The following is a 43,514-nucleotide window of genomic DNA, read 5'->3' on the forward strand; positions in this document are numbered from 1 at the left end:
AGGATGCGCCGCTGGATCTGTCCGGCCTCACCCCCGCCGGCCTCCAGGCCGTCACCACGCGACTCCTCGACAAGACCTTCGACGCCTTCGCCGAGACCGCCGCTGCGGTGAAGAACTGCGCCCGTCCCATCCGGCTGACCGGTCGATCTCGGACCTTCGACCGCTCCGAGGTCTCCGAGCTGCGCGCTGCGCTCTACAAGACCTACGGACCCGGCGAGGTCGCACTGGCAGAACCAGTCGGGACGTTCTCCTCCGATGAGGCACCCCTGGGCGTGCTCTACCGGCCCTGCGGCAACCGACGCGCCGACATCTGCCCCTCCTGCTCGCGGACCTATGCCCGCGACACGTTCGCGATGATCGACGCTGGCCTGTCCGGTGGCAAGACAGTCTCCGCCACGGTGGCCAACAACCCGTTGCTGTTCGCCACCCTGACCGCGCCATCGTTCGGCAGTCACGTCCACCGACACGACAAGAACGGTGGCCGGTGTCGCCCCCGGAGTCGTGACAAGGGCGCTCGCTGCCCCCACGGTCGGCCGCTGTCATGCATGGCGCGCCACGATGACACCGATGCCTTGGTTGGCGCGCCGTTCTGTCCCGACTGCCACGACTGGACCACCGCCATCGTGTGGCAGTGGTGGGCACCCGAGCTATGGCGACGCACGACCATCGAGCTGAAACGAGCCCTGGCCAAGCGCCTCGACGTCCCCGAATCGCTCCTCAAGAACGTCGCCTCGGTGCAATTCGTCAAGGTCGCCGAATACCAGACCCGGGGCCTGGTCCACTTCCATGCTCTGCTCCGCCTCGACGGCAACGACGGGCCCGGATCGCCGGCACCCCTGGACGGGATCGACCTCGCCCAACTCCTGGCCGAGACCATCGCCAAAGTCACCTTCGAGGCTCCTCCGGTCGACCACACCGGCGTCACTCGCCTGCTCTCCTGGGGCAAGCAAGTCGACATCCGCGTTGTCCGTGACGGCGACCGCACCGACGACCCAGAGGCTGCCCTGACACCGGGACAGGTCGCCGGGTACCTGGCCAAGTACGCCAGCAAGGACGTGGCCAGCATCCGCCTCGAGGACATCACCCGCCCCCACCTGGCGCGGCTGACCTCGACCTGTCACGACATCTTCGAGACCTCCGATGCGCTCTACGGCGGCCAGGACAACCCGTACGAGCTGGTGAAGAAGTGGGCTCACATGCTCGGGTTCCGCGGTCACTTCTCCACGAAGTCGCGGCGCTACTCGATCACCTTGGGTCAGCTGCGTCGGGCTCGTGTCCGCTATCAGCAACTGGTGGCCGACGCCCGCCGTAACGGCGAGTCGCTGGAGGAGATCTCCACCGCCGACATGGAAGCCCGGCTCCTGGCCGACGACGAAGACGAAACCACCCTCGTCATCGGTGAATGGGCCTACCAAGGCACCGGATGGACCAACCCCGGAGACGAAGCACTCGCCCTCGCAGCTGCAGCTCGTGCCCGTGAGTACGACCAGTGGAAAGCCCAGACCAAGGACCGAACCCCCACACGATGACCGAAGGAGTGGAAGGCATGAAGGACGACCAGACCGAGACCCGCGTCGTGTTTACCCGGAAGTGGTTCACCGTGCGTGAAGTCGCTGAACAACTCGGCTACGGCGAGACGAAGGTACGCATGCTGATCGCTCAGGGCCGGATCCGGTCTCTGAAGGACGGCCGCTCCCGTCGTGTGCTGCCTCAGTGGGTAGATGAGTACGTCGAGCTGTGCGCTGAGCAGTCAGAAATGGGTGTGGCATGAGTAAGCGAACCAACGGTGAGGGCTCGATCTATCGCAACGGAAACCGCGGCTACGCGGCCTATGTCTGGATCGATCTGCCCAACGGGGAAAGGGACCGTAAGTACGTCTACGGCCAGACGACCGAGATCGTCCAAGACAAGTGGAACAAGCTCAAGCAGCAAGCCGCGCGTGGACCGATGGTTGCTCGCGTTCCGACCGTTGAGGCGTACGCGGCTGGGTGGCTCAAGGACGTGATCGAGCCTGACCTTGTGCACAAGACGTTCAAGAACTACGAGACGTTCACCCGGCTCTACATCGTTCCCTACATCGGCAAGAAGCGGCTGGACAAGCTGACTCTTCGGGACGTGCAGAAGTGGTTCAACGAGCACAAGACCCGTTGTCAGTGCTGTGCTCAGGGCAAGGACGCCAAGCGCGCCGAGAAGGGCAAGGCTCGATGCTGTGCGAAGGGGGAGTGTTGCCGGCAGATCGCTTCAGAGTGGACGCGTCATCAGGCGTGGACTGTGCTGCTGAGCATGCTCTCCTCAGCTGTGCGCGATGACCTCGTATCGCGAAACGTGGCCTCGCTCCTCAAGGTGCCGGTGCCACGCAAGTCGAAGGAAGCTGTCTGGGAAGTCGAGGAGTCTCGGCAGTTCCTGGAGAGCGCAGAGCGTGACCGTGACCAGTGGTACACGGCGTACGTCCTGCTTCTGCTGCTCGGGCTCCGAAAGGGTGAGCTGCTGGGCCTCGGGTGGGATGAGGTCGACCTGGAGGAGGACACCGACTCGGGCACTGCATCTTTGGAGTGGCAGCTCCAGAGGGAGAACGGTCGTCTCGTTCGCCGACATCTCAAGACTGCCGCGTCCGAGACTCCGCTCCCGCTGCCTGCGTTGGCGGTCCGAGCACTGCGCGGTCAGAAGCGGCTCCAAGCTCAGTGGAAGCTGAAGGCGGGGGAGGCGTGGGAGGACTCCGGCCTCGTCATCACGACGCGCCTCGGTGGCCCCGTCGACGCGCGCAACTTCCACCGTGCCTTCAAGTCCCGGGTCAAGCGGGCTGGGGTTCGGGAGACGACGGTTCACGCGACCAGGAAGGCGTGTGCCTCGCTCTTGGTCGCGCTCGAAGTGCACCCGCGCATCACGATGGCGATCCTTCGTCACAGCAAGATCTCGACCACGATGGAGATCTACGCGAAGGCGACGAACAAGAAGACGCTCGACGCTCTGCAGCGCCTGGGCGAGCAGTTCGAGCAGCGTCCGGAGGCGTCATGATCGAGCGGACTTCGGCGGACTCGTTGCTGTACTTTGCTGCTGTACTTGGCCGATTCGGCCTGGTCGAGAGTCAGAAACCTGCCTCTGACCTGGTGGAGCGTAGGGGACTCGAACCCCTAACCCCCTGCTTGCAAAGCAGGTGCGCTACCAATTGCGCCAACGCCCCGGACGGGTGTCCGTCGGTCAGTTCACCTTGTCGGTCGCCGCGGCCCAGTGACCCTTCTCGGGGTTGGACTGGTCGAGCTTCTTCTTGGCGAGAACGATGCCAGCCGCGGCCAGCAGTACGAGGACGATCTTCTTCATGTCATCTCCTGCAGGCCGTGGGGGCATCGCTGTCCGTTAGACCAGGAAAGCGTACCGGCCCGCCATGAGGCGTACGAAATCAACCGGCCTCCGGGTCGGGCGCCAGGCCCAGGGAGGCGATGGGGGTGAGGGTCATGTGGGTGCTCGCCCACATCCGGCCGGTCAGGATCCCGAACCCGTACGCCGAGGGCCGGCTGTAGGGGGAGGCGCCGGACTCGTAGGTGGTGATGAGCTCGCCGGAGACCTCGACGATGGCTTCGGCCATGTTGGGGAACCTGAACTTGCGCCGCACCGCGCCGACGCTGCCGTCGGCCTTCCGCTCGCAGATGACGATCGTGCTCGGCCGGTGGCGGCCGAACGAGGAGGAGAAGACGTACTCGTCGCGGCGTACGACGACGCCCTGGACCTTGGGCGGCGTGGTGGTCGAGACGACGGGCTCGGAGAAGTTCCACTCGCCGTCCTCGCCCTTCTCGTAAGCGAACAGCGTCTGGTTGCCGAAGCCTCCGACGTAGATCTGGTTGCCGCGAATCCGGCAGTAGGAGCCGGCCGCCACCTTCACCGGCGCCTCGATCGGCTCGACCTCGGCGGCCTTCGCCGACTCACGGATCGCCGAGAGCGAGTAGCGGTAGAGCCGTCCGGTGCCGCCGCCGGCGCCCTTCGAGACCCAGACGTCATCGCCGTCGATGGCGACACCTCCCGCGTGACCGGGGCCGGCCTTGCCGTTGTGGCCCACCAGCAGCACCTCGGCGACGGTCTTGCCGCTCTTCAGGTCGACCAGCACCAGCGCCGAGCCCTTGTCATGGGAGTAGTAGCTCTGGGCCAGCAGGTTGGTCTCCGGGCCGTAGCCCAGTCCCTGCGGCGTCCAGTCGTCGGTGCCGCCGGTCGCCAGGGTGTTGGGGATGAGGGGGCCGACGCGGCCACCCAGCCGCTGCCCCCAGCGCTCGGTGCGCTTCATCCCGCCCTTGACCCATCGGCGCGTACGTCCCGGGATGGAGTCGAGGTCGAACGGAAGGTCGATCTTCGTCATGACGCCGATGTTCGCATGCGGTTCCTACCGTGGTCGGATGGCGTACCGTCCCAGGGCCGGTACGTTCCCTGTGTGACGAGCGATCCCACTGCATCTCCTGCCACCCCGACGGCCCGCGAGATGATCGGTGCCCTGGGTGGCTTCGGCCGCGGCCTGCTGCGTCCCCGGCGCCCGGACGAACGGCTTCTCGCCTCGATCGGCGACGCCGGCCTGCCCCGGGGCGACCGGACGGTGACGGTACGCACGATGCCCCAGGTCCCACGGACGCTGCCCGCCGGCGGCCTCATCGAGGGCGCCGGCCTCCACCGGCGCGTACGCAACGCGATGACCTGCTTCGTGATCAGTCATCCCGAAGCGACCTTCGTCGTCGACCCTTCCTACTGCCGCAATGCTCCGGATCGAGCGCTGGGCGAGCTGCCGGGCATGCTGCGACGCCTGGTGACACCGCCCGCGGACACCGTTGCCACCATCGACTCGCTCGGAGCGGCGCAGATCCAGCCCGACTTCGCCCTCCCGACCCACGGCCACTGGGACCACGTCTGCGGCCTCCTGGACCTGCCCGGCCTCCCGGTCCACATGCGCACCATCGAGCGCGACTGGATCCTCGGCCCCGGCCGGCCGCCCGTCGGGGGAGTGCGCCCGGCGCTGACCGACGGACGGCCCGTGGAGACGTACGACCTCGACGGCCCGCCCGTCGCGACGTTCACCGCCTCCCACGACCTCTTCGGTGACAGCTCCGTGCTGCTGGTCGAGCTCGCCGGCCACACGCCGGGCAGCATCGGCGTCCTCGCCCGGACCGCCTCCGGCTGGGTCTTGATCGCCGGCGACGCCGCCTGGCACTACGACCAGGTCGACCTGATCAGGCAGAAGCCGGCCTTCCCCGGCAAGCTCGTCGACGAGGACCGGGACGCCGCCTTCGCGACCCTCCACCGCCTGCACCTGGCCCGCCATCTGATGCGAGTCGTCCCGACCCACGACCACGACGCGTCCAGTCGCCTCTAAAACCTGGAAGAGGCTCCCGATGGGAGCCTCTGACCTGGTGAAACTGCTGTGCGCTTAGGAGGACTTGAACCTCCGACCCCCACATTATCAGTGTGGTGCTCTAACCGTCTGAGCTATAAGCGCAGGCGCCAACTGGGGGTGGAAGCCCCACCAGCAGGCGAGAGGAAACATTACCCGTCCGCCGCCCGCGGAACCAAAACGGTGACACCCCGGTCACCCTGGGGAGGTCAGTCCGAACCTGGTTCGGATGGGCCTCCCCAGGGTTAGGGTGCCAGCATGTCCGACTCGGAGGACCTGGAAGCGATCTTCGCGCGTGAGGATGCAGCGCGGATGTTGGATGCTCAGCGGCGGATGCAGGACGGCGTCGCGACCCATGCCCAGCTCACCGCGGGCGGCCTGGGCCGGATCGACATCGAGCGGGCCGTACGCCGCAACGAGCTCCGCCGCGTGCACCCTCGCGTCTACATCGACCACACCGGCCCACTCACCTGGGAGCAGCGCGCCTGGGCCGCGGTGCTCTACGCAGACCCGGCCGTGCTCTGCCGGGAGAGCATCGAGGCACCCAGGGGCCGCGACGACGGCCGGCCGATCCACGTCGCCATCGACCACTCCCGCAAGGTGATGCCCCAGCCCGGCATCGTGATCCACCGGATGCGGGACCTGAAGCTGAAGGCCTACGGCGGCGCGCCACCGCGCCTCAGGGTCGAGGACAACGCTCTGGCGATGGCGAACGAAGCCAGATCCGAGATCGATGCGATCGCGCGGGTCGCCGAGGTTGCGAACCGGTCCTACGTCACTGCCGCGAGCCTCCAGGCGGCCTTGGATCGCGCGCACTCCCTCCGCCGCCGCAAGCTCGTCCAGGGGCTGGTGGACGACCTCGCGACCGGCACGCACTCGGTGCTCGAGCACGGCTACCTCACCAAGGTCGAGCGTGCCCACGGTCTACCAAGAGGACGGCGCCAGTCGCCGCGGATCGGTCCTTCGGGCAACCAGTTCCGCGACGTCGAGTACGAGGCGTACGCCCTGGTGGTCGAGCTCGACGGTGCGCTCGGCCACGACACGTGGCGCGACCAGGCCCGTGATGCCGACCGTTCGTTGGACGATCTCGCGGAGCTCGGGGCGGTGACCGCGCGACTGCGGTTCCACCAGGTGTTCGACACCCCGTGTCAGACAGCCGCCCGCGTGGGACGGATCCTCACCAGGAACGGCTGGAGCGGGACGCTGCAGAACTGCGGCCAAAGCTGCCTCGTGAACAAATGAACCTGGGGAGGGCCATCCGAACCATGTTCGGACAGCCCTCCCCAGGTTGCGGGAGCGGGTGCGGCTCAGTTCTCGGTGAGCTCGACCTCGACGCCGCCGAGCAGCGCGGCAGCCATGTTGTAGAGGAACGCGGCGAGGGTGGCGACGGCGGTCATGAGGACGATGTTGACCACCGAGACGACCATGGTGAAGCCCATGACACGGGCGAGACCGATGTAGTCCTGCACGTTCCAGCCGGCGCTGGAGTCACCGACGACATCCTGGACCGCCTGGTTGATCGAGTCCCACACACCGGCGGCGCCGAGCACCGACCAGATCACGAAGACGGCGACGATGACCACGACGCTGAGCGCGATCGAGAGCAGGAAGGCCATCTTCATGACAGACCACGGGTCGATACGGCTCAGGCTCAGCCGAGCCCGGCGGGCCGAGCCGCTGACCGCGTCACGCTCCGCGCCGGCAGGGCCGGAGGTGCGGGCGGTCGAGGCCACCGCCGAGGAGGTACGCCTCGCAGCGTTGGCCACCGTGTCCGTGATCCGCTGGGTCACCGGCTGTGCTGCGGTCTCGTTCCGCTCAGTCATCGCGACTCCCCCAGTCGTGCTGTCGGCGGTGCGGTCCGTCATCAGGATTCATCTTCCGTCGTCGTCTCGGACAGCGCTCCGTGCTCGCCGTCTCCACCGATTGTTACATCATCTGCAACCTCTGTCCCGGGGACGATCTCATCGTCGACCTCGCGGGCCTCGACGGAGCGGGCCACGACGGCGACCGAGTCACCCTTCTTGGGCGAGACGAACTTGACGCCCTGGGTGGAGCGACCGGTGGCCCGGAAGTCCGAGTTGATCGGGCTGCGTACGACCTGGCCGGTCGCAGTGATCGAGAGGATCTCGTCGCCGTCGACCACGATGAACGCACCGACCAGACCGCCACGGTCGGCGTTGGCCAGGGCCATCGTCTTGATGCCCAGACCGCCGCGGGACTGCAGCCGGTACTCGGAGATCTTCGTACGCTTCGCGAAGCCGCCGTCGGTGATCGTGAAGACGAACTGCTCCTTGACCTCGTCCGGCGACTCGGCACCGGAGACCGGAGCGGCGACGTCCGCGGTGTCCTCGTTGGCCTCGGAGAGCCCGGCCGCGATCTCGGCGGCGACGTGCTCAGCCCGGATGACCGACATCGACAGCATCGAGTCACCCTCGCGGAACTTCATGCCGGTGACACCCGAGGTCGCCCGGCCCATCGGCCGCAGCTGGCTGTCGTCGGCACGGAACCGGATCGCCTGACCCTTGCGGGAGACGAGCAGGATGTCGTCCTCGGAGTTGACCAGCTCGGCACCGATCAGCTCGTCGTCGTCCTCGCGGAAGTTGATCGCGATGACACCGGCCTGACGAGGCGAGTTGTAGTCCCCGAGCCGGGTCTTCTTGATCAGACCGGAGCGGGTCGCGAGCACGAGGTAGGGAGCCTGCTCGTAGTCGCGGATCGCGAGCACCTGGGCGATCGACTCGTCCGGCTGGAACGAGAGCAGCCCGGCCACGTGACCACCCTTGGCGTCACGCGCCGCCTCGGGCAGGTTGTAGGCCTTGATCCGGTAGACCCGGCCGGCGGTGGTGAAGAAGAGCAGCCAGTGGTGGTTGGTGGTCGAGATGAAGTGCTCGACCACGTCGTCGCCGCGCAGGGTGGCGCCGCGTACGCCCTTCCCACCGCGCTTCTGGGTGCGGTATTCGTTCGCGAGGGTGCGCTTGGCGTAGCCGCCGCGGGTGATCGAGACGACCAGCTCCTCATCGGGGATGAGGTCCTCCATGGAGAGGTCGCCGTCGGCCGCGATGATCTGGGTGCGCCGGTCGTCGCCGTACTTCGCGACGATCTCGTCGAGCTCGTCGCCGACGATCTGCCGCTGACGGGCGACGTTGGCGAGGATGTCCTCGAGGTCGGCGATGATGACCTCGAGCTCGGCGAGACGGTCGACGATCTTCTGCCGCTCCAGCGCCGCGAGGCGACGCAGCTGCATGTCGAGGATCGCGTTGGCCTGGACCTCGTCGATCTCGAGCAGCCGGATCAGGCCCTGGCGGGCGTCGTCGACCTCGGGCGAGGAGCGGATCAGCGCGATCACCGCGTCGAGCTGGTCGAGTGCCTTGACCAGGCCGCGCCAGATGTGGGCGTCCTCCTCGGCCTTGCGCAGCCGGAAGGCCGTACGCCTCCGGATGACGTCGATCTGGTGCTCGACCCAGTTGGAGATGAACTGGTCGATCGAGAGCGTGCGCGGGACACCGTCGACCAGCGCCAGCATGTTGGCGGAGAAGTTGGTCTGCAGCTCGGTGTGCTTGAGCAGGTTGTTGAGTACGACACGGGCGACCGCGTCGCGCTTGAGCACGACCACGAGCTGCTGCCCGGTGCGGGAGGAGGTGTTGTCCTTGACGTCCGCGATGCCCTGCACCTTGCCGGTGTCGGCCAGGTCGGCGATCTTCTGGGCCAGGTTGTCCGGGTTCACCATGTAGGGGAGCTCGGTGATGACCAGGGTGGTGCGGCCCTTGTTGTCCTCGTCGACGTCGATCACCGCGCGCTGGGTGATCGAGCCGCGGCCGGTGCGGTAGGCCTGCTCGATGCCCTCGCGGCCGACGATCAGCGCGCCGTTGGGGAAGTCGGGGCCCTTGACCCGCTCGATCAGCGCGTCCTGGAGCTCCTGCTTGGTCGCGTCGGGGTGCTCGAGCGCCCACTTGGCGCCGGAGGCGACCTCACGCAGGTTGTGCGGCGGGATGTTGGTCGCCATGCCGACCGCGATACCGGCCGAGCCGTTGACCAGCAGGTTCGGGAACCGCGCCGGCAGGATCGCCGGCTCCTGGGAACGGCCGTCGTAGTTGGGGCCGAAGTCGACGGTGTCCTCGGTGATGTCGCGGACCATCTCCAGCGCCAGCGGCGCCATCCGGCACTCGGTGTAACGCATGGCCGCGGCCGGGTCGTTACCGGGCGAACCGAAGTTGCCCTGGCCGTGGATCAGCGGGTTGCGCATCACCCACGGCTGCGCCAGCCGGACCAGGGTGTCGTAGATCGCGGTGTCGCCGTGCGGGTGGTAGTTACCCATCACCTCACCGACGACACGGGCGCACTTCGAGAACCCGCGGTCGGGGCGGTAGCCACCGTCGTACATCGCGTAGAGCACCCGCCGGTGGACGGGCTTCAGGCCGTCGCGTACGTCAGGCAGCGCGCGGCCGACGATGACGGCCATCGCGTAGTCGATGTAGCTGGACTGCATCGAAGCCTGCAGCTCGACGGTCTCGATCCGGCCGCCGGCAGCGGTCTGCCCGGAGCCTTCCGGAGGAGTCTCGGTCACGATTTCACTTTCTGCGTGCGTCTATCGGTATCTACGGTCTGGAGCAGACTCAGATATCGAGGAATCGGACGTCCTTGGCGTTGCGCTGGATGAAGGAGCGTCGCTCGGCGACGTCCTCACCCATGAGGATGGAGAAGATCTCGTCGGCGTGAGCGGCGTCCTCGAGGGTCACCTGCAGCAGCAGTCGCTGCGAGGGGTCCATCGTGGTCTCCCACAGCTCGTCGGCGTTCATCTCGCCCAGACCCTTGTAGCGCTGGACCGGGTTCTCCTTGGGAAGCTTCTTGCCCTGCTCGAGACCGTCGCGCATGAGCGCGTCACGCTCGGCGTCGGAGTAGACGAACTCGTGCTCCGCCGGCTTGTTCCAGCGCAGGCGGTAGAGCGGCGGCTGGGCGAGGTAGACGTAGCCCTGCTCGATCAGCGGCTTCATGAACCGGAACAGCAGCGTGAGCAGCAGCGTGTTGATGTGGTGGCCGTCGACGTCGGCGTCGGCCATCATCACGATCTTGTGGTAGCGCAGCCGGTTGATGTCGAAGTCGTCGTGCACGCCGGTGCCCAGCGCGGAGATGATCGACTGGACCTCCTGGTTGGCGAGCACCTTGTCGATCCGGGCCTTCTCGACGTTGAGGATCTTGCCTCGGATCGGGAGGATCGCCTGGATGCGCGGGTCGCGGCCGGACTTGGCCGAACCACCCGCGGAGTCACCCTCGACGATGAAGATCTCGCACTCTTCGGGGTTGGTCGACTGGCAGTCGGCGAGCTTGCCGGGCAGACCGCCACCGCCGCCGATGCCCTTGCGGTTGCGGGCCAGGTCGCGGGCCTTGCGGGCCGCGATCCGAGCCGAGGCCGCGGCCATCGACTTGCGGATTACCTCCTTGCCCTCGGCCGGGTTCTGCTCCAGCCAGGCGCCGAGCTGGTCGTTGACCGCGCCCTGCACGAAGCCCTTGACCTCGGTGTTGCCGAGCTTGTCCTTGGTCTGACCCTCGAACTGCGGCTCGCCGATCTTCACCGAGATGATCGCGGTGAGGCCCTCGCGGATGTCGTCACCGGTGAGCCGGTCCTCCTTCTTCTTGATCAGGCCCCACTCCTCGCCCCAGCGGTTGACCAGGGTGGTGAGCGCGGCGCGGAAACCCTCTTCGTGGGTGCCGCCGCCGGGGGTGTTGACCGTGTTGGCGAAGGTGTGGACCGACTCGTTGTAGGAGGACGCCTGCCACTGCATGGCGATCTCGACGCTCATCGGGTTGGGCGCCTTGTCGTCGGTCTCGGTCTCGAAGGCGATGATGCTGGAGACCGGGGTCTTGCGCTTGTTGAGGTGGTCGACGTAGTCGGCCAGACCGCGCTCGTAGTAGAAGGACTGCTCCAGCACCCGGGTGCCGTTGCCGGTGCTGTGCAGCTCGTCGGCGCTGTCGGTGTCGGACTCGATGGTGCCGTCCTCGACGGCCTCGGCGAGCGCGGACGCCTCCGGCCGCTCGTCGCGCAGCTCGATCCGCAGCCCCTTGTTGAGGAACGCGGTCTCGCGGAAGTGGCTCGAGATCGTCTCGAGGTTGTAGTCGGTCGACTCGAAGATGTCGGCGGAGGCGTTCCACGAGATCGTGGTGCCGGTGCGCTCACCATCCTCGAGCTCACGCACCTCGCGCAGGTCGTAGTCGGGTACGCCGCTGGTGAACTCCTGCTCCCACAGGCGGCCGCGGTTCTTGATCTCCATGTGGAGGTTGGTCGAGAGCGCGTTCACCACGGACGAGCCGACACCGTGCAGACCACCGGAGACCTTGTAGCCGCCACCGCCGAACTTGCCGCCGGCGTGCAGCACGGTCAGCGCCAGCGTCGCGGCCGGCACGTCCTGGCCGGGCGCGGTGTCGGTCGGGATGCCTCGGCCGTTGTCGGCGACGCTCACCCAGCCGTCCTCGCGCAGCGTCACCTTGATGGTGTCGCAGTAGCCGGCCAGCGCCTCGTCGACCGCGTTGTCCACGATCTCCCAGATCAGGTGGTGCAGGCCACGGGCTCCCGTCGACCCGATGTACATACCCGGGCGTTTGCGGACCGCTTCGAGCCCTTCGAGAACCTGGATGGCAGACGCGTCGTATTCGACTCCGTCTGCGGTCTTGTCGTCCGGCATGGGAGTCGTCTGGTCGGCAGCGGTCACCGGTGCGATCCACCTGTCATTTCGGTCCGGATTCGGACGTGGTGTCGGTCGGGCATGCAACGGGCCGACCAGCGCCGGGGAAGTAAAACCTACGACGATCGACCCAACTCCGATATTACCCCGTAGAACCCCGGATTCCACGCACGCCGCCGTTCCTGAGGGGGAACTGTGATCGAAATGAGCGTCTGTACGTCTCCTGACGGTGTCTCTGCGCCCTCAGCAGGGGGCTCGGTGAGTCCCTATACGTTCTCGGGGCGCCCAGAGCGGCAGATCGCGGCGCACGGGTCGAGCCTCGAACACCTGTTCATGACCCGCTCCCGGCCGCCCACTCAGCCGTAGGTGTCGCGGGGTCCGCGGCCGTCGCGTACGCCTCGGGGACCCTTCTTCCACGACGGCAGATGCGGGCCGAGCACCTCGATGACGAGGACGGTGCCGTGCCCCAGCTCCTCGTTGAGCCGCTTCACCAGGGTGGGCGCCAGCAGCTTGAGCTGGGTGGCCCAGGCGGTGGAGTCGGTGCGGACGGAGAGCTTGCCGTCGGCGTACGACTCCGGGGTGGTGTGGTCGGCGATCTCCTCGCCGACGATGTCGGGCCAGCGGGCCATCACGCCGTGGACGCGCAGCGAGGTGTCCCAGCCGTGGTCGTTGACCATCCGGCTGACCACCGAGTCGATGAGCTGGGGGTCGCGGTCATCGGGCCGCGCGCCCGAGACCGTGCCGCGCCGGGTGGCGTTGTCCGGCGTACGCCGCTTCTTCCGCATCCCCACCTTGGGCGCGGGCATCTTGGCGGTGGCTCGGGTCAGGGAGCGGGCCAGGTCGAGACCGTCGGGGCGCTTCTCCGGTTCCTCTTCTTCCGGGGTGGTCTCGACAGGCTCGACCACCTGCGGGTCCTCGTCACTCATCGCGGGTCACCTCGCCGGCCCTGACGTGGTAGCGGGCGCCGGCGAGAGCGGCCGGTACGTCCTCGGAGACCGCCGCGGTGACCAGCACCTGCTCGGCGTCGGCGACCAGCTCGGCCAGCTGGACCCGCCGCTGGCTGTCGAGCTCGGCGAAGACGTCGTCGAGGATCAGGATCGGGTCGTCGCCGTCGGCCCGGAGCAGGTCGTACGCCGCCAACCGGAGCGCCAGCGCGAACGACCAGGACTCGCCGTGGCTGGCATAGCCCTTCACCGGGAGCCGTTCGGCACCGGCGCTGATGTGGAGGAGCAGGTCGTCACGGTGGGGACCCACCAGGCTGATGCCACGGTCGAGCTCGTCCTTCTGGCGTCGCGCCAGTTCCTCGAGGATCGCCTGGCGGAGGGTTTCCACGGTCGGGGTGGTGGTCTCGACAAGCTCGACCACCGACGACTTGTAGGTGATCTCGGCGTCGTCCCGGCTGGCGCCGCGGGCGACGGTCTCGTAGGACTTCCCGACATAGGGGTGCAGCGCCTGCACCAGGGAGAGCCGCTGGGAGAGGATCTCGGCGCCGATGCCGGCGAGGTGGTCGTCCCAGACGGCCAGGGTGGCGAGCGCACCCTCGCGAGCCGAGCCGCGCGCGAGCCCGGCGGTCTTGAGCAGCGAGTTGCGCTGCTTGAGGACGCGGTCGTAGTCGCTGCGTACGCCGGCCAGACGGGGGGCGCGCAGGATCATCAGGTCGTCGAGGAAGCGGCGCCGGTCGGAGGGGTCCCCCTTGACGAGGGTGAGGTCTTCGGGGGAGAAGACGACGGTGCGGACCAGGCCGACCAGGTCGCGGGTGCGGGGGAGCGGGCTCTTGTTGATCCGGGCCTTGTTGGCGCGGCCGGCGTTGATCTCGACCTCGAGCGTCGCGGTGCGGCCGTCACGCACGACGGCGGCGCGCACGACCGCCTGCTCGGCGCCGGCCCGGACCAGCGGCGCATCGGTGGCGACGCGGTGGGACTGGAGACGGGAGAGATAGTCGATGGCCTCGACCAGATTGGTCTTGCCCTGGCCGTTGCGCCCGACGAAGGCCGTCACGCCCGCTTCGAGAGGGACTTCGACGTTCGGATAGGAGCGGAAGTCGTGCAGAGAGAGGTGTGAGACGTACATCGTGTTTCCTCTCTCGTTAAGGTGCCTGCATGACCCAGTCTCCCAACCCTTACGGCCCGCCTCCAGGGCAACCCGCCTATGGCGAGCCGGCCGGGCCTTTCTACCTGTCGGTGATGGGCCAGGTCCATGGGCCCTACCCGGTCCAGCAGCTCGCTCAGATGGCTGCCGCGGGACAGATCAAGTCGGACACCCCGGCGAGCCTCGGCACCGACCAGCAGTGGTTTCCCGTGAAACAGATCCCCGGCGTCTTCTCGAGCCGGGAGTGGTTGGTCACGCTGCTGCTCTCCATCTTCCTCGGGTCGCTCGGCGTCGACCGGTTCTACGTCGGGCAGATCGGCCTCGGCGTCCTCAAGCTGGTCACCTGCGGCGGCTTCGGGATCTGGACCATCGTCGACCTGATCCTCGTGATCGTGCGGAAGTTCCCGGATGTCGACGGCAAACCCCTCGCCTGACCTGCACGAACGCCTCGCGGCGGTGAGCTCCACGGAGGTCACCGCCGCCATCGGCGTCGGCGGAGTCGTGATCGCGGCCGTCCTGCCCGCCGGCGGGATCGAGGACGGTCCGGTGCTCTGCCCGTTCCGTGCGCTCACCGGGCTGCCCTGCCCCGGCTGTGGTCTGACCCGGTCGTGGGTCTACCTGATGCACGGTGACATCGGGTCGTCGCTGGCGAGCAACTGGTTCGGCCCGGTGCTCATCCTGGCCGTCGTCGTCCTCGCCGTGGTCTCGGTCCGCTCCCGGTTGGCCCGGACGCGCCCTGCCGACCTCGACAAGCTGGTGAAGAGCCCGGTCGTGCTCGGCCTCTTCGCACTTTTCATCACCTACGGCGCCGTGCGCCTGATCCTCACCATGACCGGAGTCGTCGACCCCATCTGAGCGGTGGTCGAGCGTGTCGAGACCACCACCACGGACGATCAGGCCTCGGACTCCGAGATGACCGCGTGCCCGCCGAAGCCGTTGCGCATCGCGGCGATCGCCTTCATGGCGTGGTCGTCCTCCTGGCGCGAGACGAACCGCGCGAACAGCGAGGCCGAGATCGCCGGCATCGGGACGGCGTTCTCGATCGCGGCCTCGACCGTCCACCGGCCCTCGCCGGAGTCGTCGGCGTAGCCCTTGATCTTGTCGAGGTGCTCGTCCGCGCGCAGCTGGTCGACGAGAAGATCGAGAAGCCAGGAACGTACGACCGTTCCGGTGCGCCACGAGGCGAAGATCTCCGGGACGTTGTCGACGATGTCGACCTTGTCGAGGAGCTCCCAGCCCTCGGCGTAGGCCTGCATCATCGCGTACTCGATGCCGTTGTGGACCATCTTGGAGAAGTGGCCGGCGCCGGGGGTGGAGCCGCAGTGGACCAGACCGTCCTCGGTGCCGGTCGGCTTGAGCGCTTCGAAGGCAGGCATCACCTTGGCAGCGTTCTCGGCGGAGCCGCCGTACATCAGCGCGTAGCCGTTCTGGAGACCCCAGACACCGCCGGAGACACCGCAGTCGACGAAGCCGATGCCCTTCTCGGCCAGGCTCTCGGCGTTCTTGGCGTCGTCGGTGTATTTCGAGTTGCCGCCGTCGACCACCAGGTCGCCCTCACCGAGGAGCTCCTTGAGCTCGGCGATCGTGGAACGGGTCGGGTCGCCCGCCGGCACCATCACCCAGACCACCTTGGGGCTGGGCAGCGCCTCGACCAGCTCCGCCAGGCTCGCCACGTCGGCGAGATCGGGGTTGCGGTCGTATCCGACGACGGTGTGACCGGCCTCCCGCAGCCGGGTGCGCATGTTGCCACCCATCTTGCCGAGACCCACGAGTCCGATGTGCATGCGAGGTTTCCTATCCACGGTGGTCGAACTTGTCGAGACCACCCTAATGAGCGAGCGAATCAGGAAAGCAGGCGGCGCGGCATCAGCAGGTAGCGGAAGCCCGGCTCCTCGCCACCCTCGGCCGGCTTGCCGCTGATCACCACAGGCTTCGGGGCCTGCGTGAAGGCCAGCTCGACGACCTGCTCGTCGATCGCCTGCAGCCCGTCGAGGAGGAACTGCGGGTTGAACCCGGTGGTCAGACCCTCACCCTCCATGGTCGCCTCGATCGACTCGGACGCCTGCGCCTCGTCGCCGGAACCCGCGTCGAGGGTGAGCACGCCGTCCTCGAAGACCATCTGGACCGCGGTGTTGCGCTCGGCGACCAGGGCAACGCGCTTGACCGACTCGACCAGGGAGGCCTTGTCGACCAGCGCGGTGGTGAGGTGCTCGGCCGGGAACAGGCTGCGCACCTTTGGGAACTCGCCGTCGAGCAGACGCGTCGTGGTGCGGCGTACGCCACCCGCGGCCGCGCCCTCGAAGCCGATGATCCCCTCACCGGTGCCGGTGGTGGAGAGCGCGAGGGTGACCTCGCTGCCGCTGGTCAGCGACTTGGCGGTGTCACCGAGCACCTTCGCCGGCACCAGCGCGGCGAGGCTCTCGTCGGGAGTCGCCGGGTTCCACTCGAGCTCGCGGTGGGAGAGCCGGAAGCGGTCGGTGGCGAGCAGCGAGATCGTGGAGCCCTCGATCTCGAGCCGCACGCCGGTCAGCACCGGGAGCATGTCGTCGCGACCGGCGGCGGTCACGGCCTGGGCGACTGCGTGGGCGAACAGCTCCGACTTCACCGTGCCGGCCGCGGTCGGCATCTCCGGCAGGGTCGGGTAGTCCTCGACCGGCATCGTCTGGAGGCTGAACCGCGCGCTGCCGCAGGTGAGCGAGACGCGGGCACCGTCGGTGACCATCTCGACCGGCTTGGCCGGGAGGCTGCGGCAGATGTCGGCGAGCAGCTTGCCCGAGACCAGTGCCTTGCCCTCGTCCGCGACCTCTGCCGAGAGCGTCGCCCGCGCGGAGGTCTCGTAGTCGAACGTGGAGAGCACCAGGCCCTCGTGACCCGCCTCGATCAGCAGACCGGAGAGCACCGGGGTGCTGGGGCGTACCGGAAGGCTGCGGGCAGCCCAGGCGACGGCATCCGCGAACACGTCGCGGTCGACGCGGAACTTCACGATGACCTGTCCTTCTTCTAACTCGACATCGGGGCGTATGAGGACATGCGGTCCGGGCTGTGCTTGAACCTGGGGGAAGACGCCACCGGTTCCGGAACGCCCCCGCGTTGACATGACCTGGAGTACGCATCCTGCCACGGACCGCCGACAACCGGTAAGCGCTCAGCTGTGTCGACTCCGCGCAGGCGGGTCTGTGCACTCGAGGCGCCGAGCGGGTTGTCCCCAGGGAAGGGCGTTCGTGGAATTTCACCGAGGATCCATGGAGATAAATAGTTTCGTACGTCGTAAGAGCATCTGTGGGAAATGTGGATGAGGCGCGTCTTCCCAGGTCATGGCAGAAATTGTGATTCCACAGGGGATGTGGACGCCATGCTGAAATGACGCACGTCACTGTGGGCTGTGGAGAGCTGTCGGCCCGTTTCGGTGTTTTGTGCACAGGCCATCCCCTTTTCCATCCCATTTGAACCGCCGGTTCTCCACAGGTTCCACCCAGCCTGTGGGCTGTGGACAACCTGGGAAATCTCGTCCTGTGGGTTTTCGCCATCTCAAAACGCGGGATCGCCCACAACGCGAAACGGCCGCCGACCCGGAGAGGTCAGCGGCCGCGTACGGCTGTGTCTGCGGCTACGCCTGGCGCGCCTGCATCTTCACGCGGTTGGTGAGCTCGGAGACCTGGTTGAAGACGGCCCGGCGCTCGGCGAGCAACTGGTTGATCTTGCGCTCGGCGTACATCACGGTCGTGTGGTCGCGGCCGCCGAAGTGCTTGCCGATCTTGGGCAGGGAGTCCTCGGTGAGCTCGCGGCACAGATACATGGCGATCTGGCGGGCCATGACGAGGTGACGGCCACGCGAGGGCCCGGTGAGCTCGTCGATCGACAGCCCGAAGTAGGCCGCGGTCTGGGCGATGATCAGGCCGGCGGTGATCTCGGGCTCGCCGCCCTCGGGGATCAGGTCCTTGAGCACGATCTCGGCCAGAGTGAGGTCGACGTCCTGGCGGTTGAGGTTGGCGAACGCCGTCACCCGGATCAGCGCGCCCTCGAGCTCGCGGATGTTGGTCTGGATCTTGCTCGCGATGAACTCGAGCACGTCCGGCGGCGCGGTGAGCCGCTCCATCGCCGCCTTCTTACGGAGGATCGCGATGCGGGTCTCGATGTCGGGCGGCTGGACGTCGGTGATCAGACCCCACTCGAACCGGTTGCGGAGCCGGTCCTCCAACGCCTCGAGCCGCTTGGGCGGGCGGTCGGAGGTGAGCACGATCTGCTTGTTGGCGTTGTGGAGCGTGTTGAAGGTGTGGAAGAACTCCTCCTGCGTCTGGGTCTTCCCCTCCAAGAACTGGATGTCGTCGATCAGCAGGACGTCGACATCGCGGTAGCGCCGCTTGAACCGGTCCTGCCGGTCGTCGCGGATCGCGTTGATGAACTCGTTGGTGAACTCCTCCGAGCTGACGTAGCGCACCTTCGCCCCGGAGTAGAGACTCCGCACGTAGTGACCGATCGCGTGCAGCAGGTGGGTCTTGCCCAGACCCGACTCCCCGTAGACGAGCAGTGGGTTGTAGGCCTTGCCCGGTGCCTCGCTGACCGCGACGGCGGCGGCGTGCGGGAACCGGTTGGACGACCCGATGACGAACGTCTCGAAGGTGTACTTCGGATTCAGCCGGGTCTCGAGGACGTTGTGGCTGGGCTCGCTCGCCCGCGTCGGCGGGCCGGGGACGAGCGGTCGCGGCGGGGCGGGCTCCTCGACCGGGGCCACCGGAGACACCGGCGGCGCCGGGGGATTTGTCGACATGTCGCCATACCCCGGACGTACGTCCTCGTGGCCCGCAGGCGGAGCCGGCTGCTGCGCGGGGGGCGGCGCGATCGGAGCCTGCGGCCCCGAGTACGCAGCGGGCGCCCCCGGCTCGTCGAGCGGCCGGGTCGCCGGCGGGACGCCCGGGATCAGCCCGGGCGAGTTGGGCGGGTAGACCGACTGATGCGGGAACGCCGACTGGTTCGGGAACGCCGACGGGTTCGGGAAGGCCGTCTGCTGCAGGGCAGCGGCGGCAGCTGCGGCCGCGTCCGCGGCGGCGATCTCGCGCTCGGAGATCATGATCGCCTGGGTGTCGGGATCCGGCGTGACGTCGAGGTCGGGGTTCACGGTGACCGCGATGCGGATCTCGCGGTCGAAGATCTCGCCCAGCGACTTCTCCAGGGAGCCACGCAGGCGGCCCTCGATCTGGTTGCGGGTGAAGTCGTTGGGGACCTCGACGATCGCGGTCGACCCGTGCAGCGTGAGCGGCTCACTGTCGCGGAGCCAGGCTCGCTGGTTCGGCGGGAGCTCGGCGACCACCCTCGTCCATGCGGACTGGAGATCTGGCTGTGGTTCTGGCGCGAGGCCGGAGTGCTCCACAGGTTCCTGCCTTCCCTGATGGCTCGGGTGGGTGGTCTTGTCTTGATGCAGCCTGGATTGATGCAGCGGTCTGGTCTACATCCTCCACAGACTTTTCCACAAGCTGTGGAGCATCCCCGAATGTAGGCATCGGAGAGCAACCGAGACACGTCGCCGTCCTCGAGAATCCGACCGTTTCGGCAGGTCAGGCGGGAAAAATAGATCCCGGCATGGCATCCCCCCGAATGCGGCCGACGCTCCTGACGATGTGCAGGGAAACCTCGGTAGAGGACGAAGTTACCGGCTGGCGGTGGTGACGGGCAACCCGTCCTCCACAGGTTGCGGGCGAATCACAGGGGTGTGATAGGGCGCGAGTTTGACCGTGGTTTCGCCGTCCACGTACCGTTACTAGGTCGCCCGGTCTACGGGTGCCGCATGTCCACGCCTCGCCTCGCCGGGGCGCGGACGGGCGGTGCTTGTTGAATCGGCCCGCCTGGATCCACCGAGGGCGACCCCATCAGACCAGCCGGCAGAGCATCCGGCCCCACACAACTAAGGAAGCACCCGTGAGCAAGCGTACTTACCAGCCGAACAACCGCCGCCGTCACAAGACGCACGGTTTCCGCCTGCGCATGCGCACCCGCGCCGGCCGTGCCATCCTCGCGGCGCGCCGTCGCAAGGGTCGCGCGAGCCTGACCGTCTGAGGCCCCGGCCTCAGCCACCACGCGCGTGCTGCCACGTCGCCACCGACTGACTGATTCGTCGGGCTTCAAAGAAGCGGTACGACGAGGGAAGCGCGCGGGCTCGAAGAGCCTGGTGGTCCACCTGCTCGTCCCCGGTGCAGATACCGACCGGGAGAGCGAGCCGCAGGTGGGCTTCGTGGTGAGCAAGGCCGTCGGCCCGGCTGTCGTCCGGAATCGTGTGAAGCGCAGACTGCGTCACCAGGCCCGGGAGTCCCTGAGCGGACTCCCGGGCTCTGCTGTGCTTGTGGTCCGTGCGCTTCCGGCTGCCGCCGACGCCGACTACGACGCGCTGGGCGCCGATCTGCGGCGCTGCCTGGAGCGAGTGCTCCGATGAGCTCGGGGGTCCGTGTCGTACGTGGCGCTGTCGACAAGCTCAACCACCTTGTTGCGGCCGTCCTGATCGGACTGCTCCACGTGTGGCGGACGCTCATCAGTCCGCTCTACGGCGACGTGTGCCGCTACTACCCGTCGTGCTCGGCGTACGGACTCGAGGCCGTCAGGACGCACGGCCCGTGGCGCGGGACCTGGCTGACGGCGCGCCGTCTGGCCCGCTGCGTCCCCTGGGCCAAGACCCGGGGCTTCGATCCCGTACCCGCCCCGAAGAAATGTGAAGAGACCCAAGACCTTGTCCGTGTAAGTGCGGACCCCCCAAACCGAGGAGCCTGATCCGTGGGAGCCATAGGCGATCTGTTCGGATGGATCGCAACACCGCTGTATTACGCCATCTCGGGCATCCTGCTCGTGTGGCAGAAGGCGTTCTCGTACGTCATTCCGTCTGAAGGTTGGCAGTGGGCGCTGGCCATCGTCGGCCTGACCGTGACCATCCGGGCGCTGCTGATCCCGCTGTTCGTGAAGCAGATCAACTCCAGCCGCAACATGCAGCTGCTGCAGCCGAAGGTGAAGGAGCTGCAGAAGAAGTACGGTCACGACCGCGAGAAGCTCGCCAACGAGACCATGAAGCTCTACAAGGACTCGGGCACCAACCCGTTCGCGTCCTGCCTGCCGTTGCTGCTGCAGATGCCGATCTTCTTCGTGCTGTTCCGGATGCTGGAGCACGCGTCGAACGGTGACGGCAAGGGCTTCCTGACCGACTCGGCGGCGCACGAGTTCGCCACCTCGAGCTGGCTGGGCTCGCTGCTCTCCGACCAGTTCACCACCGCCGATCACATGTCGACGCGGATCCTCACCGGGTTCCTGGTCGTGGCCATGATCGCGACCACGTTCCTCACCCAGCGTCAGCTGATGTCGAAGAACATGCCGGCCGACGCCATGACCGGGCAGTACGCCCAGCAGCAGAAGCTCCTGCTCTACGTGCTGCCCGTCGTGTTCGCCGTCGGTGGTATCGCCTTCCCGGTCGGAACGATCCTCTACTGGACCTCCTCCAACCTGTGGACCATGGGCCAGCAGTTCTACGTGATCCGCAACAACCCTGCCCCGGGGACGCCGGCGTTCGACGCCAAGCAGGAGCGCGACCGGGAGAAGCGTAAGAAGAAGGGCCTGACCGACGCGGAGATCGACATCGCCGAGGCCAACGAGGCGGCCGCGGACGAGAAGCGTCCCGCGACGCGCACCCAGCCCAAGAACCAGACCCGGAGCCAGCGGAAGAAGGCCGGCACGAGCGCCGGTCGCTCCACGACCCAGAAGAACGGGGGAACCAAATGACGACTCAGGATGTGAGCGAGACCGCGGAGGCGGTCAGCGAGGAGACGCGTCTCAAGCAGCTCGAGCAGGAAGGTGACATCGCGGCGGACTACCTCGAGGAGCTCCTCGACATCGCCGACCTCGATGGTGACCTCGACATGGACGTCGAGGGCGACCGTGCCGCCGTCTCGATCGTCGGTGGCGACCTGCAGCAGCTGGTCGGACGGCACGGTGAGGTCCTGGACGCGCTCCAGGAGCTGACCCGGCTCGCGGTCTACCGTGAGACCGGTGAGCGGTCCCGGCTGATGCTCGACGTCGGTGGCTACCGTGCCGACCGTCGCTCGACGCTCATGGCGCTCGCCGAGGAGACCGTCGCGAAGGTCAAGGAGTCCGGTGCCCCGGTCTCGCTCAAGCCGATGTCGCCCTTCGAGCGGAAGGTCGTCCACGACGCCGTCGCCGCCGCCGGACTCACCTCCGAGTCGTCGGGTGTCGAGCCGCGGCGTTACGTGGTCGTCCTGCCTGAGTGACGCTGAGCCAAAGAGATCGCCCCTCGTGCCGTGTGGCACGAGGGGCGATCTGCTTTTCCGGATGTTTCACGTGGAACGAGGGGCGTCCTCAGGACCGGTAGACGACGACCCGGTCACCGATGCGGATCTGGTCGAAGACCCACGCGATCGACGACTTGTTGCGGACGTTCACGCAGCCGTGGGAGCAGCCGTTGTAGCCGCGGGCGGCGAAGTCGGAGGAGTAGTGCACCGCCTGGCCGCCGTTGAAGAACATCGCGTACGGCATCGGCGTGTGGTAGATCGAGGAGACGTGGTTGCGGCTCTTCCGGTAGACCTTGAAGGCGCCCTCGCGGGTCGGGGTGTCCGAGCAGCCGAAGCGGGCATCCATCGCCCGGACGATGTTTCCACCTCGTACGTAGCGCATCCGGCGGTCGGTCTTGTCGACGCAGAGCACGCGGCCGGTGAGGCAGCGACGGTCCAGGTTGTAGAGCGCGGCGTCGGTGGGCGTGCTCGTCAGTGAGCGGAGACGGTCGAGGGTGCGCTGATTGACCTTGCCGGTGATGGCCAGGTGCTGGTTGCGCTGGAAGATCTTGACGGCGCCGGTCGTCTTCGAGCCGTAGTAGCCGCTCACTCGGCCGCTGTAGATGCGACGTTCCTTGAGGCGGGCCTGGATCTTGCGGACCCCGAGGCCCGACGAGCCCTGCTGATAGAGGACGGTGTACGCCGTGTGCAGCCCGATCTGCCCGACGGAGGAGGACGGCGCGCTGGCCTGGGCGCTGCTCGGCGCCGCGATCGAGCCCAGGGAGAATCCCAGGGAAAGGATGGTGGTGAGGAAGATCGCCACCGGGGTTCTACGGACGTTCACATCAGCTCCGTGGGTCAAGGATGGGGGCCCGGTCGCGCGGGCCGCGGGGTCGCACAGCGAGTGCGACGTTCTACGACTAAGACGTTCGAGCAGCGTGCGCGGTTGCATCAGATTCGCGAGGCTGCTCGCGGACTGTAGCGCACCCCGAGCCCCGACGAGGCCTTTCGGATCGCTTCCGTGGACTCTGCGGACTGAGCCGTCTTTCGGGCCTCTGTGAGCGGCGGTGTTTCACGTGAAACGGGGTGCTCGAACTGGGTGGTGGTCGAGCTTGTCGAGACCACGAGTGTGTCCGGTGGTCGAGCTTGTCGAGATCACGAGTGTGTCCGGTGGTCGAGCTTGTCGAGACCACGACTTTGAAGCGGGGGTGGTGGTCTCGACAGGCTCGACCACCGGGCATCGGTCATCGAGCTTGTCGAGATGGCCTCTGAGGGGACGGCCTCGGTGATCGAGCTTGTCGAGATCACGCGGGTGGCGGGTGATCGAGCTTGTCGAGATCACGGCGTGCTGAGGTAGGCGTGGTGGTCTCGACAGGCTCGACCACCGTGTATCCGCGTCAAGGGGAGCGGTCAGGGGTGAGGGGTCTGCGACGTGTTGGCCAGGTCCGGAAGATCCCCGGGCCGTCCTCTGACGAGCGCAAGGCGCTTCGCGCGACTCCAGTTCTGGATCTGCTTCTCGCGGGAAAACGCATCGTCGACGTTGTCGTACTGCTCGTACCAGACCAGTTCCACGGGGAGGCGATGACGGGTGTATTCCGAGCCGAGGCCGACGCGGTGCTCGGACAGTCGGCGTTCGAGATCGGTCGTGCTGCCGACGTAGAGAGTTCGGTCGGCGCAGAGGAGCATGTAGGTGTAAGCCATGTCCTCATCATGAGCGTGACCACCGACAGTTTCCGGACGTCATGTAGAGACGGTGGTACGCCGAGGTCGAGCCTGTCGAGACCTGGACCGTCGTGGGGAGGGAGTGGTCTCGACAGGCTCGACCACCGGAAGTTCTTGGTTGCGCGTTTCACGTGAAACAGTTCGTACGTGAGCGAGGAACGTGAGGACTTGGGTGGTCTGGGCGAGCCCGACCCGAGGGCGGCGAAGGTCTTTCCGGCCGATCGGCTGGAGCTCGCGGAGAAGTACGCCGCCTGGTTGGCTGACGCGGGGGTCGTGCGCGGTCTGATCGGGCCGCGAGAGGTTCCGCGGCTGTGGGATCGGCACATCCTCAACTGCGCCGTGCTGGGGGAGGTGATCCCCGAGGGCGTCGCGGTGGCGGACATCGGGTCGGGAGCGGGGCTGCCCGGCCTGGTCCTTGCGATCGCCCGGCCGGATCTGCAGATCACGCTGATCGAACCGCTGCTGCGGCGTACGACCTTTCTCGAGGAGGTCGCCGAGGACCTCGGGCTCGAGAACGTCACGGTTCTGCGGGGGAGGGCGGATGCCTTCCATGGCGAGCTCGGGTTCGACGTGGTGACCTCGCGAGCCGTCGCCGGCCTGGGGAAGCTGCTCGACTGGTCGATGCCGTTGGTGGTGCCCACCGGAGCGCTGGTCGCGATGAAGGGGTCGAGCATCGAGGCGGAGATCGACGAGGCCGGCCCGGTGCTGAAGAAGTGGGGATGCGCGCCGCCGACCGTCTCGGAGCTCGGTGTAGGCGTTTTGGAGACGACAACTGTCGCGGTTCGGGTGGTTTGGTCCGATCCCGCACGGGTAGATTGGCCGCCGGTCCCGAAGGGCGGCCACAAAGGGTCCAAGGGCGGATCGCGAAAGAAGAAACACCGCCGCTGAAGGTGGTCGAGCTTGTCGAGACCACGAGATTTCGGGCGTGAGACGTCATCTCGACAAGCTCGATGACCGAACGATGAGGATGAGGACACATGCCGTACGACGACGAGAGCGCTCAGAACGCCGTTTCACGTGAAACCGACGAACCGGTGTCGATCAGGCTCCGTACGGCCGGCGACATCGCATCCTTCGAGAACGACTTCGCCACGGAGGCGACACCGCTGGCCGCTGCCGCCGAGCACACGCTCCTGGCGCGTGGTGCGGCGAGCAACCGCCCTCCGCTTCCGCGCCCTGCGAGCACCCGGGTGATCGTCTCCGCCAACCAGAAGGGTGGCGTCGGCAAGACCACCTCGACGGTGAACATCGCGGCGGCTCTGGCACAGCTCGGCCAGAAGGTTCTGGTCATCGACCTCGACCCGCAGGGCAATGCCTGCACCGCGTTCGACGTCGACCACTTCCAGGGCACCCCCGGGACGTACGAGGTCCTGGTCGAAGGCGCCGCGCTCGAGGACGTCGTCGTGCCGGTCCCGAAGCTCGATGGGCTCGAGCTCGTGCCGGCGACCATCGACCTGGCCGGCGCCGAGGTCGAGCTGGTCGAGGAGGACGGTCGTGAGCAGCGTCTGAAGGAGGCGCTCGCCAAGTCTCCCCGCGTGGGTGACGGGGAGGACCGATGGGACTACGTCCTCATCGACTGCCCGCCCTCGCTGGGTCTGCTCACGGTCAACGCGCTCGTCGCGAGCACCGAGGTGATGATCCCGATCCAGGCGGAGTACTACGCGCTGGAGGGTCTCGGCCAGCTCCTCAAGACCGTCGAGATGGTGCGTGCCGCGCTCAACCCGACGCTGAAGGTCTCCTCGATGCTGATCACGATGTACGACGCCCGCACCCGCCTCGCATCGCAGGTCGCCGAGGAGGTGCGCGAGCACTTCGGTGACACGGTCATGCGCACCTTCATCCCCCGCGCTGTGCGCGTGTCCGAGGCGCCGTCCTTCGGGCAGACGGTGATGACGTACGACCCCGGTTCGCCGGGTGCGCTGAGCTATCTCGAGGCCGCCAAGGAGCTCGCCAAGCAGGGCGAGCAGGGATGACTGAGCTTGTCGAGATCGCCAGCAATTCAGGCGGAACATCGGTGGTCGAGCTTGTCGAGACCACCCGCAAAGCAGCAGAGAACTGACATGAAGAATCCCGGTGGTCGAGCTTGTCGAGACCACCATCAGCAGCATGGAACTGACATGGGGGACATCCAGATATGAGCAAGCAGCCGCCGAAGCGTGGTCTCGGACGAGGTCTGGGCTCGCTGATCCCGACCGCTCCGCCTCCCGTCGGAAACGAGTCGACGGACAGCGCTTCTGTCCAGCTGGACGTCCGTCATTCGGACCTTTCCGCTGGAGCGACTTCTGGCCCATCCGTGGACCCTGGGTCCACCGACCCGGCGGAAGGCCGCCAGATCGAGAATTCGGATCTGGCGCCCGTCGACGGCGCATATTTCGCCGAACTTCCGGTCAAGCAGATCCATCCCAACCATGTGCAGCCTCGTCAGGTCTTCGACGAGGAAGCGATGGGTGAACTGGTCCATTCGATCAATGAGATCGGCCTTCTCCAGCCCATCGTCGTCCGGAAAGTGGCAACAGACTCCTACGAGCTGGTCATGGGTGAGCGCCGCTGGCGTGCCACCCAGAAGGCGGGCCTCGATGTCATCCCGGCCATCGTCCGCGAGACCGACGACACCGACATGCTCCGGGACGCGCTCCTGGAGAACCTGCACCGCTCACAGCTGAACCCTCTCGAAGAGGCGGCCGCCTACCAGCAGCTGCTCAACGACTTCGAGTGCACCCACGACGAGCTCGCCCAGCGGATCGGCCGATCGCGGCCGCAGATCTCCAACACGATCCGGCTGCTGAAGCTCTCTCCGTCGGTCCAGCGGAGGGTCGCTGCCGGCGTGCTCTCGGCCGGTCACGCTCGGGCTCTGCTCGCGGTCGACGGTGAGGCCCAGCAGGACAAGCTGGCGCAGAAGGTGGTGGCGGAGGGCATCTCCGTACGTGGCCTCGAGGAGATCGTCGCCCTGGGCGATCCGGACGGTGACGCCTTCGCCACGCCGCGCGTCCGGAGGGCCAAGCCGAATGCTCCTGGGCTCAAGGAGATCTCCGACCGGCTCTCGGACCGCTTCGACACCCGGGTCAAGGTCGATCTGGGCCGCTCCAAGGGAAAGATCACCGTCGAGTTCGCCACGCTGGACGACCTGCGCCGGATCGTCGAGCTGATGTCTCCGCCGGCTGACGAATCCATTTAGACATCAAGCGATAAAGCGTTTTGTCGACAAATCGCCAGAGAGATTTCAGGGACGGCTCTCGACAAGCTCGACCACCGGTGACCCCGGTCATCGAGCTTGTCGAGATGACTCCCCTTGAGCGGGGCGATCGAGCTACTGCGTGTTAGTCGACGGGTGCTCAGCGCCGCGGATCGGAAGACCAGGGATCGGGCCGGTGGCACCGAACGTCTCCAGGAGCTCCATCTCGGCCTCGATGACGCCCGCCAGGCGGCGTACGCCTTCCCGGATCCGCTCCGGGGTGGGATAGCAGTAGGAGATCCGCATCGAGGAGGCACCGAATCCGTCGGCGAAGAAGCCGGTGCCGGGGACGTACGCGACTCGCGCGGTGACCGCGCGGGGGAGCATGGCCTTGCAGTCGATGCCGGCGGGGAGCGTCAGCCAGACGAAGAAGCCGCCGTCGGGCTTGGTCCAGGTGCAGGCCGCGGGCATGTAGTCCTCGAGCGCGTCGAGCATGGCGTCGCGGCGCTCTCGGTACATCTCCCGCATCTGCTTGATCTGGCCCTGCCAGTCGTGGTTGGAGAGGTAGGCGGAGACGGCCATCTGGTTGAACGGCGGCGGACAGAGCGTCGCGGACTCCTGGGCGAGGACGAGCTTCTCGCGGATCGCGGAGGGGGCCAGCGCCCAGCCGACGCGAAGGCCGGGGGAGAACGTCTTGGAGAAGGAACCGAGGTAGATGACGCCGGGGTCCTGGGCGCGCATCGCCGGGCGCGGTTCGTCGTCGAAACCGAGGAGACCGTAGGGGTTGTCCTCGAGGACGAGGACGTCGTGGCGCCGGCAGATCTCGAGGATCTCGGTGCGGCGCGCGGGCGTCATGGTGACGCCGGTCGGGTTCTGGAAGTTCGGGATCGTGTAGAGGAACTTGACCTTGCGGCCCGAGGCCTTGGTGGAGACGATCGCCTGCTCCAGGGCGCTCGGGATGAGGCCCTCGGAGTCGACCTCGGCGTGCACCACGTCGCACTGGTAGCCCTTGAAGACGCCCAGAGCGCCGACGTACGAGGGTGCCTCGCAGATCACCACGTCGCCGGGGTCGCAGAAGACGCGGGTGACCAGGTCGACGGCCTGCTGGGAGCCGACGGTGACGACGACGTCGTCCGGGTGGGCTTCGATGCCCTCCAGGCGCATGACCTCGCAGATCTGCTCACGCAGGACGGGGTCGCCCTGGCCACCGCCGTACTGCAGCGCGGTCGGGCCCTGCGTCAGGATGAGGTCCTGGATCGATTCGCCGACCACGTCCAGCGGGAGGCTGGAGATGTTGGGCATGCCACCGGCCAGCGAGACGACCTCCGGGCGCGCTGCGACTGCGAAGAGAGCTCGCACCTCCGAGACCGTCATGCCTGCCGTGCGGGCGGCGTAGCGGTCGGCGTACGGATCGAGGCGGGATGATGTTGCGCGCTGGGGAAGATCAGTCATGGTGTCACCATCATGAAGGATCGCATACGCTGGTAACAGACCCTTAACCGAGTATCAAGGGTGAGACATGGCACGCCGCATTCTTCCGCTGACGCTGGACCTCTTCGCCGAGGTCCCGGCGCCGTGCCGGGCCTGTCTGTTCTGGGAGCGTGACCCCGTCGGCCATCGCCGCGTCGACGCGTCGCAGACGATCGCGCTCAAGGAGGCGTGGATCTCCGAGGTGCTTCGCGAATGGGGGTCGTGCGGCCGGGTGGCCGTGGTGGACGGTACGCCGGCGGGATTCGTGCTCTACGCACCGCCGGTCTTCGTCCCGAGGGTGGCCTCGTTCCCGTCCGGACCGGTCTCCGCCGATGCGGTCCTGATGACCACGGTCTGGATCGACCCGCGTCGCGCCGGCGGCGGGATCGGCCGCATGCTCGTCCAGGGAATGGCTCGTGACCTGGTGCAACGCGGTCAGTTCCGGGCGATCGAGGCCTTCGGGGACGTCGGGCCGTTGAGCGGCATCCATGGCCGGCGCTGTGCCGCCCCGGCCGACTTCCTGGGGCGCGTGGGATTCAAGACCTACCGCGACCACCCGACCGTGCCGCGGATGCGGATGGACCTGAAGCAGACCGTCACCTGGATCGACGACTTCGAGACGGCGTGGGAGCGGCTGCGGGAGGTCGTACGTCCTCGGAGCCATCCGTCGCCTGCCTCCACGGAGCTGCACCGCGACGGCGAGTGATTGTTTCCCGTGAAACGTGGTGGTCGAGCGGTGGTCGAGCTTGTCGAGACCACCGACTTCAAATGACGATGGCGCGCCACTGTGACAGTGGCGCGCCATCGTGTGACAGCTGGTGTCAGTGTCAGCCGATGAACTCCTGCAGCTCCTTGAGGAGCGCGGCCTTCGGCTTGGCGCCGACGATGGACTTCACGACCTCGCCGTTCTGGTAGACGTTGATGGTCGGGATGCCGGTCACGCGGTAGTTGGAGGGGGTGACCGGGTTCTCGTCGACGTTCATCTTGGTGAAGGTGACCTTGTCACCGTGCTCGCCGGCCAGCTCCTCGAGGATCGGGGAGACCTGGCGGCACGGGCCGCACCACTCGGCCCAGAAGTCGACCAGAACGGGCTTGTCGGACTTCAGGACGGTCGAGTCGAACTCGGCGTCGGTCACGGCGGTCATGTTGTCAGCCACGATGGGTTCCTTCTCGGTAGGGACGTGTTTGGGGAGGTCTGTGGAGAGAACGCTTGGCCTGTGTCGCACATTCCCGGGCGCCCGGTCATCGAGCTTGTCGAGATGACGACCACAGTAGGCGCGAAGATCAGGCCGAGACGGCAGCCGCCTCGGCGTGGGCCTGGTGGGCGAGGAACTTCTCCGCGTCGAGCGCGGCCTGGCAGCCGGTGCCGGCAGCGGTGATCGCCTGGCGGTAGACGTGGTCGACCAGGTCGCCGGCGGCGAAGACGCCCTCGATGTTGGTGGCGGTGGAGCCCTCCTTGGTCAGGACGTAGCCCTCGTCGTCGAGGTCGACCTGGCCGGTGAGCAGTTCGGAGCGCGGGATGTGACCGATCGCGATGAACAGGCCGTTGCACTCGAGTTCACGAAGCTCGCCGGTCTTGGTGTCCTTGACGGTGATGCTCTCCACGGAGAGCTCGCCGTTGATCGACTCGACCACCGAGTTCCAGGCGATCTCGAGCTTCGGGTCGGCGAAGGCGCGCTCCTGCATGATCTTGGAGGCGCGCAGCTCGTCGCGGCGTACGAGCAGGGTGACCGAGGAGCCGAAGCGGGTCAGGAAGAGGGCCTCCTCCAGCGCCGAGTCACCTCCGCCGACGACCACGATGGGCTTCTGCCGGAAGAAGAAGCCGTCGCAGGTCGCACACCAGGAGACGCCCTTGCCGGAGAGCTCGTCCTCGCGCGGCAGGTCGAGCTTCTTGTAGCCCGAGCCGGTCGCCAGGATGACGGCCTTCGCGTAGTGGGTGTCGGTGGCGGTCTTGATGACCTTGACCGGCCCGGTGAGGTCCATCTCGACCACGTCGTCGGGCTCGAGCTCGGCACCGAAGCGCTCGGCCTGGGCACGCATCTCGTCCATCAGCGCGGGACCCATGATGCCGTCACGGAAGCCGGGGAAGTTCTCCACCTCGGTGGTGTTCATCAGCGCACCGCCGGCGGTCACCGAGCCCTCGAAGACGAGCGGCTGCAGTCCGGCGCGGGCGCTGTAGACGGCTGCGGTGTAGCCCGACGGGCCGGAGCCCACGACGATCACGTTGCGGGGGTCGGTCGGGGACGACGGGGTCGGCATCTAGAGGCTCCTCAGGTGTGGCTGGCGAACTGCACAACAGATCGTAGGCCACGTACATTCCTGGGCTCCGAACGCCGAGACGTCGCCCGCGTCGGCCGAGGCGTCACGTACGTCGGTCGAAGTGGCACCGGCGTGACATCTCGGCCGACGGGGGTGACTTCTCGGCCGACGTAGCTGACGTCTCGGCCGACCGGGGCGACGCTTCGTCAGGAGACGGGGGCGCCGAGGACCTCGATCTCCTTGACCTCGGCACGGAAGCCTTCGGAGGTCTGAGGGAGCCCGGTGATCCAGACGAGTACGTAGCTGCCTTCCTGACCGCCGTCGAGCTTGATCTCGCCCTCGGTTCCGATGCTGCCCTTGGCAGCGGGCTTGCCGCTGGGGTCGCCGGTCCACGGTGAGTCGCCGACGTAGACGCTGATGTCGGTGGGCTCGCCGATCATCCGGAACTTCAGGGAGTCGACCGCGTAATCGCCCTTGAGGTTGAGGACGACGCCGACGCCCGGCTTCAGCGAGCGCGGGCCGTCACCGATCTGGTCGTTGTAGTTCGAGGTGCGCCAGTTCGTGACGGGATCGTCCTTGCCGTCCACCACGCCCGCGACCAGGTCGGGGTATTCGCTCGGCGGGTCGCCGTGGGGGTCGAGGTCCTTGGCGGTGATGCCCTTGATGACGGTCGGCTTGGCCGCCGCGGGGTTGTCGCCGCCGTTGTTGCCGGTGCCGGGGTTCTCGGCGGTGGTGCTGGGGTCGTCGTCGAGGATGTTCCAGGCGATCGAGCCGGCGATGAGGACCAGCACGATGAGGGCGACGCCCATCGCGACGCGGAGCCAGTTGGTGCCCGGCTTCCGGTTGTAGTCCGGCTCCTCGGCGATCGGTACGTTGGCGCCGGTCCAGGGGCCCTGCCAGCCGTTGTAGGAGGCATCCGGAGCCACCGGCCGGCGGGCCGCAGGAGGAGCCTGCTGGGGACGCTGTGGCGCCACATAGCCGGGGGTCTCATCGGCGAAGAGCGGCTTCGACGGGGTCGGGTCCTGCATCGGCGGCGGGGACGACGGCCGCTGGCGCTGGGGGCGCACGACATCAGGGGCCACGCCGATGGCGTTGGCCGCGGCCGGCGCCTCGACCGGCTCGAGCTCGGTCGGCGGGGCCATCGCCTGGGTGTCCTCGTCGAGGGCGGCGGGACGGCTGATGGGAGCGGTGGGCTCGCCGGAGAAGCCGGCAAGCGCGGAGTGGAGCTCGGCGGCGGTCAGCGGCGGCATGTCGGCACCGCTGCCCAGCACCCGGTCGCACAGGTCGTCGAGCGGACGCGGGACGCCGGCGCGTACCTGCCGGGGGCGCAGCACGCGGCCGTGGTCGCGGGGTGCGGGAGGCATCGAGGACAGGGTCTCACCGGCCCACTTGCCGGTCAGGGCGGCGTAGAGGACGCCGACGGCGTCGACCCGGTCGCGGCGCTGGGAGTCGCGGGTGTCGGGGTCGATCCCGTGCAGCGCGGCGTCGACACCGAAGCCGATCACGCGCACCGCGCCGAGGTCGTCGAGCAGGACGGCCTCGGGGTTGAGCCGGCCGTGGGCATGGCCCTGGTCGTGGGCCAGGACCAGCAGGTCGGCGACCTCGGAGGCGATCCAGGCGGCCTGCTGCGGCGGCAACGGGCCACCGGCGGCCAGCGCGTTCTCCAGCGACGCGCCCTCGCCCCACTCGTTGACGACGTACGCCACCTGGTCGGTCTGGGCGGCATCGAGGACGCGCAGCATCCGGGGGTCACCGACGGCGGCGGAGTTGCGGGCCGCAGCCATCAGGCGCGGAGCGCGCTCGTCACGGGCATCGAGGACGTGCACGGCAACCGGACGACCGAGCACCGCGTCCTGGGCGCGCCAGAAGCGTCCCTCGCGGGACTCGCTCAGCAGATCCGTCAGCTGGTATCTGCCGGCGAGGACGTCGCCTGATTGCGTGAACTCCATATCGGACCCATTCTTTCAGACCGTGCCAGACAGTGCGGAGGCTGATCCGATGGTGGTCAACGACGCAGCCGTCGGGCAACCTGTTGAACCATCACGGTGATCTCCTTGACCTGGGCAGCCTGCGCCCCGAGGAGCAGCATGCCGAGATGCAGCGCCCCGACGATAGCGGCACCGATCAAGGCCAGCACTATCGTCGGCTCGTCGTTGATCAGGCCCAGGCCGGTGCGCAGCAGCCACGCGGCAGCGGCCGCGACGACCGTCACCATGACGAGCCGGGCGAGGAACCCGAGCAGCCCCCGGCCGTCCAGGTCGCCGAGGGTGCGCTTGAGCACGACGTACGAGACGACGGAGCCGACCAGGTAGGACAGCGAGTAGGCGCCGGCCAGCGCCGCGGCGGTGTGCTCGGCGGAGAACGACCGGGTCAGCAGCAGCGCGGCGACGATGTTCGTGGTCGCGACCGAGCACTGGATGAAGAAGACGGTGCGGTTCTGCTCCAGCGAGTAGAAGCCGCGCAGCAGCAGGTAGTGGATCGTGAAGAAGACCAGCCCGGCCGCGAAGACCGAGAGCGTCGGGGCGTACGTCTTGAACGCGTCCGCGCCGGCGCCGTAGCTGAACAGGATGTGGGCGATGTCCTCGGAGAGCACCGGCAGCAGCGCGGCGATCGGGATCACGATGGCCAGCGCGTTGCGCAGCTGCTTCGAGAGCGTACGTCCCAGCTCGGGCAGCTCGCCGGCGGCGCCGTGGCGCGACAGGATCGGCAGGATCGCCGTCGCCAGCGAGACCGTGATGATCGAGTGGGGCACCTGGGTGACCAGGAAGCTGTTGGAGTAGACCGTGTAGCCGGTACCGCCAGCGGTCGATCCTGCGTTGGAGAGCTTCGTCACGATCGTGTACGCCACCTGGTTCACGACCACGAAGAGCACCGTCCAGATACCCAGCTTCGCGGTCTGGGAGAGCCCGGCTCCGCGGAAGTCGAAGCGGGGGCGGAAGCGTACGCCGGCCTTGCGCAGCACCGGCAGGAGCAGCAGGAACTGCAGCGCGATGCCGAGGGTGGAGCCCAGGCCCAGCAGGGTCTCCTGGCCGGTTGTGTAGCCGCCGGTGGAGGAGGGACCGAAGACGACCAGATAGACCACGAGGGTCGAGATCGCGATGACGTTGTTGGCGATCGGTGCCCACATCATCGGCCCGAAGCTGCCGCGGGCGTTGAGCACCTGTCCGACCAGCACGAACATCCCGTAGAAGAAGACCTGCGGCAGACACCAGCGAGCGAAGTCGATGGTCGACTCGAGCTGGTCCGCGTGCTCGGGCGTGTACATGTCGGCGTCGAGGTACACGCGCATGAGCAGCGGCGCCCCGAGCACCAGGAGGATCGTGACGACACCGAGGAAGAGCCCGGCGAGCGTGATGATCCGGTCGGTGTAGGCAGCGCCGCCGTCCTCGTCGTTCTTCTGCGCCTTGACCAGCTGCGGCACGAGCACCGCGTTGAACACGCCGCCCGCCAACAGGATGTAGAGCATGTTGGGGACGGTGTTGGCGATGTTGAAGACGTCGGCGTGCAGCCCGGAACCCAGGGCCGCGACCAGCAGCGCCGAGCGGATGAACCCGCTGGCCCGCGAGAACAGCGTCCCCGCGGCCATCACCGCGCTGTTGGCCAGGACCGAGCTTCCGCCGGACTTCTGCTCGGTGGCTGTCACAGGACTCCCGTCGTACGTGCCTTCTTGGCCTTCATGATGCGCCGGGTGAGTCGCACGGCGATCGCCGCGAAGAGTAGCGCGCAGCCGGTCCCGACGAACCACCAGATCACCCCGCTCACCTGCGAGGGGCGGATCGGGACGGAGGCGTGGGCGCCCAGCGGGTTGCCCTTGGTGTCGGTGACGACGATCAGGGCGGTGTGGGTGCCGGTGTCGTCCATGCTCGCGGCGAGGTTGAAGCTGGCCTTCGAGTTGGCGTCGAGCTGGATGGGCTCGGAGGTCGCGACCCGCAGCGACTCGTCGGTCATCGCGTCCAGCCGCACCGTGACCGGCTCATCGAGCTCGTTGCTCAGGGTGACCTGGAACTCGCCGCCCTTCATGCTGGAGAGGATCACCTTCGGCGGTACGGCCACGGTGATCGAGCTCAGCTGGGCGCTGACCTCGCTCAGCGCGTTGGCGGCCGAGTCGGTGTCGCCCTTGCGGGCGGAGTAGGAGGTCGTGGTCAGGGCCTCGCTGACGATGTCGGAGGAGATCTCGTCGTTGTGGGTCAGGACCCGCTGCAGCAGCGTGCCGGCGTCGATGAGCTCGTTGGCGGTGCCGATCCGGTCGGCGGAGATCTCGGCCTTCATCTCGCGGCGGGGGTAGCGGAGCTTGTCGGTGGTGATCGACGTCGCCTGGTGACCGGCGACCGCCTCGGTCAGGGTCGAGGACGAGATCCAGGCGGCCTTCTGCCACGGGTCGACGAACGAGGCCGGGGTCTGGGGCGGGTGCCAGCCGTCGGGGAGCACCGCCACGAGAGGCTTCCCGGAGCCGCGGAGCAGGGCCGCCTCGGCGACCAGACGCTGGCGCACCGAGATCGCGTCGATGGGGTCGTTGGGTCCGGGCCCGCCGCGGGCGGCGCCGGAGGAGGTCACGATCATCTGATGGCCGTCGAGGTCGGCGATGACCGGTGCGGTGCCACGGAACATCCGGTCGCTGACCAGGTTGACCGCCCCCGGCTCGAGCAGGTTGACCGCGGCGCGGTCGAGGTAGCCGGTCGGCGGAGCGACCGCCGAGGTCGCCTTGATGCCGAGCTCGGCGAGCGCCTGAGCGGTCTTCTCGCGAGCGGTGGCCAGCAGGTCGGGGTCGGTGGTGGCGAGCGCGGACAGGTCGGGGTCGGCGTAGGGGAGGGCGAGCAGGTCGTGGCCGGCGAGCGCGTCCTCGAGGCGGCCCAGCCAGACCGTCGCGGCCTTCTGCGCGGCCTCGGCCTCTTCGTCGATCGCCTTCTCGGCGTCGGTGTCGGGGCTCGACGTGGGGCTCGGCAGCAGCCCGGACGCGGACGGTGACGCGCTCTGGCTCCCGCTCTCCTCCGGCTCCTCCCCACCCTCGTCCGTCGGTGCCAGGTTGCGGGCGGGGTTGCCCTCGGCGAGGTTGCGTACGGCATCGATGAGAGCCGGGTCGATGGCCCAGGTCAGGTTGGGCATCTCGGTGCCGGTCTCGAGCATCCGGAAGAGACGTCCGCCGGCGCTCAGGTCACGGGTCCAGCCCGGGAGGTAGTTCACGCTGCCGTCGGCGTTGTAGACCACACTGCGCCGTAGCGGCATCACCAGCGAGACCTTCTCGGCCTTGGCCCGCTTGTTGGGCTCCTTGACCAGCGGCAGGAAGGTGCGGGCCCGGCCGTCGGCGGTGGTGGGCGTGGTGGCGCCCAGCGCGTGGACGCCGAACCAGTAGACGCCCGGCTCGGTGACGTGCAGGAGCTTGCGCGGCACCGTGAGTGACCAGGAGTAGGTCTCGCCGGGCGCGAGGTCGGGGATCGTGGCGTACGTCCCCTCGGTCACGATCCGCTCGCCGACCAGCGCGTCCCCGGGCAGGTCGGCGGCCTCGGCCAGCTCCTTGGTGGTGGTCATCGGCGTGTCGCCGATGAACGGGTAGATCTTGACCCCGTTCCACTCCTCATCGGTGGTGTTGACGACCTTGCCGCGCACCGTGATCCGGCCCTTGGTGCGGCCGTCGAGGCTGACCGTGTCGAGCTGGTCGATGCTCACCTTCAGCGGGTCGGCCTCGGCGGCCTCGTCGTCGGCCTGCGCGGGCGCCGGAAGCATCAGCAGCAGGGGTGAGAGCAGCGCCAGGACGAGTGCGGCGGTGACTCGCCCACGTGGCCGTGGCGGCCTCGCCTGATGCTGGCGGACTGGCATGACTTCGAGAATATCTTTCCGGGGGTGCGGTCCTCGTAGACTGCGGCGTTGTGTCCGACAGCCAGCTTCCCCCGATCAGCGTCGCCGATGTTCAGCGATCGGTGACTGCTGAACTGGACCGTATCGCACCGGTGATCGACTCTCTCGGAGAGGCCTTCGCTGCAGACGGTCACGAGCTGGCCCTGGTCGGCGGACCCGTCCGCGACGCGATGCTCGGACGCCCCCACAACGACCTCGACTTCACCACCTCGGCCCGTCCCGAGGAGACCGAGAAGATCCTGCGTACGTGGGGCGAGGCGCTGTGGGACATGGGCCGCGACTTCGGCACCATCGGCACCCGCAAGGGTCCCTGGCAGGTCGAGGTCACCACCTACCGCTCCGAGGCGTACTCGGCCGACTCCCGCAAGCCGGCGGTGGCCTACGGCACGTCCCTGGCCGACGATCTCGTACGCCGCGACTTCACCGTCAACGCGATGGCGGTGCGGCTGCCGGGCCGTGAGGTCGTCGACCTCTACGGCGGTGTCGTCGACCTGGCGACCCGGGTGCTCCGGACCCCGGGGACCCCCGAGGACTCCTTCTCCGACGACCCGCTGCGGATGATGCGGGCGGCGCGGTTCGCCGCACAGCTCGGCTTCGAGGTCGCCCCCGAGGTCGTCGCTGCCATGACCGACATGGCCGAGCGGATCTCGATCATCTCCGCCGAGCGGGTCCGGGACGAGCTGGTGAAGCTGATCTGCGCGCCGTTCCCGCGCCGTGGCCTCTCGCTGCTGGTCGAGACCGGCCTCGCCGACCTGGTGCTGCCCGAGCTGACCGCGCTGCGGATGGAGCGCGACGAGCACAACCGCCACAAGGACGTCTACGAGCACACCCTCACCGTGCTCGAGCAGTCGATCGACCAGGAGGCGCGCCTCGGTGGCGGGCCCGACTTCGTCTCGCGGTTCGCGGCGCTGATGCACGACGTCGGCAAGCCGCGCACCCGTCGGTTCCACGACGATGGCACGGTCTCGTTCCACCACCACGACGTCGTCGGCGCCAAGATGACCCGCAAGCGGATGAAGGCGCTGCGCTTCTCCAACGACGAGATCGAGGCGGTCTCCTCGCTCGTCGAGCTGCACCTGCGCTTCCACGGCTACGGCGACGGGGAGTGGACCGACTCCGCGGTCCGTCGTTATGTGAGGGACGCCGGCGACCAGCTCCAGCGGCTGCACGTGCTCACCCGCGCCGACTGCACCACCCGCAACCGCCGCAAGGCCGACCGCCTCGCCCGCACCTACGACGCCCTCGAGGCCCGCATCGAGCGGATCTCCGAGGAGGAGGAGCTCGCCGCCCTCCGCCCCGCGCTCGACGGCAACCAGATCATGTCGCTGCTCGGGATCTCGCCGGGGCGTGAGGTCGGGGCTGCGTACAAGTTCCTCATGGACCTGCGTCTCGACGAGGGGATCCTCTCCGAGGACGAGGCCGCCAAGCGTCTCCTGGACTGGTGGGCCGAGCGCTCCGCATAGTCCGTTCGGGCTATGTCGCTCGGCGTGGTTCGGTCTTAACGTAAACCCGCGCGCCGTGAGGCTGTCCGGTGCTGCGTGAGCCCGTCGGCTCGCCCCACCGAGCTCGAAAGTCTCACATGCGTCTTCTCTCTCCGGCGTACGTCGTCGGCGGTCTCCTCCTGTCCGGCGTGATGGCTGTCGGACTTGCCTCCGCCGGAGCAGCGGACACAGAAGCCGCCGTCTGTCACGGTCTTCCGGTCACGATCGACCTCAACACAGCAGCGGACGCCACTGCCACCGAGGGGGCAGACGTCATCCTCGGTACGCCCGGCGACGACACGATCAACGCGCTCGGTGGTGACGACACGGTCTGCGGTGGCGAGGGTGACGACAGGCTGTTCGGCGAAGACGGCGACGACACGCTCGTCGGTGGTGCCGGGAACGACAGCATCGGCGACGGCGTCATCGAGGCCTGCGAAGGCGGTGGGAACGTGTACGTCGGTGGCGACGGTGACGATTCCATTCAGGTGAACTGCCACAGCCTGGACGGGAATACCCGCACCGTTCTGCCCGGCGCCGGAAATGACCTCGTGACCTGGCCGTACGTAGGTGATGAGATCGGCGCTGACACCAACTATCTGTCCTACGCGGATGTCGCCGGCCCGGTGGAGATCGACCTGAACCCGGTCGAGGTAGACGGCCGCATTGTCGTCAAGGTCACCGGTGGAGCCGGCACCGACTTCATCCGGGCCGCGCGTGACGGTGCCGCGCCTCGCGTCCGTTTCGTGATCGGCAGCCAGGGTGACGACACGATCACCGGGACCGACCTGACCGAAGCGCCGAGCTCGTGGAAGGCGGTCGAGGAGCTCAACGGGGGTCCTGGCGCGGACACCATCCACGGCGGGGCCGGCCGAGACTTCCTGAGCGGCGACGCCGGTGCCGATCGTCTCCACGGTGACGCCGGTGCCGACGCGCTCCACGAGGGCGACCTCGGTGACGGGTTCGACCCGGAGGTGGCCGACGACCAGCTCTTCGGCGGAGCAGGCGACGACAAGGCCTACGTGGGCATGGGCGATGACGTCACCGATCTCGGCGACGGCCGCGACGAGATCACCTACGCGTTCTCACCCGTGGCTGCCACGGTGTCGTTGAGGACGACCACCGCTCAGGACACCGGTCTGGGGCGCGACTCCGTCTCCGGCGCGGAGGTCGTGACTGGTTCCCGCTTCGTGGACACCCTCGCTGCCGGCGTCGGCGGCTCGACCCTCTCCGGTGGAGAGGGGAAGGACCAGTACATCGGTGGGCCGGGCGATGACACCTTCGACGACAACCAGGCATCTATCTCGTACGCGGCCGCACCCGGCCCGGTCACGATGACGCCGAGCTCTTTCGCCCAGGACCGGATGACCGTCGTCGGGCAGGGAACAGACACCTTCAACGTGTGGACCGTCTCAGGTCAGGACTGGAGCCTGATCGGGTCGGCGTACGACGACGTCGTCGAGGCCGGATTCTTCTGTGATGTTGCAGGCGGCAACGGGGATGACCGGTTCATTCCCGGACAGCGTCTCTACTGTGACGAGTACGCCGTTTCCGGAGGAGAAGGGGACGACCTCCTGGAGTTCCAGGTCGACGACTATCGGGTGAGCTACTGGTCCGCGAGGTTCGACGGTGGCTCCGGCCTGGACATGGCCTCGTTCGCGAAGGTCTCGGGATGGGTCGAGTACACGGTTCCGGCCGGGGTGGAAGGCGTCATCGGTTCAGCGGGTTACGACCGACTCACCGGAGACCTGAGGGCGAACCGGATCGAGGGCGGCCCCGGTGACGACCAGATCTTCAGTGGCGCCGGCAACGATGTGATCGACGGCGGCGCAGGTGCCGACACCGTCCACGGTGAGGCGGGAGACGACTCGGTCACCGGATCGGCGGGACTCGACGATCTCGACGGAGGCGACGGCAACGACCGTGTCGATGGTGGCGCCGATGCGGACACCGTACGCGGCGGCATCGGCGACAACACTCTGATCGGTGGGCTCGGCGGCGACCTCCTGGAGGGCAACGCGGCGAAGGACTCCATCTCCGGTGGCGATGGGAACGACACCGTGAGGTCAGGCGCCGGCAACGACATCGTCGACCTGGGCGCGGGCGGCGACACCGTCTATGCGGGCGAGGGGAACGACACCGTCACGGCCGGGGCCGGGAACGACGTCATCCACGGTGACGCCGGCGACGACCGTCTCGATCCCGGCACGGGGGTGGACTCGGTGTTCGGCGAGATCGGCAACGACACGATCCTCGGCGGCGCCGCGGTCCCCATCGGTGGGCAGGGCGATGCGGTGTCCGGTGGCTCCGGGACGGACACGGTCACCTACTCCTCGGCCAAGGCCGGCGCACGTGCGTGGATGAAGGCCGACTACTTCACCGCGGATGCCGACTCTCTCGCTGAGGTCGAGTCGATGATCGGGAGTCCGTACTCTGACGACCTCCGCGGCGACCATCTCGCAAACCGGATCTCTGGAGGCTCCGGCAACGACCACATCGAGGCGTTCGGCGGCAAGGACGTGATCTCGGGCGGCGACGGCAACGACAGCATCGACCCCGGTGCGGGCGACGACGTCGTCAGTGGAGCGAGCGGCACGGACACGGTCGCCTACGGCAGCGCCTCGAAGACCGGGGTTCGAGTCACGCTCGCCTCGACGGCGGCCCAGAACACCGGCGGCTCCGGCTACGACCGGATCAGCATGGTCGAGAACCTGACCGGATCGTCGGCCAAGGACGTCCTCACCGGCTCGTCCGCCGGCAACGTCATCAACGGCTCGTACGGCGATGACACGATCAGCGGTGGCCTGGGCGCCGACAAGCTGGTCGGTGGGTCGGGCACCGACACCGTGACGTACGCCAGCGCGGGAGCGCGCGTGGCCGCTTCGCTGACGCGTGCGATCGGCGGAGCGGGCACCGACGCGCTGAGCGGATTCGAGATCCTGACGGGAAGTCGCTACGACGACAAGCTCGAGGGGAATGGCGCGAGGAACGTGCTCCAAGGTGGCGGCGGTCGTGACGTCCTCTATGGCTACGGCGCTGACGACCGCCTCTACGGCGGGAGCGGGCCCGACAGGCTCAACGGCGGATCAGGTCGGGACTACGGCAACGGTGGGGCGGGCGCCGACACCTCGACTTCGGTCGAGGTCAAGGTCAGCGTCGGCTGAGAACCCCAATTGACATCTGGGCGCCTACTGTCCATCGAGCCATACTGACGGTACGGTTCCGCGTATGACGACGATCACAGAGCTCGAGGCAACGACCGCCATCAACGCGACGCCGGCCCAGGTGTGGGCCGCGATCACGGACCTTCCGCGGATGGCTTCGTGGAGCCCGCAGGTGGTGAAGACCGTGGTGTTCGGCCAGGTCAAGGAGGGCGCCCGCTTCTTCAACATCAACCGCCAGGGCTGGAAGCACTGGCCGACCAACGCCAAGGTCGTACGGTTCACGCCGCACTCCGACTTCGCGTTCCGGGTCGCCGAGAACACGACGGTGTGGTCCTTCCAGATCGAGGAGACCGCCGAGGGTTCCCTGGTCACCCACCGCCGCGAGACCCCGGACGGCATCTCCGCGCTCTCCCGCTCGCTGACGAACGCCGTGCTCGGCGGTCAGGAGAAGTTCACCGAGGAGCTGCGTACGGGCATGGCGACCACGCTCGCCAAGCTCAAGGCCGACCTCGAGAGCTGACCGGCGTCAGGCGCGGGCCTTGGTCCAGCGGCGGACGGTGCTGGTGGAGACCCCCAGCTTGTCGGCCACCTTCGAGACCGGTGCGCCGGCTCGCACCAGGATCCGGGCAGCTTCGGACGCTTCGGAGGGCAGGTTGCTGAGCAGGTCCTCCTCCTCGTCCGGGAATGTGTCGGGGTAGTCCATCGCCGGCTCGGGGTCGGGGATGTTCTCCGGGAACGGGATGCGGTCCAGGAGGAGGGCGTCGGTGTCGGCGGGCTTGGTGACCGTGCGGCCGTTGCTGAACTGCGGTGCCATTCCGGCTCCGGGAGCCGCCTCGGCGGCGGTGCGCGCGGCGTCCGGCACCCGGCTCGATACCCGCTGGCGGGCATCGGGGGTGGCGAGGGCCGAGGCCATCTCGCGAGTGCGGGGCTCCCGCGACGGAGTCACCTCACGGGGTACGTCGGTGGCCGAGTCGGAGACTGCGTCGGCGGTCCGATCGAGGAGGATGCCGGTGGGCGCCTCGATGGCGCGGTCGGCACCGAGAGCGGGCGTGACGTGGGGAACCTGCTCCACGACCGGCACGCTGAGCGCCTCGTGCGCGTCGGGCAGGGTGATCGGCAGCCGGTCGGCCTGGCGGGTGCCCTCGGAGACCGCGGCGAACGCGTCGACCCACTGGGTGATCTGCTCGCGCATCGCCCCGGGCGCGACCGAGCGCAGCGCCACCGCCTCGGCGCGCCAGTAGCGCTTCTGTGCGCGCTCCAGCTTGCGGCGGGAGGAGCGCGTACGCTTCCGCAGCGCCGCGTCGCGAGCCCGCCGCCACTCGACCCGGGTGGCCAGGAGGGCATGCATCCGGGCGCCCATCCGCAGCTCTGACCAGGAGCGCTCCATGGCCAGGTGGCGGTCGCCGACGAGTGCCAGGTGCCACATCAGTGCGGCCAGCAGCGGAACGATGAACCGGAACGCCGCCGCCGTCGCGGCGTGACCGAGGTGGATCTCGTGCCAGCCGGCGAAGAACCCGGACGCGGCCGACAGCAGCCAGGTCAGGGTCAGCAGGGTCTGCGCCGGCCGGTCCTGCTGGGCGGCCTCGCGGGCCATCAGCGCCACCGTGACCAGCGACAGCTCGAAGACCCCGGCGAAGGCGTAGGCGTTGATCGCGCCCATGGCTAGCACGTCCCGCCCGAAGCCGACCATCGCGACGTACGCCGCGGCCGTGGAGATCAACGCGACCGAGACGGCGCCGAAGAGGATGAGGCCCCGGCCGTTTCCTGGGGAGCCCTTGCCTGCCGTGGTCGAGTCGTTGTCGGGACGCATCGTGGGGGTCTCCGGTACCTGAGGCGGTCGATCGTTCGGGCCCGGAGTCTAGGGGATGGAACACGTGTTCGAGATGTATGTCGATGGAGTGTTGACGAACCGTGTCATCTCCCAGGACATCGGTGACGGTTCTGCATCAGGACATCGGTGACACTTCCGTGGGGTTTGGTGGTGACACTTCGGTGAGTCCTTGCT

Annotated in this window: 38 protein-coding genes and 2 tRNA genes (1 of these 40 cut by a window edge); 19 read left to right on the top strand and 21 right to left on the bottom strand. The window is 67.9% G+C overall.

The window, feature by feature from the left end:
* The 3 genes in view from ACIA03_RS28110 to ACIA03_RS28120 are tightly spaced (at most 17 nt apart) and all read left to right on the top strand, a layout consistent with a single transcriptional unit that may run on beyond the window.
* Positions 1–1,529, top strand: the 3' portion of a protein-coding gene (locus tag ACIA03_RS28110) for a replication initiator (protein ID WP_396988797.1). Its footprint begins 91 nt before the window's first position; only the last 1,529 of its 1,620 coding nucleotides appear in the window; its start codon lies beyond the left edge, outside the window; its stop codon occupies positions 1,527–1,529.
* A 17-nt stretch (positions 1,530–1,546) separates the two neighbouring features.
* The gene (locus tag ACIA03_RS28115; RefSeq protein WP_396988799.1) at positions 1,547–1,771 is read left to right on the top strand and encodes an excisionase family DNA-binding protein; all 225 of its coding nucleotides are present in this window, start codon (positions 1,547–1,549) and stop codon (positions 1,769–1,771) included.
* Positions 1,768–3,015, top strand: a complete 1,248-nt coding sequence (locus tag ACIA03_RS28120) for a tyrosine-type recombinase/integrase (RefSeq protein ID WP_396988801.1) — start codon at positions 1,768–1,770, stop codon at positions 3,013–3,015. The genes ACIA03_RS28115 and ACIA03_RS28120 overlap by 4 nt, the downstream gene beginning before the upstream one ends.
* A 90-nt stretch (positions 3,016–3,105) precedes the next feature.
* On the opposite strand, the gene ACIA03_RS28125 is transcribed toward ACIA03_RS28120, so the two are convergent.
* From ACIA03_RS28125 to ACIA03_RS28135, 3 genes are all read right to left on the bottom strand, one after another.
* Positions 3,106–3,181: transfer RNA gene (locus ACIA03_RS28125), tRNA-Ala, on the bottom strand.
* Between the two features lie 17 nt (positions 3,182–3,198).
* Complete coding sequence (locus ACIA03_RS28130) at positions 3,199–3,318, bottom strand: DLW-39 family protein (RefSeq protein ID WP_008355567.1); 120 nt, start codon at positions 3,316–3,318, stop codon at positions 3,199–3,201.
* Between the two features lie 79 nt (positions 3,319–3,397).
* Positions 3,398–4,345, bottom strand: a complete 948-nt coding sequence (locus tag ACIA03_RS28135) for a hypothetical protein (RefSeq protein WP_396988802.1) — start codon at positions 4,343–4,345, stop codon at positions 3,398–3,400.
* A 72-nt stretch (positions 4,346–4,417) separates the two neighbouring features.
* Between ACIA03_RS28135 and ACIA03_RS28140 the strand changes: the two genes are divergently transcribed.
* Positions 4,418–5,347, top strand: coding sequence for an MBL fold metallo-hydrolase (locus tag ACIA03_RS28140; protein ID WP_396988804.1), 930 nt, complete (start codon positions 4,418–4,420; stop codon positions 5,345–5,347).
* 49 nt (positions 5,348–5,396) lie between these two features.
* On the opposite strand, the gene ACIA03_RS28145 is transcribed toward ACIA03_RS28140, so the two are convergent.
* Positions 5,397–5,470: transfer RNA gene (locus tag ACIA03_RS28145), tRNA-Ile, on the bottom strand.
* A gap of 153 nt (positions 5,471–5,623) precedes the next feature.
* Here ACIA03_RS28145 and ACIA03_RS28150 point away from each other — a divergent pair.
* Positions 5,624–6,607, top strand: coding sequence for a hypothetical protein (locus ACIA03_RS28150; protein WP_396988805.1), 984 nt, complete (start codon positions 5,624–5,626; stop codon positions 6,605–6,607).
* 65 nt (positions 6,608–6,672) lie between these two features.
* Here ACIA03_RS28150 and ACIA03_RS28155 read toward each other — a convergent pair whose 3' ends face one another.
* The 5 genes from ACIA03_RS28155 to recF all read right to left on the bottom strand — a co-directional run bounded on the left by ACIA03_RS28155 (position 6,673) and on the right by recF (position 14,112).
* A complete protein-coding gene (locus tag ACIA03_RS28155) occupies positions 6,673–7,188 on the bottom strand; it encodes a DUF3566 domain-containing protein (RefSeq protein ID WP_396988807.1) in 516 nt (171 codons plus the stop codon).
* Between the two features lie 41 nt (positions 7,189–7,229).
* Positions 7,230–9,929: a DNA gyrase subunit A gene (gyrA, locus tag ACIA03_RS28160; RefSeq protein WP_396988809.1), complete on the bottom strand. Its 2,700-nt coding sequence runs from the start codon at positions 9,927–9,929 to the stop codon at positions 7,230–7,232.
* 49 nt (positions 9,930–9,978) lie between these two features.
* Positions 9,979–12,042, bottom strand: a complete 2,064-nt coding sequence (gene gyrB, locus ACIA03_RS28165) for a DNA topoisomerase (ATP-hydrolyzing) subunit B (protein ID WP_396988845.1) — start codon at positions 12,040–12,042, stop codon at positions 9,979–9,981.
* Between the two features lie 356 nt (positions 12,043–12,398).
* The gene (locus tag ACIA03_RS28170; protein WP_396988811.1) at positions 12,399–12,968 is read right to left on the bottom strand and encodes a DUF721 domain-containing protein; all 570 of its coding nucleotides are present in this window, start codon (positions 12,966–12,968) and stop codon (positions 12,399–12,401) included.
* Entirely contained in the window at positions 12,961–14,112 is a 1,152-nt protein-coding gene (gene recF, locus ACIA03_RS28175) for a DNA replication/repair protein RecF (RefSeq protein ID WP_396988813.1), read from the bottom strand. Before recF ends, ACIA03_RS28170 begins: the two co-directional genes overlap by 8 nt.
* A 29-nt stretch (positions 14,113–14,141) precedes the next feature.
* Between recF and ACIA03_RS28180 the strand changes: the two genes are divergently transcribed.
* Positions 14,142–14,564 carry an NINE protein gene (locus ACIA03_RS28180; RefSeq protein WP_396988815.1) on the top strand — a complete coding sequence of 141 codons (423 nt, stop codon included), beginning with the start codon at positions 14,142–14,144 and terminating at the stop codon, positions 14,562–14,564.
* A gap of 22 nt (positions 14,565–14,586) precedes the next feature.
* Entirely contained in the window at positions 14,587–14,985 is a 399-nt protein-coding gene (locus tag ACIA03_RS28185) for a DUF2752 domain-containing protein (RefSeq protein WP_396988816.1), read from the top strand.
* Between the two features lie 38 nt (positions 14,986–15,023).
* On the opposite strand, the gene gnd is transcribed toward ACIA03_RS28185, so the two are convergent.
* The 3 genes from gnd to dnaA all read right to left on the bottom strand — a co-directional run bounded on the left by gnd (position 15,024) and on the right by dnaA (position 19,438).
* A complete protein-coding gene (gnd, locus tag ACIA03_RS28190; protein ID WP_396988818.1) occupies positions 15,024–15,914 on the bottom strand; it encodes a phosphogluconate dehydrogenase (NAD(+)-dependent, decarboxylating) in 891 nt (296 codons plus the stop codon).
* A 59-nt stretch (positions 15,915–15,973) separates the two neighbouring features.
* Positions 15,974–17,113 carry a DNA polymerase III subunit beta gene (gene dnaN / locus ACIA03_RS28195; protein ID WP_008355535.1) on the bottom strand — a complete coding sequence of 380 codons (1,140 nt, stop codon included), beginning with the start codon at positions 17,111–17,113 and terminating at the stop codon, positions 15,974–15,976.
* Positions 17,114–17,737: 624 nt separating this feature from the next.
* On the bottom strand, positions 17,738–19,438 hold the full coding sequence (gene dnaA, locus ACIA03_RS28200) for a chromosomal replication initiator protein DnaA (protein WP_396988821.1): 1,701 nt from the start codon (positions 19,436–19,438) through the stop codon (positions 17,738–17,740).
* Positions 19,439–20,043: 605 nt separating this feature from the next.
* Between dnaA and rpmH the strand changes: the two genes are divergently transcribed.
* From rpmH to ACIA03_RS28225, 5 genes are read left to right on the top strand one after another with little or no spacing between them, the layout of a single operon-like run.
* Positions 20,044–20,181 carry a 50S ribosomal protein L34 gene (rpmH, locus tag ACIA03_RS28205; RefSeq protein WP_008355531.1) on the top strand — a complete coding sequence of 46 codons (138 nt, stop codon included), beginning with the start codon at positions 20,044–20,046 and terminating at the stop codon, positions 20,179–20,181.
* A 25-nt stretch (positions 20,182–20,206) separates the two neighbouring features.
* Positions 20,207–20,554: a ribonuclease P protein component gene (gene rnpA / locus ACIA03_RS28210; protein WP_396988823.1), complete on the top strand. Its 348-nt coding sequence runs from the start codon at positions 20,207–20,209 to the stop codon at positions 20,552–20,554.
* Positions 20,551–20,886: a membrane protein insertion efficiency factor YidD gene (yidD, locus tag ACIA03_RS28215; protein WP_396988825.1), complete on the top strand. Its 336-nt coding sequence runs from the start codon at positions 20,551–20,553 to the stop codon at positions 20,884–20,886. The genes rnpA and yidD overlap by 4 nt, the downstream gene beginning before the upstream one ends.
* 3 nt (positions 20,887–20,889) lie before the next feature.
* A complete protein-coding gene (yidC, locus tag ACIA03_RS28220) occupies positions 20,890–21,882 on the top strand; it encodes a membrane protein insertase YidC (protein ID WP_396988827.1) in 993 nt (330 codons plus the stop codon).
* Entirely contained in the window at positions 21,879–22,388 is a 510-nt protein-coding gene (locus tag ACIA03_RS28225; RefSeq protein ID WP_186348777.1) for a R3H domain-containing nucleic acid-binding protein, read from the top strand. The genes yidC and ACIA03_RS28225 overlap by 4 nt, the downstream gene beginning before the upstream one ends.
* Before the next feature lie 88 nt (positions 22,389–22,476).
* Here the strand turns inward: ACIA03_RS28225 and ACIA03_RS28230 are convergent, their stop codons facing one another.
* Together ACIA03_RS28230 and ACIA03_RS28235 are read right to left on the bottom strand one after the other, a co-directional pair.
* Positions 22,477–23,232 (bottom strand): L,D-transpeptidase family protein, encoded by a 756-nt coding sequence (locus ACIA03_RS28230; RefSeq protein ID WP_396988829.1) that lies wholly within the window; start codon positions 23,230–23,232, stop codon positions 22,477–22,479.
* 566 nt (positions 23,233–23,798) lie between these two features.
* Positions 23,799–24,089 (bottom strand): GIY-YIG nuclease family protein, encoded by a 291-nt coding sequence (locus tag ACIA03_RS28235; RefSeq protein WP_396988830.1) that lies wholly within the window; start codon positions 24,087–24,089, stop codon positions 23,799–23,801.
* Positions 24,090–24,257: 168 nt separating this feature from the next.
* Between ACIA03_RS28235 and rsmG the strand changes: the two genes are divergently transcribed.
* The 3 genes from rsmG (at position 24,258) to ACIA03_RS28250 (ending at position 27,285) form a co-directional block, all read left to right on the top strand.
* On the top strand, positions 24,258–24,998 hold the full coding sequence (gene rsmG / locus ACIA03_RS28240; protein ID WP_396988831.1) for a 16S rRNA (guanine(527)-N(7))-methyltransferase RsmG: 741 nt from the start codon (positions 24,258–24,260) through the stop codon (positions 24,996–24,998).
* Positions 24,999–25,087: 89 nt separating this feature from the next.
* Positions 25,088–26,083, top strand: a complete 996-nt coding sequence (locus tag ACIA03_RS28245; protein WP_396988832.1) for a ParA family protein — start codon at positions 25,088–25,090, stop codon at positions 26,081–26,083.
* A 161-nt stretch (positions 26,084–26,244) separates the two neighbouring features.
* Positions 26,245–27,285, top strand: a complete 1,041-nt coding sequence (locus ACIA03_RS28250) for a ParB/RepB/Spo0J family partition protein (RefSeq protein ID WP_396988833.1) — start codon at positions 26,245–26,247, stop codon at positions 27,283–27,285.
* A 132-nt stretch (positions 27,286–27,417) separates the two neighbouring features.
* Here the strand turns inward: ACIA03_RS28250 and ACIA03_RS28255 are convergent, their stop codons facing one another.
* Positions 27,418–28,734 carry a PLP-dependent aminotransferase family protein gene (locus ACIA03_RS28255; RefSeq protein WP_396988834.1) on the bottom strand — a complete coding sequence of 439 codons (1,317 nt, stop codon included), beginning with the start codon at positions 28,732–28,734 and terminating at the stop codon, positions 27,418–27,420.
* Positions 28,735–28,801: 67 nt separating this feature from the next.
* Between ACIA03_RS28255 and ACIA03_RS28260 the strand changes: the two genes are divergently transcribed.
* Positions 28,802–29,458: a GNAT family N-acetyltransferase gene (locus tag ACIA03_RS28260; protein ID WP_396988835.1), complete on the top strand. Its 657-nt coding sequence runs from the start codon at positions 28,802–28,804 to the stop codon at positions 29,456–29,458.
* Positions 29,459–29,579: 121 nt separating this feature from the next.
* On the opposite strand, the gene trxA is transcribed toward ACIA03_RS28260, so the two are convergent.
* The 5 genes from trxA to ACIA03_RS28285 all read right to left on the bottom strand — a co-directional run bounded on the left by trxA (position 29,580) and on the right by ACIA03_RS28285 (position 36,825).
* On the bottom strand, positions 29,580–29,909 hold the full coding sequence (gene trxA, locus ACIA03_RS28265) for a thioredoxin (protein ID WP_008355503.1): 330 nt from the start codon (positions 29,907–29,909) through the stop codon (positions 29,580–29,582).
* A 127-nt stretch (positions 29,910–30,036) separates the two neighbouring features.
* Positions 30,037–31,011: a thioredoxin-disulfide reductase gene (trxB, locus tag ACIA03_RS28270; protein ID WP_396988836.1), complete on the bottom strand. Its 975-nt coding sequence runs from the start codon at positions 31,009–31,011 to the stop codon at positions 30,037–30,039.
* Positions 31,012–31,217: 206 nt separating this feature from the next.
* Positions 31,218–32,960, bottom strand: a complete 1,743-nt coding sequence (locus ACIA03_RS28275; RefSeq protein ID WP_396988837.1) for a hypothetical protein — start codon at positions 32,958–32,960, stop codon at positions 31,218–31,220.
* 56 nt (positions 32,961–33,016) lie between these two features.
* Positions 33,017–34,654, bottom strand: a complete 1,638-nt coding sequence (gene murJ, locus ACIA03_RS28280; RefSeq protein WP_396988838.1) for a murein biosynthesis integral membrane protein MurJ — start codon at positions 34,652–34,654, stop codon at positions 33,017–33,019.
* Positions 34,651–36,825, bottom strand: a complete 2,175-nt coding sequence (locus tag ACIA03_RS28285; protein ID WP_396988839.1) for a DUF6049 family protein — start codon at positions 36,823–36,825, stop codon at positions 34,651–34,653. The genes murJ and ACIA03_RS28285 overlap by 4 nt, the downstream gene beginning before the upstream one ends.
* Positions 36,826–36,875: 50 nt before the next feature.
* Here ACIA03_RS28285 and ACIA03_RS28290 point away from each other — a divergent pair, with 50 nt between their 5' ends.
* The 3 genes from ACIA03_RS28290 to ACIA03_RS28300 all read left to right on the top strand — a co-directional run bounded on the left by ACIA03_RS28290 (position 36,876) and on the right by ACIA03_RS28300 (position 42,029).
* Positions 36,876–38,327 (top strand): CCA tRNA nucleotidyltransferase, encoded by a 1,452-nt coding sequence (locus ACIA03_RS28290; RefSeq protein ID WP_396988840.1) that lies wholly within the window; start codon positions 36,876–36,878, stop codon positions 38,325–38,327.
* Between the two features lie 116 nt (positions 38,328–38,443).
* On the top strand, positions 38,444–41,509 hold the full coding sequence (locus ACIA03_RS28295) for a calcium-binding protein (protein ID WP_396988841.1): 3,066 nt from the start codon (positions 38,444–38,446) through the stop codon (positions 41,507–41,509).
* A gap of 64 nt (positions 41,510–41,573) precedes the next feature.
* On the top strand, positions 41,574–42,029 hold the full coding sequence (locus ACIA03_RS28300) for an SRPBCC family protein (RefSeq protein WP_396988842.1): 456 nt from the start codon (positions 41,574–41,576) through the stop codon (positions 42,027–42,029).
* Between the two features lie 6 nt (positions 42,030–42,035).
* On the opposite strand, the gene ACIA03_RS28305 is transcribed toward ACIA03_RS28300, so the two are convergent.
* Complete coding sequence (locus tag ACIA03_RS28305) at positions 42,036–43,319, bottom strand: helix-turn-helix domain-containing protein (RefSeq protein ID WP_396988843.1); 1,284 nt, start codon at positions 43,317–43,319, stop codon at positions 42,036–42,038.
* Positions 43,320–43,514: the final 195 nt, after the last annotated feature.

The sequence above is a fragment of the Nocardioides sp. NPDC051685 genome, assembly GCF_044453405.1.
GTDB lineage: Bacteria > Actinomycetota > Actinomycetes > Propionibacteriales > Nocardioidaceae > Nocardioides.

Bases quoted from the DNA above. Each gene is read 5' to 3' on its own strand.
- ACIA03_RS28255 (WP_396988834.1), bottom strand. From the start codon at position 28,734: ATGACTGATCTTCCCCAGCGCGCAACATCATCCCGCCTCGATCCGTAC.
- yidD (WP_396988825.1), top strand. From the start codon at position 20,551: ATGAGCTCGGGGGTCCGTGTCGTACGTGGCGCTGTCGACAAGCTCAAC.
- gnd (WP_396988818.1), bottom strand. From the start codon at position 15,914: ATGCACATCGGACTCGTGGGTCTCGGCAAGATGGGTGGCAACATGCGC.
- ACIA03_RS28225 (WP_186348777.1), top strand. From the start codon at position 21,879: ATGACGACTCAGGATGTGAGCGAGACCGCGGAGGCGGTCAGCGAGGAG.
- ACIA03_RS28295 (WP_396988841.1), top strand. From the start codon at position 38,444: ATGCGTCTTCTCTCTCCGGCGTACGTCGTCGGCGGTCTCCTCCTGTCC.
- ACIA03_RS28120 (WP_396988801.1), top strand. From the start codon at position 1,768: ATGAGTAAGCGAACCAACGGTGAGGGCTCGATCTATCGCAACGGAAAC.
- trxB (WP_396988836.1), bottom strand. From the start codon at position 31,011: ATGCCGACCCCGTCGTCCCCGACCGACCCCCGCAACGTGATCGTCGTG.
- ACIA03_RS28235 (WP_396988830.1), bottom strand. From the start codon at position 24,089: ATGGCTTACACCTACATGCTCCTCTGCGCCGACCGAACTCTCTACGTC.
- ACIA03_RS28155 (WP_396988807.1), bottom strand. From the start codon at position 7,188: ATGACTGAGCGGAACGAGACCGCAGCACAGCCGGTGACCCAGCGGATC.
- ACIA03_RS28300 (WP_396988842.1), top strand. From the start codon at position 41,574: ATGACGACGATCACAGAGCTCGAGGCAACGACCGCCATCAACGCGACG.
- ACIA03_RS28250 (WP_396988833.1), top strand. From the start codon at position 26,245: ATGAGCAAGCAGCCGCCGAAGCGTGGTCTCGGACGAGGTCTGGGCTCG.
- ACIA03_RS28150 (WP_396988805.1), top strand. From the start codon at position 5,624: ATGTCCGACTCGGAGGACCTGGAAGCGATCTTCGCGCGTGAGGATGCA.
- ACIA03_RS28305 (WP_396988843.1), bottom strand. From the start codon at position 43,319: ATGCGTCCCGACAACGACTCGACCACGGCAGGCAAGGGCTCCCCAGGA.
- gyrB (WP_396988845.1), bottom strand. From the start codon at position 12,042: ATGCCGGACGACAAGACCGCAGACGGAGTCGAATACGACGCGTCTGCC.
- recF (WP_396988813.1), bottom strand. From the start codon at position 14,112: ATGTACGTCTCACACCTCTCTCTGCACGACTTCCGCTCCTATCCGAAC.
- ACIA03_RS28275 (WP_396988837.1), bottom strand. From the start codon at position 32,960: ATGGAGTTCACGCAATCAGGCGACGTCCTCGCCGGCAGATACCAGCTG.
- ACIA03_RS28285 (WP_396988839.1), bottom strand. From the start codon at position 36,825: ATGCCAGTCCGCCAGCATCAGGCGAGGCCGCCACGGCCACGTGGGCGA.
- ACIA03_RS28170 (WP_396988811.1), bottom strand. From the start codon at position 12,968: ATGAGTGACGAGGACCCGCAGGTGGTCGAGCCTGTCGAGACCACCCCG.
- ACIA03_RS28260 (WP_396988835.1), top strand. From the start codon at position 28,802: ATGGCACGCCGCATTCTTCCGCTGACGCTGGACCTCTTCGCCGAGGTC.
- ACIA03_RS28180 (WP_396988815.1), top strand. From the start codon at position 14,142: ATGACCCAGTCTCCCAACCCTTACGGCCCGCCTCCAGGGCAACCCGCC.
- ACIA03_RS28135 (WP_396988802.1), bottom strand. From the start codon at position 4,345: ATGACGAAGATCGACCTTCCGTTCGACCTCGACTCCATCCCGGGACGT.
- ACIA03_RS28130 (WP_008355567.1), bottom strand. From the start codon at position 3,318: ATGAAGAAGATCGTCCTCGTACTGCTGGCCGCGGCTGGCATCGTTCTC.
- ACIA03_RS28245 (WP_396988832.1), top strand. From the start codon at position 25,088: ATGCCGTACGACGACGAGAGCGCTCAGAACGCCGTTTCACGTGAAACC.
- ACIA03_RS28115 (WP_396988799.1), top strand. From the start codon at position 1,547: ATGAAGGACGACCAGACCGAGACCCGCGTCGTGTTTACCCGGAAGTGG.